The sequence below is a fragment of the Leisingera sp. McT4-56 genome, from assembly GCF_020514995.1.
GTDB lineage: Bacteria > Pseudomonadota > Alphaproteobacteria > Rhodobacterales > Rhodobacteraceae > Leisingera > Leisingera aquaemixtae_A.
Window position 1 is genome coordinate 1 of the sequence record NZ_JAJALF010000017.1, and the last position, 57,671, is coordinate 57,671.

Consider the following 57,671-nt stretch of genomic DNA (forward strand, 5'->3'; position numbering starts at 1 on the left):
ACGTATCTGGAATGCGGGCACACTAAAACTGAAAAAATGCTGAGTGACGCCTGTCTGTGGCTCTGCGGATGCAAGTCGCGCCAGGCAATATTGAGCCCAGTCATTGGCAGGTCAAAATGCTGCACTGAGCGTAAACGCCCGATCTGGGAACGCTGCGCTGCGGCCTCGGACCTGTCCGCCAAAGGCCGGTTTGGGCCGGGAGCGATGACACGCATGGCCGAGCTTGGGCCCTACTACTGCGTCGCCGCAAGTCAGCTCCGAGCCCAAGGTACCTATTGCTGCGACCTTCAGGAACGGCCGCCGATTGGCGGGCCAAACAGATCAGGCCCGCCATTTTGTCGTGCAGCTCAGAATTTTCCGTTGTTATGCGCCATTTCTTCCGGCGTTGCTGAAACGACATCCCAATGCTCCACGATCTTCCCGTCTTCAACACGCCAGAGATCGAAGAAGGCCCAGGGTTTGCCGCTCACGGTTGCGTCTGATGCGACAAAAACGAAATTGCCCTCTGCAACAACGATCTGGGGCTCGAACTTGGTGATAACAAAACCCTGCTCGGCCCAGGCTTTTGTGCCTGCCATCAGGCCATCGATACCATCGGCAAGGTGCGGGTTGTGCTGCATGTAGACCTCTGAGTACATCGGTGCCTTCTCAGGTGCCGCACCGCCCAGGACGTCGCGCACGAAGCCAAGGACCAGCGCCTTGTTTTCCTCGGTCTTGTCGAGGTCGGTGATTTCAGTTGGCCCGTCGGTCATACCCCGGCCGGATGCAGTTGTTTCCGGCACGGGCTGAAGATTGTCCCAATGTTCAGCAACCTTGCCGTCCTCAACCCGGAAGACATCAAACGCTGCCAAGGTCGGGGCTCCAAATGCATCAGCGTTTTCAAACGTGCTGTGCAGAACAACGAGGTCGCCTTCGGAGATGACCCTGTGTGTAGTAACTGTCATGCCCGATTGTTCGACCAGTGGGATCAGCCCAACCAAACCTTCTGCGCCGGTTGGGATTTGCGGGTTGTGCTGAATGTATCCGGGTGTCACGAGCTGGCGGGCGGCTTCGGGGTCATGATCGGCAAACGCAGCCGTGAAAAGCGCGATGACAAGTTCTTTGAGAGACATGGTTGGATCCTTTGATTCGTATTGCCTGAATACGTAGTAGCTAAACCATACCATATCGCAATTACGTACCTTGAACTGACCAGGTACGTTTGACCATACCCGCAGAGGAGAAACATTGAACTGCATCTGCAAGCGGGGTAAGATATTCAGAAGTTTAGTTTTGATACCAGAGCCAAAAATGCTACCAATAGGCGTTGCCAACAAAGCAGAAGCATCGAACTGTTCCATCCGCTCTGTCCTGTCTAACGTGACGGGCAAATGGCGGATGATTATCATTCTGGCTCTTGAGGACGAGCCAAAACGCTTCGGCGACCTCAAACGCTGCATTGGCGACGTCACACAAAGCGTGCTGACTGAGAACCTTCGCGGATTGCAGCGCGACGGCTATTTGACGCGCACAGTAGACCCCGGTCCTCCGGTTGCTGTCTCCTATAAGTTAACACCACTGGGCCGCAGCTTGCTTGAAATGCTGAAGCCGCTTGTTTTTTGGTCTCACGAGCAAATGGACGAAGTTAGAAAACTCCGGATGCAATACGACCGGGAGCAAGCCAGCTGACCAAAGAGCAGACGTTCGGCCAAGGCCTTCGATAGACAGCTTCGTCTGCGCTATGTCGACCTCGCCGTGACCTCTATTTACACACTTGGAGCGAACGTCTCCTTTGAAGGGCTGCGTCGCAGCGTCCATTTTGATGGCTATAGTCCGGTTAGGGCCGTCCATGCAGAACGGCCCAATTGGGTCAGATCTCGACCGCCTCAGCTATGGCCAACGCGTCCTCCAGTTCAATGCCGAGATAACGTACGGTGCTATCCATCTTGGTGTGGCCCAGCAGGAGCTGAACCGCTCGCAGGTTGCCCGTCTTGCGATAGATATGGGCGACTTTGGTCCGGCGCATCGAATGCGTGCCGTACGATGTTGGGTCCAGCCCGATGGATTTCACCCATTCCCGCACGAGGCGAGCGTATTGGCGTGTCGAGATGTGCAGCCGTTCGTGGAACCTGCCCGGCCAAAGGAATTCGGAACCGGTCATGATCGGCTCCTCCATCCACCGCAAGATCGATTTGCGCGTCCCATCGGTGATCTCGAAACGAACTGGCCGCTTGGTCTTGCTCTGAATGATAGACGCCCGTTCCTTGACCTGACCAGAGGAATAGATGTCGGCAGCCTTCAGAGTGACGAGGTCGCAGCCACGCAGCTTGCTGTCGATGGCCAGGTTGAAAAGTGCCAGGTCGCGATGGTTCATTGCGATTTCCAGGCGCACCCGGATGGCCCAGACATGTTTGGGCATGAGGGGACGCTTCTGGCCGACGACGCGGCCCTTGTTCCAGGCCGGTCGGCAGGCGCGAATAGCAGGCAAGTTGGCGATGGTCATGATGTTTCTCCCATCCGCCTCACTCCGCCTCAGCGCCAACCCGACGTTGGCGGTCCAGTTTATCACACCGCCTTGTGGCTGCAGAGAAGGTCTGGTGTGAGCCCGAAACTACTAAATGCTGCACTAGACAGCTAACGGTAAGGAATGCCTTCAAAGCCGCCATTGGCCGAAGCATGTTCAGAGCCAAGCTGCCGTTCTCCCCTATGGCCTCCGCAGTGCAGCTTCGTCAAACCAGCCAGTCAGGCGCAACGCAGCATCCTCAAAGGGCCGGGGCCTGTGCTAAAGGACATAGTGAACACTCGGCACAATTCTATGAACTGTCTGAAACCAAAGATTTGGACACAGGAGCCGGAACCACCTGAAAAAATCATCTTGGAACATCGTTGGCCCGGACACTCGCCCCTGCCTAGAACGATGAAGGCGTACACGCGCTGATGACTTTGCACACCTTGTCGCCGGCGTTGCGAAACCGGTGTGGCAGGATGCTGGAAAAGTAATAAGCGTCTCCTGGGCCTAGAATTCGGGATTGTCCATCTACTGTTACTTCCAGACGACCCTCAATGACGACCGCGCACTCTTCGCCCTCATGCGACAGGGCTCCACGGCCCGAGTCTGCACCAACACCGTACTCTTCAATCAGCATCTGCAGCTTTCGATTCCGCCGCTCACCTGCGACCAGCAGGTAGGATACGCCCGGCGACCCCAGGTCCCGCATGCCGCTGTGAGGAAAGAAAAAGTTGTCCTCGTTCTTCAGTTCGAAGCTGAAGAAAAAACCCAGGTTAACATCAACACCTGCGAGAATTTTCTTGAGCAGAGCCACTGAAGGCTGGGTTGATCCGCTCTCGATCTGGGAAATCGTACCGCTTCCCACCCCCGCGCGCTTGGCCATCTCGCGTTGGCTGAGACCTTTTGAGGTTCGAATCAATCGCAGGCGTCTTGCGGTTTCCAGATCGGGTGCCGAAGAGTCGCCCATTGTGATTTCCTGCTTCTGATCGAAAGCACCTTAGGCTGGCCCGATCAGTTTTTCAATGACTTACACATTCCTACAAAGCCGGGTGTGCGAAAGGCTGAAACTTTGCAAGTATCTCTCATCAAATAATAATCTGCCTTGCGAGGAATGGACATGCCCGTTCAGTCAAATACCATGTCGTCTTTCTGGATGCCGTTTTCGGCCAATCGTGATTTCCTTCGCGAGCCCCGCATGATCCAGTCTGCCGAAGGGATGTATTACACCAGCTCGGACGGCCGCCGGGTTATGGACGGCACCGCGGGGTTGTGGTGCGTTAACGCAGGCCATCGTGATCCGCTGATTGTAGAGGCGGTGCAGAAGCAGGTTCACGAGCTGGACTACGCTCCGAATTTCCAGTTTGCCCACCCGCAGGCGTTCGAGTTGGCGGGCAAGCTGACGGCGATGATGCCAGAGGGGATGAGCCATGTGTTCTTTACCAACTCGGGGTCTGAGTCGGTCGACACCGCGCTCAAGATTGCGCTGCATTACCACCGGATGCGCGGCGACAGCGCCCGCACACGTCTGATCGGGCGCGAACGCGGTTATCATGGCACCGGCTTTGGCGGCATCTCGGTCGGGGGCATTGTGAAGAACCGCATGCATTTCGGCACTCTCCTGACCGGTACCGATCACCTGCGTCATACTCATGATCTGGAAAAGAACGCATTCACCCGCGGCTGCCCCGCGCATGGCGTCGAACTGGCCGATGATCTGGAGCGCATCGTTGCGCTGCATGATGCCTCGACCATCGCGGCCGTCATCGTCGAGCCGATGGCAGGGTCCACCGGAGTGCTGCTGCCGCCCAAGGGGTATCTGCAACGGCTGCGCGAGATCTGTGACCGGTATGGCATCCTGCTGATCTTTGACGAGGTCATCACCGCCTTCGGCCGGCTGGGTGCATCGACCGCGTCGGAATACTTCGGCGTTACTCCTGACATCATCACCACCGCCAAAGGGCTAACAAACGGCGTCATCCCGATGGGCGCGGTCATCGTGTCCGACGCGATCTACAATTCCGCCATGGAAAATGCCGACGCGCCGATCGAATTGTTCCACGGCTACACCTACTCGGCCAACCCGGTGTCCTGCGCAGCCGCACTGGCGGCGCTGGAAAGCTACGAACAGAACGACCTGTTCCGCCGCGCCGCTCTGCTGTCGCAACCGTGGGAGGATCAGCTCCACAGCCTGAGGGATCTGCCCAATGTCATCGACATCCGGAACCTGGGGCTGGTCGGCGCCATCGAACTGGCCCCGCGCGAAGGCGCGCCGGGCGCGCGGGCCTATGAGGCGATGAAACGCGCCTGGGACGCTGGGATCATGATCCGGGTAACCGGCGACATCATCGCACTTTCTCCGCCGCTGATCATCTCGGAACCTGAAATCAGCACGCTTGTTCAGACGCTTGGCGAAGTTCTGGCCGAGCTTCCGTGACCCTTCCCCTCTAAATCCAAAGGACTGCAATCATGAAAGATGCTGCCCCGATCGCTTCGATCGGCCACTATATCTGTGGCCAAAACACAGCTCCCGACGGCGAAAACACCCAGGCTGTCTACAACCCTGCAACCGGCGAACATACCGGCGATGTGTCCCTGGCAACCGTCGAAACCGTGAACGCTGCGGTCGCCGCGGCCAAGGCGGCCTTTCCTGCGTGGTCGAACACGCCGCCGATCCGCCGGGCCCGGCTGATGAACAATTTCCTGGCGCTGGTGCGTCAGCACAAGGACGACCTGGCCCGCGCCATCACTGTCGAGCACGGCAAGGTCTTCACCGATGCCCAGGGCGAGGTCGAGCGCGGCATTGATATCATCGAGTTTGCCTGCGGCATCCCGCAGCTCCTTAAGGGTGATTACACGGAGCAGGTGTCCACCGGCATGGACAACTGGACCACACGCCAGGCGCTGGGTGTTGTGGCCGGCATCACGCCCTTCAACTTCCCGGTCATGGTGCCGATGTGGATGTTCCCGATCGCCATTGCCGCCGGAAATACTTTTATTCTGAAACCGTCGCCGACCGACCCTTCTGCTTCTCTGCTTTATGCGGATCTGATGAAGCAGGCAGGTTTCCCCGATGGCGTGTTCAACGTCGTTCAGGGCGACAAGGTTGCCGTGGATGCACTTTTGGAAAACGAAGACGTCAAGGCTGTGTCCTTTGTCGGCTCGACCCCGATTGCCAACTACATCTACGAAGTCGGCGCCCGCCACGGCAAGCGCGTCCAGGCCTTGGGCGGCGCAAAGAACCATATGCTGGTGATGCCTGATGCCGACATGAACAAGGCTGCTGACGCACTGATCGGTGCAACCTACGGTTCAGCCGGAGAGCGCTGCATGGCCATCTCGGTTGCGCTGCTAGTTGGCGATGCTGCGGATAAGCTGATGCCGGTTCTGAAAGAACGCGCCGAGACCCTGAAAATCAAAAACGGTTTCGAATTGGACGCGGAAATGGGCCCGATCGTCACCGCCGCCGCGCGCGACCGGATCAAGGGCTATATCGATAGCGGCGTCGAAGAAGGTGCTGACCTGCTGGTCGATGGCCGCAACTACACCGTCGAAGGGCACGAAGGCGGCTACTTCCTGGGCGGTACCCTGTTCGACAACGTTACCCCGGAAATGAAGATCTACCGCGAAGAGATCTTTGGCCCGGTTCTGGCCTGTGTCCGCGTGCAGAACTTTGCCGAAGGTTTGCAGCTGATCAACGACCACGAGTTCGGCAACGGCGTGTCGCTGTTCACCCGGGACGGAAATGTCGCGCGTGAGTTCGGCAAACAAGTTCAGGTCGGCATGGTCGGAGTCAACGTTCCGATCCCGGTGCCGATGGCGTGGCATGGCTTCGGCGGCTGGAAGAAGAGCCTGTTTGGCGACATGCACGCCTATGGTGAAGAGGGTGTTCGTTTCTACACCAAGCAGAAATCCATCATGCAGCGCTGGCCTGAAAGCATCTCGGAAGGTGCTGAATTCGTCATGCCGACTGCCAAGTGAGCCTCTCTTTCCAGGAGTGATAACGATGTACATTGGTGTACCCAAGGAAATCAAAAACCACGAATACCGCGTCGGACTTACACCCGAGAGCGTGGCTGAACTGATTACCAACGGCCATGCAGTGCTGGTCGAAACCGGAGCGGGTCTGGGCATCGGAGCAGATGACGATGCTTATCGTGCTTCTGGTGCGGAGATCGCAACAAGCGCATCCGAGGTGTTTGCCCACGCCGAAATGATCGTGAAGGTGAAGGAGCCGCAAGCGGTGGAGCGCGCGATGCTGCGCGAGGGGCAGATCCTCTACACCTATCTTCACCTGGCGCCAGATCCGGACCAGACCAAAGATCTGGTGAACTCTGGCGCGGTCTGCATCGCCTATGAAACGGTAACGGACGATAGCGGCGGTCTGCCGCTCCTGAAGCCGATGAGCCAGGTTGCAGGCCGGATGTCGATCCAGGCCGGTGCCGGTGCCCTGGAAAAGGCCCAGGGCGGGCGCGGGGTTCTCCTGGGCGGTGTGCCTGGGGTGAAGCCCGGCAAGGTTGTTGTCATCGGCGGCGGCGTTGTCGGTTTCAACGCGGCGCAGATGGCCGTTGGCCTGCACGCTGACGTCACCATTCTGGACCGTAACCCGGCCGTTCTGGAAAAGCTCGAAAACCATTTTGAGGCATCCGCCAAGGTGGTTTACTCAACCCAGGCCGCGCTGGAGGAAGAGGTTTCCAATGCCGACCTCGTGGTCGGGGCAGTTCTGATTCCCGGCGCCGCCGCACCCAAGCTTGTTTCGCGTGATTTGATTGCGAAAATGAAACCCGGTGCAGTGGTCGTGGATGTTGCCATTGACCAGGGCGGATGCTTTGCGACCTCCAAGGCAACGACACACGCAGACCCGACCTATGTCGTTGATGATGTTGTGCATTACTGTGTCGCCAATATGCCCGGCGCGGTGGCCCGGACTTCGACCTATGCGCTGAACAACGTGACCCTGCCGCATGCCATCGCCATTGCGAACAAGGGCTGGCAGCAAGCGCTGGCCGACAACCATCACCTGCTGAATGGCCTGAACGTGGCCTACGGCGAGGTGACCTGCAAGGCTGTGGCCGATGACCTCGGATACGGCTTCGAGGATCCCAGAAATTTGCTGACTTAAGCAAATCCGCGCCCGCAACAGCATACCGCTGTGCGGGCGTTATTCGTCAAACAGGAGGAGAACTACCCGATGAGTTTCAACAAGATTACCAAAGGTCTGGCCGCTGGCGCGCTGAGCACTCTGATGTCGACCGCGGCTTTCGCCGAAGACATGACCCTGCGTTTTGCAGGCGTGTTCCCGATCGACCACCAGGGCACAAAAATGATGGAACAGGTTGCCGCAGATGTTGCAGCAGCCAATGTTGGCCTGAAGATCGACGTGTTCCCTGCAAACCAGCTCGGTTCCGGTGAAGCCTTGTTCGAAGATGTCGCCCGCGGCAACATCGATCTGGCTTCCGCATTTATCTACGCCGACACCGATCCGCGCCTTGAGTTTCTTTCCATGCCGTTCCTGCTTGGGGGATGGGATGACATGGAAAATACGCTGCTCAACATGGATTCCGAGTTCAACACCATCCTGCAGGAGATCACCGACGAATACGGCGTCCGGGTGATGGCTCAGAACCCTGAAGGGTTCATCGGCATCGTTGCTTCGCAAGAGCCCCAGAACTGGAGCAGCTTTGAAGACAAAGGCATGAACATTCGTGTCTGGTCGTCCAGCGTTGTGAAGTCGATGGTTGAAGAACTGGGCTACCAGGCAACAACCATGGCATGGGGGGACATCTTCCCCGCGCTTCAAGCCGGTATCGTCGATGGTGCGATCTGCTGCACCAAAACCGCGACCTACTCCATCTTCGCCAAGTCGGATGTCGGCACCCACTTCGTCGAGTACAACTCGATCTCCGAACTGACAACGTTCTATGCATCGCAGCGGACGCTGGACAAGCTGAATGACGCACAGCGTGACGCGCTGCAGGCAGCCCTGACCAAAGCGTCGAATGATTTCTTCAGCTACAACCGCGAAAACGACGAGGTTTTCGGTCAGAAGCTGCTTGATAAGGGCTACACCATCCTTCGCCTGAGCGATGAAGAACAGGCTGCGATGGCCGCGCATGTTCAGGAAACGGTCTGGCCGCAGATGGCAAAAAGCGTTGGTCAGGACATCATCGACCGCCTGCTGGCAGCCAAGAACAACTGATCAGGAAAAGGGCCGGCAGACCAGCTGGCCCTTTTTTGTTCTTGAGCGAAACAATGGGAGGGAGAAAGATGTCCGTTTCGGTAAGCGAACAACCACCAGCCGCCGGGAACGAAGTTCACGGCATTCGGAACAAAATAACCGACGAATTGCCGGTCATCATTGGCTACCCGATGAAGGCGGTCGCATTTGTCATGAGACAGATTGTAATGGTGTCAGGGTTCCTGATGGCATTCACCTTTGGCGCGGTTGTTGTCATCAGATACGGCTTTGGCGGCGATCTTTTCGCCTACGAAGAATGGCTGTTGGGCATTAGCATCGTGGGCTTCTTTGCAGGCGCTGTTCTGGCCTCTGCGCGCAATCTGCATATCAACGCGGATATTCTGGGCATCGTCATCCAAAACCCGCGGATGATCTGGTGGCGCGGGTTCATCGTGCTGACGGTCGAGCTGCTGGTGATCCTGTTTCTCATGTACGCGTGCTATGTCTCGCTGCTTGACGACTTCTCGTTCCCGCGGCTGCGCGCAACCCCTGTGCTGCGCATCCCCTTTGTCACCTGGCGGATCGGAATCATGATCGCCTTTGGCTTCATGGCGATGTTCACCACCGCGTATCTGTACGTGCATATCCGTCAGGGTCTCGGTCTCCCGCTCAAATCAGCTGCTGCCAAGGAGGCTGCAAAATGATCATCACCGGTAGTCTTCTTATCGTCTGCGCCATGCTGCTTCTTGGGGTCAGCGTTTTTGTGGCCTTCGGGGCGGTCCTGATTTTCATTGCCATGGTCGGTGATCAGTCGATCACAGGGTATTTGCCGACGGGGTCCACAGGAATCCGGTCACTGGTCTTGCTGGCCATCCCGCTCTTCATGATTGCGGGCGGCATCATGGAAAAAGGGCGGATCGCGGCGCCTCTGGTCTCGCTGGCGGAAATGTTCATCGGCCATATCAAGGGCGGGTTGAGCGCTGCGGGCGTCTTGGCCTGCGGGGTCTTTGGTTCGATTTCCGGCAGCGCCAACGCTACCCTGACCTGCATTGGCGGCATCATGATGCCGCACCTGAAAAAGGCCAGCTATCCCGGCGGGCAGTCCGCCGCTCTCATCGTAGCGGCCAGCCCCTTGGGCCTCCTGATCCCGCCGAGTTCGTCGCACATCCTGTATGGCTGGGTTGCACAGCAGCACGTGCTGAAATGCTTCCTATCCACTGTTATCCCCGCGTTCATCCTGATCACGCTTCTGATCGTAGTTAACCAGTTTATGCTGCGGAAATACGATGACATTATCCTGACAGAACGCCCTAGGCCTTTTCTGCCTACCTTTGGCCGCCAGGCGCGCCTGGCCGGCCCGGCGCTGATGATGCCGCTCATCATTCTGGGAGGGATCTACGGTGGCATCATGACCCCGACCGAAGCCGCCGGTATCGCCGTAGTTTATTCGATCCCGATCGCGATTTACTTCTATCGTGGCCTGACCTGGAAAACGCTGGCCCAGACCATCCAGAATTCCGGCGTCACAATCGGCGTCGTGATGGTCATGATCTTCATGGTTCTGATCGTGTCGGACAACCTGATCTCTCAAGGCGCACCGCAATTGGCCAAAGATCTGGTTTACTCGGTGTCAGACAACCCGATTGTGATCCTGCTTATGATCAACATTGTGATGATCCTGATCGGGATGCTGATGGATGATATCTCGGGCCTGCTTCTGGCGACCCCGATCCTTTTGCCCATCGCGCAGAGTACCGGAATGGACCCGATCCATTTTGCTGCTGTGATCGGCGTTAACCTGGGCATGGCAAACATCACTCCGCCCACGGCGCCGCTTCTCTATCTTGGTGCTCAGGTCTGTGACGAACCGGTATCGCGTATGCTGTGGCCTACGCTGATCTTTATCATCTTCGCCTGGCTGCCGACGCTGATGCTGACGACCTTTATCCCTGAGCTGGCGCTCTTCCTGCCTGACCTCCTGCTCAGCAAGTAAGAGACCAGCCCATTTCCGGCTTCAGCAAATGCGCCCCCGGACCGGGGGCGCCCCTGCCAACGGCGGATGCCGGACAGGCAGCCGCACACTTGCAGCCCCCCGAAACCGAACACGAGAGGAACAATATGTATAGCAACGTACTCGTAGCGCTGTCCCTGGAACATGGCATCAGCGAGCAGGCACTGTCCACGGCACGTGCCCTCCTGTCCGAGGGTGGTCAAATCACCGCAGCCCATATTCACGAGCCGCCGAACAAACAGATCATGTATTACATGGAGCAAAATGTTGTCGAAAAATCCTACCAGAAAGCCCAGGCAAGCCTGGCTGACCGGTTGCAGGGTGAAGCGGATGTGAACTCCGTCATTCTGGAAAGCCAGTCAGCGGGCCGCGCGATAACGGAATATGCCAACAAACACAAAATCGACTGTATCGTCCTTGCCTCCCACAAACCCGGGATGAAGGAGTTTTTCCTGGGTTCGACCGCCGCGCTCGTAGTTCGCCACGCACATTGTTCGGTTCATGTCCTCCGCTTGTAACGGCTGAAATGAGCCACAGATTGATCAATCAGCCCTGCGGAATTGGTTTGCAGTCAAAGCAGGGTTGGAGCTTTCTAAGAAACGTCGATTGGACCATTTGGCTGCCACCTGAAGGTGGACACCTAGAAGAGAGTTTGCCTGCGATGCTCACCGGCGCAGTCTGGAACCGTTGCATTGCCGGTACGCAATGTTCTGCCCGGTCATTAGGGATTGGCCTAAATGAGGGCGCCTATGGAGGCAGTGGTTGGAAAAGATTGCAGCGAACAGCTGCTCTGCCGCCAGAGGTACTTTTCGCGGCAAGCACGAAGCACCTAAACCGGCCACAGGCGCATGAGCGACGAACTCAAACTTCGTCCGGCAGGCTGTGAGTTCACATGTCACACGATATCGCAGGCGCAGCGAATGTCTCCTCTGACGGGTCGCGCCGCAGCACCCGGTTACTGTGGCGAGTGACCGCAATGGGCCGACCTCGCCCGCCGGGGCCTGCAGGACGCGCCCAGGGCCGCCGCGGCGCGGAGATCGGCCGGTTTGAGCCCATACCGGACCTGTCAAAATTGTGCTGCACGAGCAAAGTGGTAGAACAATTCTGCACTGGCATGGAAAACCGGTCTGCGCTGCAGCGGAGATCTCGGCCATTCATGTAAGGTGCAGCGAATATTGAAGCCGTGAAACTGCACGGTGCGGGACAGAACCGCCGCTCGCTTCACCTTACAACAGATATCTGTTGTAAGGGCTGTCGATCTGAGTTTGCCACTGTTCTAATCACGAATTCCCGCTTAAATGGCGGTCATCTGTCGCAGTCGCTCCAAATTGCCGCCGGTACGCCCGTGCAAAACTCTCAGGGTTTTCGAAGCCGCATAGGCTGGAGATGTCGCTGATGCGCAGACTGGAATTGAGCAGGAGGTTGCGAGCCTCGGCCAGCCGCAGATTCCGGTAGTAGGCAGCAGGCGTTTCCCCCAGATGGCGTTTGAACAGCCGCCCCAAGGTCCAGAGTGGTACGCCCACCCGGGCGGAGATTTCCGCAATTTGCAGGGGTTGATCAAGCGTGGCGATCATCAGCTCCACTGCTTTGGCCAAGTTGCGGTCCAGCCGCGCCAGCGACGTATCTGTCAGCAGCCGCTGCTGCGGACCAGTGTGCCCCGTGGGCCGGTACGTGAGGATTTCGGCTACACGATCGGCAAGTTTCCGTCCGTTAAAATGTTCGATCAATCCCAGGGTCATGTCGAAAGTGGCCACACCGCCTGCGCTGGAGCAGCGGTTGCCGGAGACATCAAAAAGCCGGTCGGCAAACATTTCCGCTCCGAATTTCTCGCGGTAGCCACGCAGCGCCTCGAAATGCACCGCGGCGGGGCGGCTTCGCAGCAGCCCCGCCTCCGCAAAGATCAGCGCACCGGTGTCGACGCAGCCCATCAACGCCCCCTCGCGCGCCCGGCGTTTGAGCCAGTTTAGCAGGGACCCGGCCACCGCTGTCTCGGGATGATTGGACGACAACAGCAGCACAACGTCCTCCCTGCTGCGGTCCAGCGCCTCGGTTGGGATGTCTATGCCGCTGGAACTGCTGAGCACACCGCCTTCCACCGACAGGAACCGCCAGCGCCACAATGTGCCGCCGCTTTCACGGTTGGCTACGCGCAACGGTTCGGTCACCAGGGTGAGTGACAGGATCGGGAAGTTGCTGGTCAGGATGATGTCGGCTTGGGGCATAGGGAACTTGAGACTGGCCTCTCAGTGGTTTGCTAAGTTACGTTAGGAAGTTGCCAAAATGGGTCAAGCAGCTTTGCGTCCTTGTATCTAACATCCTCTGTCAGTGGAGGAGAGAACATGACTGAGCTGCCTTGGACACCGGACTTTGATGTCTGGCCGGTTTATCACCATGCAGAGCGTTTGGAGTACACTGGCGAGGCGCTGGAGGTAACCTGGTCTGATGGTCAGACCAGCCAGCACCACGTACTGCTGCTGCGGGAAAACAGCCCCGATCCGGCAATGATCCATCCCAAGGCGCGGGAGATGTGCATCTCTCCGAACGGGATCGAGGCAAAGGTGGCCGTCACCGGGGCCGGGATCCTTGAAAGCGGAGCGGTGGAAGTGAGCTTCTCCGATGACACTACCAGCGCCTACCACCCCGGCTGGCTGCGCGGAACCGCCTGGTTCGGCGAGGAAGAGCCTGCGCCGCCGATCCTGTGGCGCGGCGAGGATCTGCCGGAGCCGCTGACGTTTGACGGCCCGGAGGCGCTGGAAAACCCGCGCGTCTTTTTGGAATGGCTGGAGGCCTTGCGTGACTATGGCGTTGCACGGCTGCGCGGGCTGCCGCAACAGGACGGGCTTCTAGAAGAGATCGTCACCCGCATCGGTCCGGTCCGTGAAAGCAACTTCGGCCGCCAATATGTGCTGGAGATCAAGGACGACCCGGACAGCCAGGCTTTCACGCCGGACAAACTGCTGCAGCACATCGACATGCCAACCCGGGAAACCCCGCACGGGCTGCAATTCCTTTACACCCGCGGCAATACGACTACGGGCGGCGAGGGCATCTATGTGGACGCCTACAGGATCGCCGAGGACCTGCGCGAGGAGGAGCCAGAGCATTTCCACTCGCTGGTGACGGATGTTTGGGAATACTCCAACCGCGCCCGCCGCTCGGACTACCGCGCCAGCGGCCCCGTAGTGGAAACTGATGCCAAGGGCAACATCACCGGCGTGCGCTACAACACCTTCCTGCGTGCGCCGCTGAAGGCGCCCTTGGAAGTGCAGGGCCGCGCCTACAAGGCTTACCGCGCCTTCTGCGCCCGGGCGCAGGATCCGCGCTACGAGATGGTGTTCCGCTACGAGCCTGGCGACCTCCTGGCATTCGACAATCGCCGCGCATTGCACGGGCGGGCCGGGTATGACGCCAAGGGCGGCACGCGCTTCATCGAGGGCATCTACTCCGACCGCGACGACCTGCAGTCCAGCATCCGCACGCTCCACCGGCGGTTCCGGGCCGAGGCAGAGCAGGAGGCGCGATCATGATCCCCAAACAAATGGCGGCCGTGCATCTGACCGGCTACGGCGGGCTGGAGTGCCTGAACTACCGCACCGACGTGCCGGTGCCGCAGCCTGGTTCGGGTGAAGTGCTGGTCCGCGTCACCGCCGCAGGCATGAACAACACCGACATCAACACCCGCACCGGCTGGTACAATACCGGCGTGAGCGACGGCACCACCGAAATCGGCGGACAGTCCGGCTTTGGCGTTGATGAGGACGGCATGGGCGACTGGGCCGGCGACATCCGATTTCCGCGTATCCAGGGGGCCGACTGCGTCGGCCGCATTGCCGCCGCAGGCGAGGGCGTAGATTCGGCCCGTATCGGCGAACGGGTGGTTTGCGCCCCTTACATCTACGATCCGGAAGACCCGGAGTGGTTAGAGAATGCGGGCTTTCTGGGCTCGGAACATGACGGCGCCTTTGCCCAGTTCACCAAGGTCCCGGCGCGCAACGCGGTGACCGTTGCGGATGATCTGCCCTTCACGGATGCGCAGCTGGCAACGCTGCCCTGTTCCGGCGGCACTGCGATGAACATGATGCTGATGGCAGGTCTCAAAGCCGGCGACGTGGTGCTGGTGACCGGCGCCTCAGGCGGGGTTGGCACTTTCCTGATCCAGATCGCCAAACACTATGGCGCGGAGGTCGTGGCCGTCTGCAGCGCGGCCAAGGCGGAGGACGTGCGGGCCATCGGCGCAGACCATGTGATTGACCGTGCCGCCGGAAACCATGCAAGCGCCGCATTGGCTGCTACCGAGGGCCGCCAGTTCACCCTGATTGCCGATGTGGTGGGCGGAGGGCGCTTCGCCGAATACCTCTCGTTGTTGAAACGCGGCGGGCGCTATGTCACCGCAGGCGCCATTGCCGGGCCGAATGTGACCCTCGACCTGCGCACGCTCTACCTCAAGAACCTCAGCTTTTTTGGCTCCACAGCCTACCTGCAGGAGACCTTCCCGCGGCTCATAGAAATCCTGCACGCGGGCGGGCTGAAACCGGCTGTCGCCGCCACCCGGTCATTGTGTGAAATCGCCGCCGCGCAGGAGGCGTTCCTGCAGAAACATCATGTGGGCAGCATGGTGCTGATCCCGCCACAGGAGGCAATGGCATGAAGATCACCAAACTGACCGTCTACTGCGTGGTGCTGGATAAATGGGGGGTCGAGACCCGCTATACCAAGACCCTCAACATGGAGATCCCGCTGGAAACCACCGTGCTGCGGATCGACACCGACGAAGGGCTGACCGGCTGGGGCGAGACCATGACCGCGCCCTCCTACTACCTGCCGACCTCTCCGCAGTCGGCCCGCGCGGGGATTGAACTGATCGCGCCCGCACTGTTGGGGCAGGATCCGCTGAACCACCGCGCCCGGATGGAGGACATCCGCTTTGCCATGCGCGGCCACAAGCCGACCAAATCGGTGATCGATATGGCGCTGTGGGACCTGCAGGGCAAGGCGCGCGGCCTGCCGCTGGTCCACCTCTGGGGCGGCCGGGTGGTTGAGGACATGCCGGTTCTGTGCCTGGTGAACACCGCCTCGCCTGAGGAACAGGTGGCACAGATCGAGGAATTCCGCGCGCAAGGGTACAAGCTGTTCCAGATCAAGATCGGCCATGGCAGCCCGCAGCTCGAAGTCGCCCGCATCCGCGCCTGCCAGCAGGCGATGCGCGAGGATGAGCGTTGCTGGTTCGACGTGAACCGCGCCTGGACCGTCGATCAGGCAATGCAGGTGATGCCGCTGGTGCGCGATCTGGCGCCGCTGATCGAACAACCCTGCGAGACTTACGAGCAATGCCGCACCGTTGCCCGCCACACCGGAATGGGGCTGATGCTGGACGAGGCCATTGAGGACCAGGACAGCTTCATCCGCGCCGCTGAGGACGGGGTGATCAATGTGGCCGTGCTCAAGATGGGCTGCACCGGCGGCATTTCTGAGCACCGCCATTTGGTGGAAACCGGCCTGCGCTTGGATATCCCGATGCGGATCGAGGATTTCTATGGCACCGGCCTGACCCTGGCGGCTGTGTCCCACCTGGCGCAGGGCCTGCCCGCGGCGGCGACATTTGGCCTTTACGACTACCACCTGCCCGCCGTGCCGGTGGTGAAGAACCCATTCCCGGTGGTGAATGGCCGGGTGAAGGTGCCGGAAGATTGCGCCCCGGGACTGGGTGTGGAGGTCGATCCGGAGGTGCTGGGCGATCCGGTGGCGGAGTACAGACTGTGACCAAGGCGGACCGTTTGAAACGTATGCTGAATCCGGCCCGTGTGGCCTGGTTCGGCGGCGGCGGCATTGCCCCGGCAATCGAATACATGAAGGCGAATGGTTTCATCGGCGAGGCCATCGCGGTGAACCCCAAGCGGGCAGAGATCGCGGGGCTGGCTTGTGTGCCCTCTGCCGCCGATCTGCCCTGGACGCCGGATATCGCCGTCCTGGTGATCCCCAAGGAAGCGGTGATCGAAACCGTCCGCGCCCTGTCCGGGAAGGACTGCGGTGGGGTGGTCTGCATCACCTCCGGCTTCTCCGAAAGCGCCGATGGCGCTGCGCGGCAGGCCGAACTGGTCGAGGCCGCCGGAGAGATGCCGGTGATCGGCCCCAACTGCCCGGGCATAGCCAACTTCCTGGATGGCAATGCCTTCATGATGGATCACTTCGGCAACCATGCGCCGGCCAAGGGCGTGGCGGTGATCTCCAACGGCGGCGCTTATCTGAGCGATCTTGGCTGCGCCGACCGCTCGCAGCCGATTGCCTATATGATCGGGCTTGGCAACCAGGCGATGGTCAGTGTCGCGTCCATGCTGGACGCGGTGCTGGACGATGCCCGGGTGACGGCGGTGAATGTCTATTTCGAGGGCATCGCCGATGTTGCAAAGCTGTCGCAGGCCGCTGCGAAGGCCGCCCGTAAAGGCATCCCGGTGGTCGCCATCAAGGGCGGCCGCAGCGAGGCGGGCACCCGCGCTGCGCAATCCCATACAGCGTCCCTGTCGGGCGATGCGGCGGTGGCCTCGGCCCTGTTCCGCCGCTTTGGCTGGATCGAGGTCACAACGCCCTCGGAGGCCATCGAAACTGTGAAAATGCTGAGTTTCACCCCCATTCCCATGGGTATGAAAACCGGCTTCATCACCTCATCGGGCTCATACGCGGTGCTGGGCGGCGATATTGCCGAGAAGGCAGGCCTGCAGATGGTGCCGCCCTCGGCTGAGGCCGCGCCTGCGATTGAAGCGGCGCTACCTGCCTATGTCGGGCCTGCGAACCCCTTGGATATCTCCGACGCCCATAGTTGGCCGCAAGGCGACCAGCTGCCGATTTACCAGGCTTTTGCGCAGGATGACTATGATCTCTTTGCCCAAGTGATGTGCTACCCGCCCGAAGGAGGCTGGGACATGTCTACCTGGGATGCCACCACCGGCGCGTTGGCCGAGGCCAAGGGGAACTGCCCGGCTGCTTTCGTCAACACCCTGGCCGAGGCACTGCCGCGCGCGGCCCGCGATCGGATGATTGCCAGCGGCATGGCGCCCTTGCAGGGGATCGAGGACGGGCTGCGGGCAGTGGCCCATGCGGTGCGCTACGGCGCAATGCGGGACCTATTGGAACCCGAAACCATGCTACTGGGTGCTGAGGACTGCCCGGCCTATCAGCCTGGCAGGACACTGAGTGAAGCGGAGGCGAAAACCCGTCTCGCCGAAGCGGGATTGGACGTGCCGCGCCAGTGGGTTGTACTTGGTCCGGACAACCTGATGGAAATCCCCTGCACCTGCGCGGTGAAAGCCATTGTGCCGGGGCTGCTGCACAAGACAGAGGCAGGCGCTGTGGCTTTGAACATCGCGCCGGAAGACCTGCCTGCTGCAATCAGCGTCATGGCTGGCCGCCTCGCTGAACAGGAGCTTGAGGCCGAATGTTTTCTGATCGAGGAGATGATTGAGGCCCCTGTCGGCGAATTGCTCGTCGGCATCCGCCACGTGCCGGGCATCGGCCTCACCCTGACGCTGGCCATTGGCGGCATCGCGGTGGAACTGATGCAGGACACCACCACTCTTATCATGCCCGCGCCGCGCCCTGATATTGAGGCAGCTTTGAGAGGTTTGAAACTGGCGCCGCTGATCCTTGGCTACCGCGGCCGGCCTGCGGCGGACCTGACCGCAACGCTGGATGTCATCGAGGCGCTTTGCGCCTTTACCGCTGAACACCCTGAAGTTGCAGAGCTGGAAGTGAACCCGCTCCTGCTCACCCGAAACCGCTCTGTCATTGCTGACGCGGTCCTGACTCTGAAAGGCTGACCCATGACCGACTACACCCATCTGATTTACGAAGTGGACGCAGACCACATCTGCTGGCTGACCCTGAACCGGCCGGAAAAGCTGAACGCGATGAACCTGAAGCTGATAGCGGAGCTGCAAGCCGGATTGGAGCGTGCCGATGCTGATGACGCCGTCAATGTGATCGTGATCCAGGGTGCAGGCCGTGGTTTCTGCGCGGGTCACGACCTGGATGAGGATGCCGAGGAAGACCGCACTTCGATCTACGAATACAGGGCGCACTACTTCAAACAGTTTGACGAATTCACTACGCCCTGGCGGGTGACCAAGCCGGTAATTGCTTCCGTGAATTCCATTGCCATCGGAAAGGGCTTCGAGCTGAGCCTGTTCTGCGACATCACCATTGCCTCAGATGATACCCGCATCGGCTACAACGAGGTGCGCTATGGCATCTCGGGCCACTGTATGTTCCTGCCTTGGCTGGTAAACATGAAGACCGCCAAGGACCTGCTGCTGACGGGACGCGAGTTGACGGCGGCGGAGGCAAAGGAGATGGGGCTGGTCACTGAGGTGGTGCCGCTGGAAGAGCTGAAGGAAGCCACTCACAAGAAGGCTCTTTTGATGGCCCGCATGCCGCGCGAGATGCAGCGGATGCACAAGATGTATCTGAACCGGGTTTATGAGATGCAAGGCCTGCGCACAGCGACCGATTACTATCTGGAGCAAGTTGCCATCCTGGGAGCCCAGCCGGTCCCCGAATATGAGGCCTTTTCCAAGGCAACCATGGAACAGGGACTGAAAGCCGCTTTAGACAAAGCAAACGCACGCTACCTGGGATTGGATTGACGGCTTTGTCGGCTCGAAGCCGGAAGCTATGTGCCTAAAGGTGCCGACCAATGCAGACACCCCCGGCGGGCAGATCGTTTGTCCGCTGGCGTTTAGTTGCCGCCTTGCGGTTGCGCAGTGAAAAATTTGCGGCACGTATGACAGGATCATCGATTCCACTGCCCGCCAATTTTTTTGGCAAAGCGCCCGCAGTTGCAGACGTTTGCCGATCGTCCCGGAAAAAGAGTGCGGATCCCCAGATGGCAACAGGGATTCGGGTGGCGCGCAGCAAGCCATCGCCTTGAATTCAAGCCAATGAATGCGGCGGGAAAACAGAGCGGAAACCGCTCAAAGCCTGCACTGACAGAAGCAATGTTAGCCTTCAAACTTTCTTCACCTGCGGCGCGGCCATCAAGCAGGCCGCTGGTGAACAGTGCGGCCTTTCAGGAACTAAATGACTACACGCAGGAAACCTGCCAACCCTCCCAGCGAGGGCAAATTGGGAAGTAACTTCGGTTGAATTTTGCGAAGGTATTCCGGCAGTTTAAGGGCTGCGGTTCCGCAATCGGGCATGGTGAGTTAGCGGCCATTCCATATCCCGAATTCTTCCTTCTGGGTTTACTCGTCCTCTTTCACGCTTGCCAACGCCACTTGCATTTTCACAATCTTCAGGTCTCGGAGTGCTGCCAGTCTTTCCATTGACGTATCGCCATTTGCGCTGGCTAACCCCTTTGCGAGCATTTCTGATATTTCAGGGGTCAGCTTAGGCTTGCCGAGGTCATCCCACCAGCCGTTGAACGTATCGGCGAAATGATCGCAGAATGCCGGCAGCCCGCCGGATCCTGCGCCAAGGCTGAACAGGGTTGTCGGCCCCATCGCCGCCCACCGCAGACCAGGTCCTGCCGACATCGCCTTGTCGACATCGCCCACGCTGGCCACCCCAGTCTGCACCAGATGGATCGCCTCGCGCCAGACTGCTGCCTGCAACCGGTTGGCGACGTGGCCGGGTACTTCCTTTTTCACCCGGATGGTGACCTTGCCGGTATCCTTGTAAAACTGCTCAGCTGCCGGCACCGCGTCCGGATCGGTCAGGCCGTTTCCCATCACCTCAACCAGGGGGATCAGATGCGGAGGATTGAAGGGGTGTCCCAGAATGAACCGGCCGGGGTTTTGCCAGCCGGCCTGCATCTGGCCAAGCGTCAAACCGGAGGCAGAACTTGCGACAATAGCATCCGGAGCAATTACCGGCTCGATTTCGGCAAAGAGCGCATGTTTGACCGGCAGCCGTTCGGGCACGTTTTCCTGAATGAAACCAGCGCCTTCAACCGCCTCCCGCGCTGAACGCGCAAAGGTGATCCGGTCCCGGTTTCCCCGCGCGGTCAGCCCCAGTTCGCTCATGGTCTCCCAAGCCTGATCGACATAGGCTTGCACGGTGCTCTGAGCGCCTTCGGCAGGGTCGTAGACCGCAACCGGCCGGCCAGAGGCCAGGAACAGCGCCGCCCAGCTGGCGCCGATGGTGCCGGCGCCCAGCACCGCTGTGTGTGTGATATCCGCCATCTGAACAGCTCCGCTTCGACTAAAACAACCCGGTGTTGATTGGTGATGCAGCGGTCATGCCGCCGTCTATGGTGAACAGCTGCCCGGTGGCAAACCCCGCTTCGTCCGAGGACAGCCAGACTGCCATTGCGGCAATATCAGCAGGCTGGCCGAAACGGCGAGTAGCGTGCCGGGCCAGAGCGTCCTGACGCGCCGCTTGAGGATCACCCGACAGGGCGAAGCCGGCCTCCAGCATGCCGGTTTCGATCCAGCCCGGGCAGATCGCATTGCAGCGCACATCGGGCCCATGGTCCACGGCGATGGAGCGTGTCAGCCCATGCACAAAGGCCTTGGATGCGTTGTAAAGCGCCATCGAGGGATCCGCTGTGTTGCCTGAGATGGAGCCGATATTGATTATCGACGCACCCTTGGACATAACCGGAATGAATGCCCGGCACATGTTGAACACGCCCCGGCAGTTCACGCCCATAACCAGCTCCCAATCGGTGTCGGTGCTGTCCACAACGGTTTTCTCCACCTGGACACCGGCGTTGTTGACCAGGATGTCAATGGTGCCAGCAGCCTGTACCAGCTCTGTCACTTGTTTAGCATCGGCAACATCAACGCTGTGCCAAGCAACCGGGTCCGGCAGCCCCTCGGGGCGGGCGCCACGGCCGCAGGTGATGACAGTTGCGCCCTCAGCCAGAAATGCGTCGACAATGCCGCGGCCAATCCCCTGCCGGCCGCCGGTAACCAATGCTGTTTTCCCCTTGAGCCGCATCAATGTGCCACCATCACATGCCGGACCGAAGTATACGCATCGAGCGCATAGACGCTCATGTCGCAGCCGGTGCCGGACCCTTTCATCGCCGCCCAGGGCATCTCCGGTGTACCGACGCCGTGGGTGTTGACCCAAGTGAAACCATAGCGCAGGCGGCTGGTCATCTCCATCGCGCGTCCGACATTGGCAGTCCAGACCGACGACGCCAGTCCGTAGCGCCCGCTGTTGGCGATGCGAAGGGCATCTTCGGCCCCGCTGAAGCGGGAGATGGAAACGACGGGACCGAAGACCTCTCTGGTTGCAACCTCGGCATCGTTGCTGACATTGGCCAGCACAGTGGGGCGGTAGAAATAGCCTGCGCCTTCCTCTGCCGTGCCGCCGGCCACAACTTCACAAGCCGCGCGGGCGCGGTCGACAAATCCGGCCACACGGTCGCGCTGACCGGCTGAGATTACCGGTCCCATTTCTGTGCCCTCCGCCTTTTGCGCACCGGTGCGGATCCGGCTGACCTGCGCCTCTATCGCCGCGACCAGCTTGCCGTAGACACCCTCCTGCGCCAGCACCCGGCAGGGCTGGGCGCAGTCCTGGCCCGCATTGAAGAAACTGCCGTAGCGGATGGTTTCGGCAACCGCCTCGATATCGGCATCGTCAAACACAATCACCGGCGCCTTGCCGCCCAGCTCCAGATGCACATGGCGGATCTGATTGCCCGCCGCGCGCATCGCCGCCATGCCGGTGGCCGGGCTGCCGGTCACGGTGATGGCCTCCATCTGGGGGCTGTTGATCAGCTGATCGCCGACACCCGGCCCGGTGCCGTGGATCACGTTCAGCACGCCCTTCGGCAGGATCCCGTTCAGCAGCTCCGCCATACGCAGCGTCGACAGCGGTGTCAGTTCCGAGGGTTTCAGGACCACGGTGCAGCCCGCCGCGATCGGCGCCGCCAGTTTCCAGGCCGCCATCATCAGCGGGTAGTTCCAGGGCGCAATGGCGGCCACCGGCCCCACCGGATCGCGGCGGATCATGCTGGTGTGGCCGACCACATATTCCCCCGCCGCGGAACCGGTCATAGTGCGCGCCGCGCCGGCGAAAAACCGGAACGTGTCGATGGTCAGCGGCATCTCGTCGTCGCGGGCAGAGGGCCAGGGCTTGCCGGCATTCAGGCTTTCAAGCCCTGCCAGCTCATCCTGATGTGCCTCCACGCAGTCCGCAATTGCCAGCAGCAGGGCCGACCGTTCCGCCGGGGTGCTGCGCGAAAAGCCCTCAAAAGCCTCCTCAGCGGACCGCACCGCGGCCTCCAACTGTTCCGGGCTGGCTTCACGCACTTGGGTGATCTCAGTCCCGGTGGCCGGATCGGTGACCGGCAGCGCCGCCCCGTCACCGGCAACTAGTTCGCCGTTGATCAGCATCTTGGTCTGCATGGTCTCTCCCCCTTAGAATGCGACCTGATCGCCGCCCTTCAGGCCCAGGCGTGCGCGCGCCTCTGCCGGGGTGGCAACCTTCTGGCCCAGGTTTTCGATGATGCTGCGGATCTTCCTTACCTGCTGAGCGCTGGACACGGCCTTTTCCCCGGGTCCGATATACAGGCTGTCCTCCATCCCGACGCGGACATTGCCGCCCAGCAGGGCGCTTTGGGTGGTGAAGGGTATCTGGTGGCGCCCGGCCGCCAGAACCGACCATTCGTAATCGTCGCCAAACAACTTGTTGGCGATGGTGTGCATATGCATCAGGTTGTCCAGATCGGCCCCGGCACCGCCCAGGATGCCAAACACCATCTGCACAAAGATCGGGCCGTCGATCCAGCCCTGGTCGCGGATCCACGCGAGGTTATAGAGGTGGCCCAGGTCATAGCATTCAAACTCGAACCTGGTGCCGTGGCCCTGGCCCAGTTCCTTCAGGCAATACTCGATATCCGCAAATGTGTTGCGGAAGATGAAGTCGCGGGTCATCTCCAGGAATTCCGGCTCCCACGCGTGTTTCCAGTTTGAATACTTGTCCTTCATCGGGAAGATGCCGAAGTTCATCGACCCGATGTTCATGCTGGCCATCTCGGGCGAGGCGCGGGTGGCGGCGCGCAGGCGCTCCTCGCGGGTCATGCCCAACCCGCCACCGGTGGAGACATTCATCACCGCATCTGTCGCCTGTTTGATCCGCGGCAGGAATTCCATGAACAGTTCCGGGTCCGGATCGGGCTTGCCGGTTTCCGGGTCGCGCGCGTGCAGGTGGATGATCGAGGCTCCTGCCTCTGCGGCCTCGATCGAGGCCGCGGCGATCTCGCTGGGCGTAATGGGCAGATGCTCGGACATGGTCGGGGTATGTATCCCGCCGGTCGGGGCGCAGGTGATGATGACGGATTTCTGCTTGGCCATGGTTGCGTCCTCAGAGCTTCATCTGCTGCACCTGGGCAGACAATCCGCCGTCCAGCACCCACAGCTGGCCCGAGGCATAACGCGCCTCGTCCGAGGCCAGCCAGTTGACCAGGTTGGCGATATCCTCCGGGGTGCCATAGGTGCGCATCGGATGGACATCGCGCACCGCCTGCTGCAGCTGGTCAATGGTCTTTCCTCCCCCGCCGGAGCCATCGCCGGTGAAGAAGCTTTGCAGCATCGGCGTGTCTATATAGCCGGGGCAGATGGCGTTTACACGGATGCCCTCGGGGCCGTGGTCGCAGGCCATCGCCCGGGTCAACGCATGCACCGCGCCCTTTGTAGCGCAATATGCCGCCAGGCCGGGATCGGCGATGAACCCGTCATAGGAGCCGAAGTTGATGATGCTGGCGCTGCTGCCCGATTTGGCTGCGGCGCGCAGCAATGGCAGCGCGTATTTCGACGCCAGGAAGGTGCCGGTGCAGTTCACCGCAAAGCTGCGGTTCCACTCCTCCAGCGTTGTGTCCTCGATGGTCTTTTCAATCTCGATCCCGGCGGCGTTGACCAGAATGTCCAGCCTCCCGGCATCGGACGTCACCTGTTCCATCGCGGCGATGGCATCGGCCTCTTGGGTGACATCCAGTTTGACAAAGATGCTGCCGTCCTTGTCATGCGCCGCCAATGATCCCTGCGGGGTCAGATCGGCAGCATAGACCCGCGCACCCTCGCGCAGGAACCGCGCGACAATGGCGCGGCCGATACCGCCGCGGCCGCCTGTGACCAACGCGGTCTTGCCGTCAAGTTTTCCTGTCATTTGTGTTCCCCGGGTTCAAACGGTAATGCTCAGCGGCCACGGTCCAGTCCATGTGGTTACGCACATACTGCTGGCTGGCGTCGGAGGGCGGATTGTAATCCCAATGCTCTCCGGCGCCTGCTTCCATTGCGGCATGAAGCGCACGGCGGGACTTCTGGGTGGCGATGATGTTGCGGCGCAGCTCCTCGCTGTTCCAGCGTTCAGCGACTTCGGCGGCAAAGGCGTGCGCGGCTTGTGCATAAGCCGGATCCTGGGCCAGATTGCGGGTCTCCAGCGGGTCCTGCGCAAGGTCATAGAGTTGCGGCGGGTCCGGATCGCAGTGAATGTATTTGAGCGGTCCGCGACGGATCATGAAGACCGGGTAGGGGGTCATCTCGGCGCAATACTCTCCGATGGCCTCGTCCACGGGGTCCGCTTCTCCCTGCGCCAGCGGCAGCAGCGACCGGCCATCCACAGGCTCGCCAAGGATCGTCTCATCACCACCCGCAATTTCCACGAAAGTCGGCAACAGGTCGAGCAAGGAACAGGCATTGGCTGCCGTGCCATGCGCAATGCCCGGCCCCGCCATCACCAGCGGTACCCGGGCAGAATGCTCAAAGAAGTTCATCTTGTACCACAGCCCGCGTTCGCCCAGCATGTCGCCATGGTCGGCGGTGACGATGATGATTGTGTCTTCGGCTGCACCAATGTCTTCAATGGCTTTGACGATTTCACCGACCTTGCTGTCGAAATAACTGACATTGGCCAGATAGGCGCGCCGCGCACGGCGCACTTCCTCTTCACTTAAGGGGATGATGCTGGCCTCGATCCCGTCCATCACCCGGCGCGAGAATGGATCCTGATCTTCGAGCGCTGGGGTAAACTCAGGCATCGGGATCTCCACGCCGGCGTAGAGGTCCCACCATTCGGGTTTCGCGACATAAGGATCATGCGGATGAATGAAACTCGCCACCAGGCAGAATGGAGCGGCCTCTCCCGCTGCCCGTTCCCGCCCCCGGTCGATCAGCCAGCGGCGCGCGGCAAATCCGACCTCGTCATCGTAGTCGGTCTGATAGGTGGCGACAGCTACACCGCTTTCCTTGACCGTCTGCATATTGTGATACCACTTGCCGATCCGCTCATCCGGGGCCTCCCAATCCGGGGTCCAGGCAAAATCGGCTGGATAGATGTCTGTGGTCACCCGGTCCTGAAACCCGTGTTTTTGATCCGGGCCTACAAAATGCATTTTGCCGGACAGGCAGGTCCGGTATCCCAGCGCCTTCAGGTAATGGGCAAATGTCGGGACAGAGGCGCGGAACTCACTAGCATTGTCATAGGCGGCAATCCGGCTGATCAGCTGCCCGGACATGAAGGCAAACCGCGACGGCGCGCACAGCGGCGAATTGCAGTAGGCCGCATCAAACCGCATGCCGCGAGACGCCAGCGCGTCGATATGAGGCGTCTTCGCCACCGGGTGGCCATAGGCGCCGGTCCACTGCGGTGCCAGCTGGTCGGCCATGATGACAACGATGTTGGGCTGGGTCATCCCGCAGCCCCGGCATAGGCCTCCAGCACGAGCCCGTGAAAATGATGGACCGCGTGCTCCGACTTCCCTGACCCCGTGGGGTCGTTGACGATGCGCCCCTGGCTGAACGCAGGCGTGTTCATGCCGCGCTGGACGCTTTCCACCAAATTGATGTCTTCGACCTGCAGCACCTCATCCAGATAGCGGATAGCATCCAGCTCGCCCGCGTCGGGTTCTGGTGTTTCCAGAAAGAAGTCATAGGTCTCCAGCGTCCGGTCCGGTCCCACCGGAATGATGTTCAGAACAATCATGCTGGAGCGCCCTGGATAGCGCATCAGGCAGGTGGTTGGCCACAGCCACCAGACCGCATGGGTGCGCACGGTGGCATTGGAAACATCATAGGCCGTGTTCGCGGATTTCCCCGCATCCGCCATGTGGCTGGAGTAAATCCCGTGCGTAGTCACCTTGTAGGTGTCCATGTCAACCAGATCGCAGAAATCCTTGTGCGCGGTCGGGCAGTGGTAGCATTCCAGAAAATTGTCGACCACGTTCTTCCAGTTTGACTTGATATCGTAGGTCAGGCGGTGGCCGAAAGTCAGTTGGTCGATATCCGGTGCCCAATGGCGGATTTCGGTTTCCAGATTGCCGGATTGCTCCCTGAGCGGCGTGGCAGTTGGATCCAAATTGACGTAAACAAAGCCCGCGAACTCCTCCGCCTGCACCTGGTCCAGGCAGATATCGCCAGTGCTGAAATTCTCCAGATGTTCGGTTTCCGGCGCCCGCATTAGCTGGCCGTCCAGTTTGTAGACCCAGGCGTGATAAGGGCACATGATGCGGGTGGTGCTGCCTTCACCCTTCAGCAGTTCATGCGCGCGGTGCTTGCAGACGTTGTAGAAGGCGCGCAGCACTCCATTCCTGTCCCGAACCACCGCCACTGGCTGGCCCGCAATATCAACGGTCACAAAGGATCCGGGTTCGCGCAGCTTTTCCACATGACAGACCCATTGCCATGACTTGGCAATGATTTCGCGCTGATCGGCGGCAAACCATTCCCGCTGAACGTATGCATCCGCCTTCAGCGATTGCGAATTGCCCGCATCCGCGGAATAACCTTCAGCGATTGATGCGAACTGTGCCTTGGTCGGTAGGTCTGTCACGGTGAACACTCCTTTGCCTGCCTCGTGAAGGCGTCAAAGATATGATCCGCGAAAAAGACACCTATAACAGCACTCTAGTCGCCGTTGATTGAACCTCATTCGCCATTTTGTGATGTCATTGACGGGCGGTACATGGGCCAGGCCCGGAACTCAAAGGGCACCCTGCCTTCGATCCGGTCCTGCCGCGGCGGCAACCCGAAACGTTGCTTGTAGGCGCGCGCGAAATGCACATGGCTGGGAAAGCCGCAGGCCTGAGCAATCTCTGAAATCGGCAGTTCGGTCTGGGTGACCAGCCCGCGCGACCGGTCCAGCCGGATATCCCGGTAGTACAGCTGCGGACTGGTCCGCACATATTCCTGGAACAGCCGGTTCAGCTGGCGCTGCGACACCCCGGCCAGCCTGCACAGCTCGGGAATACTGATCAGCGTTTCCAGGTGGCGCTCCATGATCGCGATGGCCTTGCGGACCTTAGGCGGCGCCGCCAACCCCATCGGCTCCAGCTGACCATCGGTCTGATGTGCGCCCAGCCCTCGCAAGTTCCGGTAAAACAGGTACTTCGCGCAGTCGTTTGTCAGCGCATCGCCAACGATCCCGTGCAGCAGGAACAACGCAAACTCGCCGGTTGCCGCGCCGCCGCAGCAGGTTCCGGTGCTGCCCTCGTGAACGAACAGGTCCTCGCACACATCAACTTCGGAGTATTTCTCGCCAAGGGCGTCGATATGCTCGTAGTGCACCGTCGCGCGCTTCCCCCGCAGCAGGCCCGCCTCGGCCAGGATAAAGGCCGCGGTGTCGAGCCCGGCGGTATAGCTGCCCGCCCGCGCGTGTTTCCGGATCAGGGATAGCAGTGGCTCGCCAGCGAAAGCTTCAGGCGTCCAGCTGCTGGATACAACAACGATATCAGGCTGCATCTGTTTCAGCCTATCCAGCGGGCTGACGGCAATTTCCAGGCCATTGCTGGCCCGGCAGAGCGTCCCGGCCTCGCTGGCGATTTGCCATTGAAAAAGCTGCTTTCCGGCCAGATAGTTTGCTGCCCGGAACGGGTCCAGAAACGCCATTGTCGCCGCAAGATTGAAATGCGGCGTGACCAGGATCAGAATCTCGGTGGTATCATTTCTCTTTAACATGGCCTGACCGCAGCGGTTTACGGGATGCTCGAGCACGACCTAAGGAAACCATTCCCGTTACAGAAAAACCAGTCTTCGAAGGACGGGGAAGTGGTTGCAAACCTTCCGTGTCTTTCGAAGAACAGCCCTGCCGTTTCGAGGGAAATTCTCAACAACGTCTCTTTGCCCGAACGAACAGATCAATCGAATGTGAGCCTTGGATTTCCCGCCGAAACAACTTCCCGGCCAGCCTCTTCGCAGACCCACTTTGAAAACTTGCCTACCATTGGCCTGTCGTCGGCATTGCTAATCATTGAATAACCACGGTTAGAGCGGACTGTTTGCGGGCTTGCCGGGACGAGCCGGCCCTGTTCAAAGAACTTTCTGATGAAGGGGAGAAAGCCTATCGCAATCCCCCGGCCATAGGCCGCTGCCTCGAGAACAATATGCGGCTCCTCCAGAACCTCTCCGCGGTCTGCAAAATCGGCCGGTGCCCCAGCCGCCGCGAGCCAGTGGCGCCATGTGCTGCGATCCCTATAGTGAATGGGCGGCAAGTGCCCGTTCCAAAATGCATCGGGCAACTGCACCCCAGGGGCAGCAACCGGGACAGCTTTGGTATCAAACAGCAGTTCTGCGCCGGATGCAGGGCTATCCAGTTCGGCCCAAATGATTGAGACGTCCGCCAGACCCGTATCCGGCGGTCCGATCGTGTGGATCAGATCCACTCTCAGACCAGGATGCTGCGCTTCGAATGCGCCGATACGGGGCAGCAGCCATTGTGATGAGAGATAGGGCCCGACCGAGACCCGCAGCACTTCCTGGGCCGTCAGCTTCCCGGTGATCTCTTTGAGCTCGTTCCAGATCACTTCTGTTGCGCGTGCCAGTTCGGCGCCATCCTGCGTGAGCCGGACTTCGCGCACGCGGCGTTCGAACAACCGTATTCCAAGAGCGTTTTCAAGCGCCGCAATGCGGTGGCTGACTGCCGAAGGTGTCACGTCCAGGACCTGGGCCGCGCGGGAAAAGCTCAGGCTTTCAGCGGCATGATGAAAATAGACCAGGGCACCCAGGTAGGAAGGATCTTTGGCGTCGGGCAGCATGAGCGTTCCATGTGTGAGCTTGGCTCAACCATCATGTGTTGAATTGGAATTTGTCAATTGTATTCGCTGAGGACCTTATGGCGGTCAGGTAACCCGCGAGGATAGCCACGAAAGCCGGTTTCATCCAATCTGGCTGAGGCACCAATGCTGGTGTCCGGACTGCGGCACCCCTGAGACCGGTGTTCGCGGCATCCGATTGCACCATATCGACGAAGGGATCTCCATCGAGAGTACGGTGGTGGAGGGAAACGGCGTTCAGGTGACTTGGCCGGATGGGCATCGGTCCGAATATGCTGCTCGCTGGCTGCGCAATCACTGCTCTTCGGATGCAGAGCGTGCCCGCAGGCAAGTGCAGCCTGTTCTGTGGAACAGAACTCTCAGTTCGGATATTCCGGTCGGATCGCTGATTGAAGCCGAGGCGGACCCGGCAGCCCGTTTGAAAATTCTTGAAATGGTGCGTGACTACGGGTTCTGCAAAATCGTGGATGCACCGACCGATCCTGAGGAAAGCCAGCGCATGATCCAGCTGGTCGGCGCCCAGCGGCAGACACATTTCGGCACCTATACGCTGAAGAAGAAGACGACCGTGACCAATGTGGGCGATACCACCGGCCCGCTGGATCCGCATGTGGACAAACCCTACCGTTTTGCGGCCATCGGGATCACCGTGTTTCAGGTTCTGCGGCCCAGCTCGAACGGAGGCGCCTCGACCCTGGTGGACGGGTTCGAAGCCGCGCGGCACCTGAAAGAGCAATGGCCGGAGGATTTCGAACTTCTGTGCAAAACGCCGATCACCTGTCAGCGCTTCGACCCTGGCGACAACAGCCATGGCAACATGCGCTGGTACAAGTGCCGCCTGCCGGTCATCCGGCTGGATGACCAGGGCAGTGTCTGCGGAGTGCGGATGAACGAGCGGCAGATCTCACCACTGGATGTGCCTGCCGATCAAGTGGTGCCGGTCTACCGCGCCCTGAAGCGGCTGTTTGAGCTTCTCTAAAGTGAGGATCTGTGCCTGACCTTGGATCTGAAGGCGGGTGAGGGCCTGCTGTTCGACAATCAGCGGCTGCTGCACGGCCGGACCGGTTTTGCGCCCGAAACCCCGCCGCGCACAGTGCTGACGTCTTCGGTCGATCTGGATGACTTCCATTCCAGCATGCGCTTGTTGCAACGGGATCTGGACCCGGATGCCATGCATCTGGTGCTGCAGCAGGGGATGGCGGGATGAGCGGCCCGTTCAAAGTGCTGGCCCTCGGCGGCGACCATATCGGCCCTGAGGTCGTGGCCAGCGGGCTGGCGGTGCTTCGTCAAGCCGCGGATCAATTCGGAGTGGCGGTCGAGATCGAGGAAGATCTGCTTGGCGGCGCGTCCTGGGACGTGCATGGCACCTTCTGCACGGATGCGGTGGCGGCCAAAGCCCGGTCTGCAGACGCCATACTGGTCGGTGCGGTCGGCGGGCCGGAATGGGACGGCATCAGGATCGACGGGCCGGTCACGGAAACGGACGGCCTGACCCGCCTTCGGATCGAGCTGGATGTCTACAACGCGTTGCGCCCCGCGCGTGCCTGGTCCGCACTTCTTCCGCACACCCCCTACCGGCAGGAGGTCGTGGAAGGCGCTGACCTGATGGTCGTGCGGGAAAATTCGGGTGGCATCTACTATGGCGAACCCCGGGGACGCGAGGTCCTGAGTGACGGCCAGATCCGGGCCTTCGAAACCAGCGAATACCGTACCCGTGAAGTCGAGCGCATCGCCCGCTGCGCGTTTGAGGCGGCACGCGGACGGCGGTGGCATGTTACCTCGCTGGACAAGTCCAATGTGATGGAGAGCGGCAAGCTTTGGCGTGAAACGGTGAAGCGGATCGGGCGCGACGAATATCCCGATATCAAGCTGAGCCACCTGCTGATGGACTATGCGCTCTTCGCCGTGGCCCGCGCACCACGGGAGTTTGACGTGCTGCTGGCGGACAACCTGTTCGGTGATCTCATCTCGGATCTGATCGCGGTGGTCTCCGGGTCGCTAGGCATGCTGCCTTTCGCAACCCTGCCCACCGCTGCGAAAGCAGGGCATCCGGTGAAAGGCGGCCTTTACGAGCCAACACATGGTAGTGCTCCGGATATCTCCGGCCAAGGTATAGCCAACCCGATCGGCGCGATCCTGTCGGTTGCGATGATGTTCGAGCATGGTTTTGGTTTGCCTCAGGCCGCGCGTGCCATCGAACGGGCTGTGGAGAAAGCTCTGATTTCCGGTGATCTCACACCCGATTTGGGCGGGCATGCCGGCACAGCCCAAGTCACGCAGACCGTTTTGATCAACTTGCTCTCGAAAAGCGCCTAGGTGCCGCGCCAACCTGAGTTCAGAACATTTTTTGAGTTCTCGGCAAACACGGTGTGGGCTAAGGCTCCCTGTGAACACACAAAACTGGAAAAGACCGGTTTACGCTGCAAATGTGATTCTGCATTTACAGCTTCTAAATCAGGCGGCGATGCCAGCTTGGCCCGCGAAACCATATCCTTGCACGTGTTCGGACCTGTGCAACTTTGTCACCAGATTTGCTTGTGTTTGCGGGTTGATCCAATACTGACCCCGAACTGGCGTGAGAATGCCTTGGACAGCGACTGTGCGGAAGAATAACCGCTCCGCAGCGCGACTTCGTTCAGCGTCAGATCCGTGTGTGCCGCAAGATCGCGGGCGCGCGTCAAACGCATCAGCTGATAGTAGCGCTGTGGAGGCATGCCTAATTCCTTGACGAAAACCCGCGACATGGACCGGACCGAAAGGTTGGCCTGTTTGGAGATGGTTTCAGTGGACAAGGGGGCCTCGATGTTCTCGGCCATGATGGCTGTGCAGCGTCGCAGGTTTTGCGAGCCCTTGGGTTGCAAGGATCCCTCACCTTGGCCTTCAAAGCGAGAGCCGTCATGCAGGAACATGCTGGCGGCATCATGGGCCTGTGCGTCGCCATAGAGTTCTGAAATGAGGGCGATCATTAGATCCATCGCCGTCGAAGCACCGCCGCAGGTCCAGATTTGATCATCCCGCACGAAACGGTCAGGCAGAACTTCGACGTTCGGGAAAACCTCGGAAAATTCCGCGAGTGTCTGCCAGTGCAAAGTGGCCTTGCGGCCTTCAAGCAGCCCCCAGGAGGCAAGGATCCAGGCTCCGGTGTCAGCCCCAATGACCGTCTTGGCTCGTTTGGTGAGTGTGACGCACTTCCTGCTGACGGGATCAACAGCGTCCTGCCGGAAGTCATCGCCGCCAACGACCATAAGCAGATCGCACATTTCCGCGTCAGCGCGCGGTATGTCTGGAGAAAGACGCAGGCCGCTTGAACTGCGGACCGAAGTATCTTTGGGAGTCAGGATGGACCAGGAAATATTGGCTCCAGTCTGGTCACGCACTACCCGCAGAGGCTCCAGCAAACAAGCCAAGAGCATGTTTGAGAACTTCTCGAAGAGAAGGATGTTGACCTTAAGAGACATCAATTCGTCCGAAATGGATAAAATTTTGGCATTTTTGGACAAAATTGATGCGAGTATCAAGGCTAACCTTCCCGGAAGTTCTACCGATTCACCATCCAAACAAGCGGGAGACTTTGACCATATGAACGACCGTCCCTTGTCGAATGTCCGGGTTCTCGACTTTGGCCAGTACCTGGCTGGGCCGCTTGTCGGCATGATGCTTGCCGACATGGGAGCTGAAGTGATCCGCATTGATCCGCCCGGCGGGCCGCGGCTCAAATCCCCCGCAGCAGACATGCTGTCGCGGGGCAAATCCTTTCTTGAGCTGGACCTGAAGACGGCAGAGGGGCTGGAGAGCGCTCTTCGCCTCGTTGAACGCTCTGATGTTGTGATCGACAATTTCCGCCCAGGTGTAATGAGCCGCCTGGGGCTTGGACCGGAGGCGCTGCGCTCCATCAATCCGGCGGTCATCTCTCTGTCGATGCCGGGCTTTGCGTCTGCAGACCCGGAACTTGCGGATGTCGCCGCTTGGGAGGCGGTAATTGCTGCGCGGACCGGCCAATTCACAGATATGGGGCTGAACCGGCGGCTGATGGGGATCAATCCCTCCTTCACGCCGCTGGCGCTCGCCTCGGCCTACGGGTCGACCTTTGGTGCGATGTCGGTTCTGTTTGCGCTTCATTCCCGCGGCCGCAACGGCGGGGAGCACATCGAAGTGCCGCTGGCATCAGCCCTGCTGGAAGGCCTTGTCTACAATTGCGAGCAGATTGAGGACTACCCGGAGCGTTATAAATCCCCGCGCGAAGTAGAGCTGGAGCGGCGCGCGGCGGAAGGGCTGCCGATGAATCTGGAGTTCGAGGAACTGTCTGAGTTCCTTGACCCGTTCTACCGCACCTATCCCTGCGCCGACGGTCGCGGTTTTTATGTTGTGGCCTGCAGTATCAAGGGCCACCCCGAACGGGCGCTGGAGACGCTCGGGCTGGGTGAACTGGTGCGTGAGCTGCCGGACTTCGATGCTTACTTGGATCAGTCCGATTGGCCGGCGGACTGGTCGATGCGCAGCTACCCGGTCGGCGTGTCCGATCGCGCGCGCGTGTCCAGCGCCATGAAAGAAGCTTTTCTGACCCGTCCGGCACATGAATGGGAAGCGCTGTTTGGGGCGGCCAAAGCACCCGCCACGGCACAGCGGACCACCAAGGAGTGGCTGGACGATCCGCATGCGCTGGCTTCCGGCCTGGTGCTGAAGGTTGACGACCCCAAGCATGGCGAAATGCGCCAGATGGGCAACATCGCCTGGCTGGCGGATGATCGTGGTGCGGCCGTCAAGCAGGCAGCCCGCCCCGCGGATCCGGATACGCTTCTGGCGGAAGAGCCGCGCAGCATAGCCGTTGGCGAAACTGGCAATCAAGGGTGGCTTGAAGGGCTCAAGGTGCTTGACCTCACCAATGTCATCGCCGGTCCAACCATCGGCTCGACCCTGGCCCGGTTCGGGGCCGAGGTTACGCTGGTTCAACCTGTTTCTCCGTCGGTGGATCCGTGGAACGCTGTGGTCTTTGGCCTGCATGCGCACCGCGGCAAGGAGAGCATCCTGCTCAACCTGCGCAGCGGCGAGGGACAGAACGTTCTGGCCCGGCTGATTGCCGAAGCTGATGTGGTCACCATGAACGGCACAGATGCGCAGCGCGATGCGCTCGGCCTGTCGCCGGAGCGGATGAAGGAGATCAATCCGCAGCTGATTCTGGTCCAGCTTGACGCCTTCGACGGGCCGCTGCAGGGGCCGAAGTCGAACCACCTTGGCTATGACGATCTGGCGCAAGCCGCCACTGGTGTGATGCTGCGGTTCGGGGGCGGTATGGACACGCCGGAGGAGCACGCGCATTTCGGCACTATTGATGTGCTGACCGGGTTTTGCGCCTGCGTTGCGCTTGGCGGCGCCTTGATCAAACTGCGGCGCACCGGCGAAGGCAGCATCGCACGGGCTGCACTGGCGGGGGGTGGCAATTTGATCCAGGCCGAGTTCATGTATGATTTCAACGGGCGTGCGCCCTTCGACGAGCCCGCGGGGCGCGAAGCGCTTGGCTGGGATGCGTTTTATTATTGCTATAAGGCAGCCGACGGCTGGATGTTCTTTGCCGCCCCGAAGGAGCGCCAAGCCGCCCTTGCCGATGTTGCGGAACTGAGCGATCTGGCAGATCTGCGAGAGACAGAGCTGCAACGGGCACTGGCCGAACGTTTTGCAACCCAGCCTGCAGCCTTCTGGAGTGCAGCCTTGTCCGGCACTTCCAGCGCAGCGGTTCCGCTAGGATCCCTGCATGCGACCCGCGATGCCTCTTTGCAGCTGGAGAGCGAGGGTGCGATTGATCTGTCGAAGGACACCTTTCGGGTGATCCGCCATGACCAGCACCCGATGGGACGCTGGTGCGATCTGGTGGCTCCGAATGCAGTCCGGCCCGAGCGAAGCCGCATCGCCATCCCGTCGTATATGCCAAAATACGGGCAGCACACGCGGGACATCCTGGCCCGCCTTGGATTGGATGAAGAGGCCATCGGCAAGTTAATCGCCTCGGGGGCCGCCGCCACGCAATGGGCGGACAAATATCTTCCCGAGTGAGTGAAGAAGGCGACCGGATCAGCCCGGTGTTCAACGAATTCGTGGAAGGTTTTTGCGACGAAGTGCAGGGCTGGCAGTCCGACAGGCAGCGGGAGGCCGTAAACGGCCTCCCACTCTATAAACACTGCCTTGCCTGATAACCGCCCCGCAGAACGAGCATCTTAGGTTCCGGCTGATCTTGCCGCAGCCATTTCCCAAACCGCATAGTGTGCCTGAACGCAGTGTGCAAAATACGGTGCGCCAGGCACATATGGCCTCCGGGTTTTGTCCGCGCTGGTGCGCCGGGCCACGGCACAGAACAACAAGGATTGGAATTGTGATTCAGCCGGAACAGGAAAGCGCAAGCCCTGCTATCACCCCGCGCACCCGAGCGCGGGCACGCCATATTCTGGATCACTATTACATCGGTCCTGCCCGCGATGAACAGGTGCTTGAAATCTGGGGCTACACCGACCGCTACAGCTTCCGGCCCGGCGAAACTGTGGGTTTGCGGGTGTCGACAACTGCCGAAACCTGGTCTCTGGAGGTGGGACGGGACGGAGCAGATTATGTCCCTGTGCTGCGGGTGGAAAACTTGCCGGGCCGGCATCAGGACACGCCCCTGAACTGCTCGGTCAATGGCTGCGGCTGGGATATCAGCCATTCCTTTGTTATTCCGGATGACTGGACGGCAGGCGCCTATCTGATCACCCTGCGGGCAGACCGCGCAGATGACGCTGTCGAAGAACACCATGTGATCTTTGTCCGGCGGGCTGCACATGCCGAGCCAGCCCCTATGGTGCTGATCTGCGCAACGGGAACCTGGCTTGCCTATAACTGCTGGGGTGGATCCAGCGCCTATGAAGGCATTACGGGGCCGGGACGAAATGCCTTTTCCCCTGTGCTGTCGAATCAACGGCCCTGGACCCGGGGGTTCTGCAAATTGCCCCAAGGTGCTCCTCGTGCCTTGACCGAGAAGCCGGCCGATCCCGGCGGCATGGTGCGTTACCCTTACATGGAGTGGGCTTACGCCTACGGGTATTCAAAGAAATACGCCTCGGCTGGCTGGGCCAGCTATGAACGCCACTTTGCCTGCTGGGCGGAGGCCGAAGGCTACAATTTCGAAATCGTCACGCAGCACGACCTGGAACTGGAGCCGGACCTTCTGGCGGGCCACCGGTGTGCGGTCTTCGTCGGCCATGATGAATACTGGACAGCGGCAATGCGCGAACGGGTCGAGCGTTTTACCGAAAACGGGGGCCGGGCCGCGCGCTTCGCCGGCAACTTCTTGTGGCAGACGCGGCTCGAAAACAACGCGCAAACACAGGTCTGCTACAAATACACGGCCAAGGAGGCCGACCCCCTTATGGGAAGCGATCAGGAACATCTGCTGACTGGCGCCTGGGATGCCCCGCCGGTCAACCAGCCCGGCGCGCAGACCTTCGGCGTAAATGGCCTGAAAGGTGTTTATGCAGGTCTCGGCAATTGCGTCGGCCAAGGCAGCGGCGGGTTCACGGTCTACCGCCCGGACCATTGGTCGCTGGACGGCGCGCGGCTTGGCTACGGCGACCAGTTAGGCGCGGCATCGCGGATTTTCGGCTACGAAGTGGATGGGGTGGATTTTACCTTTGACGACGGGCTGCCTTATCCGACTGGCCGGGACGGCACCGCCGGATCGGTCGAGATCATTGCTTTGGGTATGGCAACGAATGTCGAGGCGGATTTCGCCCACTGGGGCGAGACTCTCTACATCGGAACCGCCGATGCAGAATTTAAAGCACTGACGATGCTCGGCGAGCTGACGGCAGAGATGCTGGACAAGTCCAGCCGCGGCAACGGGGCAGTCATCTCTTGGAAAAAAGGCAAAGGCGAAGTGTTTTGCGCTGGCACTTGCGAATGGGTCGCCGGGCTGACACGCCGTGACAGTCAGGTAGAGACAATCACCCGCAATGTCCTGGACCGGTTCTGCCGAAAAAGGGACAGCGAACCGAATTAATCTTTTGAAGCCTTGAACTGTGGTCGGCGCCGTTGCCACTCTTCGCGGGTTCCCCTCCAGCGGCAGCACGGCACGCGCGTATTCCCATTTTGTATATTCTAGGGGTAGCTTTCGCAGGCGCAGCGAATTCAAACTCGCCGCCCTTCCCGGGAGGTGCAGAGGGTAGAAAGGAAGCAACGGTCGTATCCGCTTCGTGCTTCATGCTGCCATGCGGTGCCGCAGTTTCAGATCGCTCAACGAAAGTAAAAGCCGGCATAGTCCCCTCCCTGTCTTGGTTCCGTCACCGCGAGGTGAAAGTACACTTTCAACTTGCGATCTCCCCCCCCCGGCTGAACGACTGCTTCGGTGACACCTGCTGATTTACAGCGAAACCACGCTGCAGTTGCGAGCAAATGCTGCGTCAGCAAACACTCGGGAAGGGCAACGGCAGCAAAGTCCCGCAGTGTGTGAATTCACGCAGCATCAGATTTCGGCGTCGCGGCTAAAGTCCGCAATGACGGGCCGCAGTGCAGCGGAGGAACGCAGTGGCCAACGGCAGCAAAGGGCCGAAACGCGACATGCCGCAGGCAGGATAGGAAACCGAAATCATGTTGTAGAGGGCCTGCGCCGGAAGGGTGCCTCGCTCTCAGTGGTGCTGATTGAAAAAGGCTTCTGCAAAGGCGCTGAAAGCCTGGAGAATTGGACGCTTCAGAGCTGCACCACGATGGGCAAGAGCGATCTGATGAAGGGGCGGATTGCCGGAAAGAGAGACCCGGATCAATGGGCTCCCATCATAACAGGGGGCATCCGGCAGATCGGTGGCCAGCAGCCCGACGCCGAACCCGTTGGCCACCATTGAACGCAGCATTTCGATTGACCTGGTTTCGTGGGCGACCTGCACTGAGCCCTTGGCGTTTTGCAGCAGGGACAGAAAATAACTGCGGCTGTGGGGCAGGTTCATCAGGATGACCGGCTCCTGCGCCAGGTCTTCGGCGTTCACGCTGGGCTGATGTGCCAAATGGTGCTCCTGCGGCAGCAGGGCATAGGGCACCGCCGCCATCAGCGGAGTGATGACAAAGTCGGATGGAATGCCGAAGTCGTATAGCAGCGCCATGTCAATCCGGCCTTCGCTGAGCCAGTCGAACAGCGTTTGCAGGTCACCTTCGAGGATGCGGACTTCGGCGTCCGGGCGGTCGTCCAGGAAGCGGCGCACCAGCCGCGGGGCATAGCGCGGGCCGAGGGTGGAAAACACTCCCAGGTTCAGGAACTCTGGTGTTCCGTCACCGCCGCTCAGTACCCAACGCGCTTGCTTCTCCAGTTCGCGCAGCTGGGCGACCTTGTGCCGCCCGAACGGGGTCAGCTCCATCCCGCGCCCGGGGATACGGAGAAAGAGCTTCTGTCCGAACACCTCCTCGCAGCGGGTAATGGCTAGCGAAACCGAGGGCTGCGAGGTGTTCAGCGCGCGGCTCGCCGCGGCAGTGCTGCCGGTGTCTGCGACCGCCAGCAGGACTTCAACCTGGCGGAAGTTCAATGGTATATTCAAACAGGAATACCCTTCATACCTATCTCGTATTTCCTACAATACCTAACCGAACGCTATCCTCCAGCAAGCAATTGAAGGTGGATGCATGTTCGAAGATGACAAAACGGCAGGCCGCAGGCCGCTCGAAGGAGTCCGGGTGCTGGATTTCTCCCGCGTTCTGGCCGGGCCTTACTGCACGGCGCTGATGGCTGATCTGGGCGCGGAAGTAATCAAGGTTGAGCCCGCTGCAGGCGATGACTACCGCCATATCGGCCCGTTCAAGGAAGGCGAAAGCCTGCTGTTCCAGTCGGTGAACCGGGGGAAAAAATCCATCGTTCTGGATCTGAAATCCGCGAAAGGCGCGGCGGCGGCACGGGCGTTGGCGGCAGATTGCGACGTGCTGATCGAGAACTTCCGCCCCGGCGTGATGGAGCGGTTCGGGCTGGGTGCTGAGGAGCTTTGCACGGCCTATCCACAACTGGTCTATGTCTCGGTTTCAGGCTTTGGCCAGACCGGTCCGAACCGGATGCTGCCAGCCTATGACATCATCATCCAGGCGATGAGCGGCCTTATGGACATGACTGGCGATCGGAATGGCCCGCCGATGATGGCCGGTGATGCCTTTGCCGACGTTGCAGGCGGCATGTTCGCGGCCTTCGGAGCGATGGTGGCACTGTTTGACCGGGAACGCAGCGGCAGGGGGCGGCATGTTGATCTGGCGCTCTACGACTCGTTGGTGTCGATGATGCCGGTGGCGGCCTGCCGGGCGCTGATGGCGGGTGAGACGCCAAAGCGGACGGGCAGCAAACATGCGCTATCGGCACCATTTGGCACTTATCCGGCCAAAGATGGCAGTTTTTCCGTAGCGGTACTGAACGACCGGCTGTTTGCCCGTTTCACGGAGGCCATTGGCGCGCCGGATCTGGCGGAGGACGAGCGTTTCTCCAGTGATGTGTTGCGGCGACAGAATGAACCGGCCCTGGCTCGGCACATCGAAGACTGGGCCGCCGCGCGCTGCGCGCAGGATGCGGTGGCGGTCCTGACAGAGGCGGGCATTCCAGCCGCGGCCCTGAGTACAGTGTCTGAGGCCTGGGCCTCGCCTCAGATGCAGGCGCGCGGACTGGCATCCCCGGTGAAACATCCCATTCTCGGTGAATTTTCTGTGCCGGAACAGCCTGTCCACTTCAGCGGTGCGGCAAGAGGATCCCGGCAGGCGGCCCCGGAACTGGGCGCGCACACACAGGAAATTCTACAACAGTTACAGGAAGGAGAGGCCAAATGATCGGCGACCTGAACAGCGAAGAACAGGCCGTCATCGGCCAGATCGAACGGTTTTCCAGCGAGGTGCTGGCACCGGCCGCCGCCGCTCTCGACGCCAAGGGGCAGTTTGCAACCCTGCACCGCCCGGCACTGGCAGAAATGGGCATCATGGGCATGAACTTGCCCGAAACCAATGGCGGCATCGGTCTGTCCGGGCCAGCTCTGTACGGCGCAGTGGAGTCTATCGCAGGCGCCTGTGGCTCCACCGCTTCGATGCTGACGGCGCACTTCCTAGCAACGGATTCGCTGCTCCTGGGCGGGGATGAGGCGCTCAAACAGCGCTTCCTGCCGGCCGCCGCAGCGGGTGAGGCACTTGGCGCCTTCGCGCTGACTGAGCCGATGGCGGGTTCCAACCCTGCTGATATGCGCAGTACCGCCGCCCGCGAAGGCGACGGCTACCGGCTGAAGGGCTCCAAATGCTTCATCTCCAATGCGGGTGATGCAGATTTTATCGTGGTCTATGCCAAGACCGACAGCGCAGCCGGCGCCCGCGGGGTCAGCGCCTTTGTGGTGGAACCAGCCAAAACCGCTGGGGTGGAGATCGGCAAACATGAGGAGACCATGGGGCTGCGCGGCGGCCACGTGTTTCCGATCTCGTTTGATTGCCATGTGCCCGCGGAAAACCGGCTGGGCGAGGAGGGTACCGGTTTCCGAACCGCGATGAAGGTGCTGGATAACGGCCGTATCGAAGTGGCCGCGCAGGCCACTGGCATTGCGCGCGCCGCACTGGATGCGGCTGTGTCCTATGCCAAGGAACGTGAGGTCGGCGGACGGCCGATCGGCCATTACCAGGGGCTGCAGTGGATGCTGGCCGACAGTGCCACCGAACTGGCCGCGGCGCGGGCATTGGGGCTGCAAGCCGCCCGCAAGCGGGGCACTGGTGAGCGTTATTCGTCGGAGTCTGCATTCGCCAAGCTTTTTGCCAGTGAGGCTGCGTGGCGTATTGCGGACCGGGCGCTGCAGATCCACGGCGGCTATGGCTATACCCGTGATTTTCCGGTGGAACGCTACTTGCGCGACTTACGGATATTCCGGATCTATGAAGGATCATCGGAAATCCAGCGAACCATCATCGCGCGCGAAATGCTGAGTTAGCGGCTTAGGCGGGCGTCATGTCAGTTAGCGCCGTTTTTGAACATTGCTTCGGCGGAGTGAACTGAACAGGCCTTGTGAAGGCTGTTGCGGTAGTTCGGGCGTTGGACCGAATTCTAGACAGCCTTCCAAGATCTTTTTTGCTCTGGCGAAACTGTTTTGCTTCGCCCAGTCGGTGCGGCATTCAACAGGCGTGCCCGGCTTCGCCATCGCTCATTCTAACTAAACTACGCCACCGGAACTGCCCAGATTTGCCTGGGCCCAACGGTCTAGCTCCTGCATTACGGGCTCAAGAGACTGCCCGGTCGGCGTAAGGGAATACTCCGTGCGGGGCGGAACCTCTGCATAAACTTTACGGACGACGATTCCATGCGCTTCCAGTTCCCGTAATTTGCGGGTCAGAACTCGCTGAGACACGTCGGGGATTTGACGGCGGATTTCACCGAACCGCCGGGTGCCGCCAAGCAGGAAGTGAATGATCTGGCACTTCCACTTCCCGCCGATGATCTCGATGACGGTTTCGACCGGGCATACATGCGCGGCCGCATCTTCCTCTGTTGCATCCTTCATCTGGTCTTCAAGCATCCCATTCAGCTCCTCGCTCCAGAAATGTACCCTTGGATACGCCGCCCTGCCAAGGCTTGCTCCTTTCGGAGGGCGTCGAGTTCCGCGTCATGAACAGCCTCTGTGCAAAGGCGAACTGACATCTTCAATAGTATCCAAAGTGTTCCTACTCACCGCATTGGGCCATAGGTGCTAAATTGGGGCACGGCGGCAAGGCAGAAACTGTCTTGGAGCCGCCGAACCACGACCTGCCTGGAGGCACCATGAAACTGAATTCCACGTCACCCGCCCTGGCGGCAGGTATTCTGTCCCTGTCGTTTGCAACAGGCGCTGCCGCGCTTGAAACGCCTCAGTCCACCACCGTGCTTGAATTTGCCGACAGCAAAACACTGTTTGTGGCAGACTCCGACGGCGGAAGGATCTTTGCCTACACGCTGCCCGAAGCTGCCCCGGCAGCGGAATCGCGCAGTTACAACCTGATTAGCCTGGGCGCCCGGCTGGCGGCCTCGACCGGCGCAGATCCGTACAGCATCAGCTATCACGATATCGCCGTGCATCCCGTGTCCAAGGAAACCTATATCTCGATGTCCCTGAGCTCGGGCGACAGCAAGTCGCCGATGATTGTGCGGGTGGATCAGGATGGCACCATCACGCCGCTGGATCTGACCACCTTGGAGGGCACATCGGTGGAACTGAACGGTACGCCCGATGACAGCGTCACTTTCTGGCATGACATTCCGGCCGCCGCCTTCACCGTCACGGATCTTGATTTCGTGGATGGCACGCTGTTCGCTGCCGGGTTGTCGACCGGAGAATTCGCCTCAACCCTGCGGCAGATCCCGTACCCGTTTACGGAATCTGCTTCGACGTCCAGCATTGAAATCTACCATACCGTTCACAATCAGACCGAAACCCGGGCGCCGATCCGGGCAATGAGCGTGGTCGATCTGGATGGTGTGAAGACGGTTGTTGCCGCCTACACTTGCACACCACTGGTCACGATCCCGTCTGGCGATCTAGCTGATGGCGCCCATGTGTCCGGCAAGACTGTGGCCGAGCTCGGCTATGGCAACACGCCCCTTGAAGTGCTGCACTTCACTGCTCCGAATGAGGAGTTCCAGCCGGAAGAATATGTGCTGGTCATCAACAAGGAACGAGATGCCGATCTGATCCGGGTGTCTGACCTGGCCGAGGCCAGCAAAGGCGAAGGGCTGTCGTCCCCAGAGCTTTGGGGTGACGCGGGGGTGAAAACCGCTGCACGCCCGCTGGGAGCAGTTTTGCAGGCCGATGACCAGGATGAACAGTTTCTGGTGACGCTCAAGCGCAACCTGGATACCGGTGACGTCGATCTGGTCTCGTTCCGCAAAGGCGCGTACTTCCGGCTCAGCGACTTCGTCAGCGAATATAACTTCCCCGACTATCAGTATGTGGAGGAGCAGGAGTTTTTCCGCAACTTCCAGAACATGCTGAAGGCAGACGCGGGCTACGCTGATCTGGCGAGGTAACGTGCAGATGCTCCGAAATCTGAAAACCGCATCCCTCTGGCTGGCCGCGCTCTTTGCGGCCAGTTCAGTGGCACAAGCCTGCGAGGAAAGCGTGTCAGATACTGCCCAGGTAACCCAAGTCTACCCCAGTGCTGATGTGCTGCCCGAAAACCTGCTGCGCTTCTATGTCTACTTCTCCGAACCGATGGCACGGGAGGGCATATGGGACTCCGTCGTGCTGCTCGATGAAGACGGCAAGGTGGTTCCGGGGGCCTTCATCGAGAACAAATTCGATCTCTGGTCGCCGAATGATCGAAGGCTGACGGTGCTGTTTGACCCGGGCCGGGTAAAGACCGGCCTGGTAGCGCACAATACGCTGGGCCGGGCGCTGGAGCCGGGGAAGGCGTATTCCCTGCAAATCAGGAGCGGCGCGGAAACCAGACGCGGCTGCACGTTAACGCGCAGCTATGAGAAGACCTTCGTTGCCGCCCAAGCGGATTTCGAGGCGCCTGATTTGGCGAAGTGGCACGTGCAGGCGCCCATGGCGAATTCTACTGAACCGCTTCTGGTGACACTGAATGGCCCGATGGATCACGTCTCCCTGGCCTACAGGGTGCGGGTGACCGACACAGCCGGTGCAAAGCTCGGCGGCTCGCTGCGCCTTGGGCGGGATGAGCGGGAGTGGATCTTCACACCCCGCGCCCCTTGGGCAAGCGCCGACTACCGGATTGAGGTGGACACCACCCTGGAAGACATCGCTGGAAACAGGCTGACCGGCTTGTTCGACCGGCCGCTGGACAGCGATGGCTACAGCCAGCCGGGACAAAAGACAGAAAGCCTCACCTTCAAGCCGCGCAGCAACTGAAGAGCTGCATGGAAAGGACTCCGGTCATGAAACTCTACTACGCACCCGGCACCTGTGCCCTGGCACCGCATATCGCCCTGGAATGGACGGGCAAGCCTTACGAGGCAGAGCTGGTTGAACTCGGGTCCGAGGAATACCTCAAGATCAATCCTCTGGGCATGGTCCCAGCGCTTAAGGATGATGGCTTCCGTATCATGACGCAGGCAGATGCGATCCTGAAGTATATCGAGGCCAAATACCCGGAAGCCGGCTTGGGCGTGACCAAGGACCCGCTCAGCCAATTCGGGCTGGATGAGGCGCTGGCTTTTCTGACAGGCGATTTCCATCCCGCATTCTGGCCCTTCTTTGTGCCGGACCGGTACACGGTTAACGGTTCCACGGGTGTGCAGGATGAAGTGCGGCAAGCGGCATTCGCCAGGATTGATCGGGTAATGAGCCATCTCGGCACACTTCTGGACGGCGGCCCGCATGTTGCAGGCAGCAAGCGCACGATTGCCGACCCCTACGCCTTTGCGATGGTGCGCTGGACGGCACACACGCCGAAACCCTGGCAGGACTACCCGCCGGTGAAACGCTTCATGGAAACCATGCTGGAAGACCGCGGCGTGCAAGCTGCGATGAAGGCGCAGGGATTGAGCTGACAATGCACAACTACGACTACAACGCCCCCGACTACCACATTGCCTCGCGCGGCCGGATTGGCCCGGACCTGCTGCACGGCCTGTTTCCAGCGGACCGTTCGGCATGGGACGATGACCCCCGGTTTCTTGGCTGGCCCGCGCATCTTCAGCGCCTTCACGCCTCGATCTCTGAGGCCAGTGCCCGACTGATCGGTGGATTGAAAACAGTGCTGGACGAACCCGACGGCAGCGTCCAGGAGCTGATGGGGCTGACCGGCATGAACCGCCTGGGGCTTGATCTGGTCTCGCATGTTCACGGCCATCACAGCTTCGAGGACAGCAATGTGCTGCCCGGGTTCCTGGGGCGCTTCCCGCAGCTGGCTTCGGCCATTGACCTCCTGGAAAACGACCACCAGGTCCTTGATCAGGCACTGGACCAGTCGGAACAGGTTTTTGCCCTGCTGCGCGGCGGGAAAACCTCAAAATCACAAATCGGCAAGGCGCTGGAGCAGGCGAAAGTTCTGAACAAGATCCTGAACCGGCACACCTATGACGAGGAAGACATCCTGATCCCGGCGGTGCTGCATGCTTATGCCTGAAACACCGGATGACATCCCCCGGCTTTTTGCCGAGGCCTGGAATGCCAGGGACGCTCGCGCCCTGGCTGCCCTCTTTGCTGAGGACGCTGATTTCGTCAATGTCGTCGGCCTGTGGTGGCACAACCGCGCCGACATCGAAAAAGCGCACGCCTACGGGCTCAGTACGTTTTTCCGGCACTCAGAGATTACTGCCCGGGGTATCAAGGTCCGGCGGGTTGGCGGCGACACCGCGATCATTCACACCCGCTGGAAACTGGCAGGGCAAATTGGCAGGACAGGTGAAACTCTTGAGGACCGTTTCACAATAATGGTGTTTTTTGCACAGCGCCTGGCCAATGGCTGGGCCGTTCTGGCTGCGCATAACATCGACGTCATGCCGGGGATGGAGACCATTGCTACCAAGGACGGATCGGCATTTGCCGTAACCTACCGGGATGGCGAATAGCGGCTACCCCACTTGTTTGTTCTAGCCCTGGAACCAAGGTTTATTTGCCGCAACTGAGGCTCAGGCGGGAAGAAAATGTAGAACGAGCCCGGATTTGGAAGGCCTCTCCTGTTGCGGTCAGGAGAGGCACTCAGGACCAGCGGGCCGGTCTACGAACTTGTCCCAACTGGCGCGCGGTTGATCTGGCTGAGCTCTTCCATCACGTCGAACACGTGGTCGCTGACGACCTCGATGCCGATCGCGTTCAGGCGCGGGATATGCATGGCCTTGTAGGCCTCCACAGGCGTTCGATAAAGATGTTGTCCAGATGACGGCATTCCTGTTGTCCAGCCCCATTTCTATGGGCCATTTTGGTTTAGAGTTTCGGGCACTGGTGGGCGCATGTTGAGGGCCTGATGGGGTCGGGTGTGGTTGTATTGCCTGAGCCAGCAATTGATCACGATCTGTGCCTGCCTGGTGGTTGTGAACCATTCGGAATTGAGAACTTCGCGGCGGAGCGTTCCATTGAACCTTTCGTTGTACCCGTTCTCCCAGGGTGAACCCGGGTAGACCCGGATCGGGTTCACGCCAACTTTCTCGAGCCAGCGCTGAGTAACCTTTGATGCAAATTCCGGGCCGTTGTCGCTTCGGACGAACTCTGGCTTTCCGTGGCGCAGGAACAGCCCGTAGAGAACCTCGCGCTGCAAGAGCGAGGGGTTTCTGCGGTAGCAATAGCTGCAAGGGCAAAAGGCGGGTTTGTCCCGCGTCTCGATTGTCCGACCTGAATGCAGCGAAAGGGCGTTTTGAGTTCCGCCGATTTGTGCGGCCTTGCGGCAACGCTGCGTGCTGATCAACGCCCTGGACGGTTGCCATCGCTGTTGCTGTTGCCCGCAGGCAGCCCATTGCTGCCCTCGGCCACCTAGTGATCTCTCGCTGGTGAAGTTGCGGGTATGTTAACTAAGAGGATAGCTGCGTAACAATTTGAAATCAGCCTCTGGCAAACTCGGAGCGGTTCTGCCTGGCTGCAACAATGCCGGGATTCACTCCGAGCGTTTTGCGCTTTGAACGACTTAATATACTCTGAGATTGCGGGAAGATCCGTCGGTTTCGGAGAACGCATATGGCCAGCAGGAAAGTCGAGGGCGACGCGCTAAAAAAATTTATAAAACTTGGGGCGAAAGGCCCGCTGCCGTTTGGGTTTTGTCCGGGAGCCAAGGATCCGGATCACACCATTGCCATTCATCGCACGATGAAAGCCTCCGCTCTGGGCAAGGCCGCCAAGGCTGAAGGAACAGGCAGCAAGATAGCTTTTGGAACATTCACGACACAGGGCAAGGTCATCACATTGACCTGTGAACGGTCCGTTCCCGCGCTGTCAAAGATGTTGAAGAAGTACTTGAAGAGTCAAAAAATCCAGATGGATGTCATCGTTCTGGATGCAGACGGCCATGCTTTGGAGCGTGATGTCGAAGAGGCCGATACGCCGCAGGAGACACCGCAGGACGACCCGCCGGGACCGGGCGTGCAGGAAGCAGCCGCACCCGTGGCCGCAGCACCCGAACCGTCTGGAACACTGCCGGAAGACGAGGAGGAGGACGAAAACCCCGGGGTTTTGGCCGACCCGGAGGCACATTCAGCCTACCTTCAAAAAATGGCTATGCGGCTTAGAAAGAAGCCGATGAATTTTGCACTGGCGATGCCGTCCGGCGACCCGATGTCTCTCAGGTTCCTGTTTGACCGGAAAAAGCCCGGCAAGATGCTTGCCGGACGCCTCAAAAAGGAGAGCGAAACAGTCAAAGTGACCTTTGGCCGGGCAGGAACGCAGGTCCTTGCTCTGGAGCATGGGCTTGAGGGTACTGGCGCGAAGACGCTGGTGCTTGATCTCATGGGCCGGGAGCTTCCAAGGCTTGCCAAGCAAGTGCGAAAGATGCTGCGCGGGATGGGTGTCACCCAGTTCCGGAGGATTGTTATCCTGAAAGACGGTGCCGCAATCGACGAAGACACCCAAGGCACTGAAGACGTGCCCGAGGCCGACGGTGCAGACGCCGCAACCGCTCTTGCCCGCTCCGTCGATGAACTGCGCGTGGTCCTGGCCAATGTAATCATCCCGACAACCGCGCCGCCTGCAAAGGTCAAGGCGTTGCAGGCGGCGATTGCAAAGCTGCGACTGGCGCTGGATGATTGCAAAACACCGGCAAAGCTGCAGAAAATTATGAGCGGGCTAAACCTGGTGATGGGAAAATCGGCGGCACTGATGGGTCAGTACCGTGGCAGCTACGCCAGTGTCGACACCACAGCCGAATTGCAGCGGCAGGCCGCGGTGCGCCAGGACCTGAATGCCATGCTGGACGGCATCCCTATTTCGGCCTCGGCACCGCCTGATCAGGTACGCAAGCTGGCTGCCGCCATCGAACTGCTGCGCAGCAAGATTGCCAAAGCCGCCACCCAGGGCGAATTTGACAAACTGGCCAGCGCCGCCGGGGTGGTGGTCTCCAAGTCCGTGCCGCTTCTCGCGCACGGGCCGCAGTCCATTGTCACGATGAAGGACGCCGCCCGGCATCAGAAAAGCTGGGACAGCTTGCCGGAACGGTTCCAAACCTTTTTTGCCAATCCCAAATGCAAGATACCCGTGACCTATCAGACTATGCCAGAGCTGATGACAGCAGCGGGCCGGCTGCGCGGGCTCAGCGACGATGATCTGCAGGGGTTCTGGCGGTGGATGCATATTGACGCAAAAAACCTGCGCACATTGAACGCCGGCATCAGCGCCTATCTTGGCGTGCTGAACACCCGTGCCCGGATGGGCGACCGGGTATTTCAGAGCGGCGAGGAAACAGGCCAGACACTGGCGCAGCACGGCGACGGCGATCCGATTGTCGCCAATGAGCGAATTCAGCGTGATTTTCCGAACAAGGAAGACGCCATTTACTATGCGCGCAGCCTGAAAGGCGCTGCGGCGGTGGTGCAGGAAGGCAGCCGGTTTGTTGTCTATAAGGTCACCTTGCAGAACAGCGAATATGCCCTGGGCAAGGACAGCCTCAGGCTGGATGATGACGTAACCACGGATACCGATACGGCTGCAGACACCGCGTTGCAGGCGAAAGAGCGGGAATTGCTGCTGGCTCAGCTCAAGTATTACGGGGAATACGCCAATTTCGCCGCCAAATTCGGCAACCCGGTTTATCTGCCCTTTGCAGCGCTGGAAGCCGGGGTGAAATTTCTGCTCGGCGAGTCCCCGACCGGCATTCACCAGGAATCCGAGGATGAAATGAACCGGCTGGCGGCTGAGGTCGCCGATCTCAGGGCGAAACGCTCCGGTGCAACGGCGATCAAGGGCGGCAAATCCAACCTGGTGGCGCTGCTGACCGAGGATGACTATGTCCTTAACGCTACAGGTGACGGCGGTGCCACGGTGTCACGCGCCGGCGGCGGGCCGGACCCGTATTCGGGGCCGCTGCGCCTGTACGGCCCCGGGCTGAAGGCGTGTTCAACCCCGGAAGAGCTGGAGACCCAGCTTGAACTTGTGATGCGTGACACTGCCTATGCCGCCGTCGACAGGGCAGAGGCAGCAGCGCGCGAGCTGAGAGCAAACCTTGGCGAAGGGGCGCTGAAACCCGAGGATCAGGCTGCGCTGGAGCAAACGCTGAAAGCGATAAAGCCGTTTGACGAAAAGCTCGCCGAAAAAGAGCTCGAGCTGCTGGTTGCCCAGCTCAAACTGTACGGGATGTATGCCAATTTCGCGGCCAAGGCAGGTAATCCGATGCTGTGGCCAATTGCCACTATCGAGGCTGGCTGGAACCTGCTGAATGACAAGCCCGCCCATGGGATTGACCCGGCGGCGGAAGCCGAAGTCGATAAGCTGAAGGCCGAGGTCGCCAAGATCAGATCGCAGCGCTCGGTCGCCGCGGCCGGTTTCCCGCTGGCGCTGCGGGTTTCGGACCAGGAGGACTTCCTGTCCAAATCCCCGGCCGAACAGGCTGATCTCCTGCGCCAGCAGGTGGACGCCATGTTTGTCGACATTCAGGCAACTCGCGAGAACATCGACGAGGGCGATTTCGACCTTTGGACCATGCCCGGTGTGCGCGATACTGCCATTGCTGCGCTGGATCTGAAGGGCGACCAGCTGAAGTGGGCCAAGGAAAAGGCCGGCTGGGAGCAGACCAAGGACACCGCCTTTGCGGTCGGCGAAGCGGTGGTTGCCATAGGTCTTGCGGTGGGCGCGATCGCGGTATCCGGCGGTTCGGCCACTGGCGTGGTGCTGGCAGGTGCCTCGGTCGCGGTCGGCGGCTACAGCGCCTATAACGCCACCGAGGAATATTTCCGCAAGGGCTCGGCAGCGAATATTGCCATTGATCCGAGCCAGGGGCTGGTGGACCCCGAGGATGTGCCGCATTGGGGCTGGGTTGCTGCAGCCTGGGTGGGCGTAGGATTTGATGCCGCGGCTGTTGGCTCGGCCATCAAGGCGTTCCGGGCCACCAAAGACCTGGCCAAGGCGGCAAAGATCCTCGGTGTCCCGCCTGATAAGATAGACGAAGTTCTGGCCCCAGCACTGGCGGGGCGCAATGTTTCCAACTTCAGCGCAAAGATGCTGGGGGCAGAAGCCTATGCCGCGCGTTTCGGGGATGAGGCGGTTGAGGCAACAACGGTGATCACCCGCAACAGCAAGGGCGGTTACGATGCCGAAGTGATCCTTCGGCCCGGTGCCGACCCGCGTCTGCGCGAGGCGGCAGTGCTGGAGGAAATGCGCCATATCTCGCAGATCAGCGACCCGGCCTTTGCCGATGACGTGGCGCGGCTGACAGAAGATGCCCTGGCCGGCTGGGCAACCAAGTCGCCGGTCGACAAGATGTTGGCGAAGCGCTCGCAGCTGGTTCTGGAAGCGGATGCACAGAAGTCACTGCTGGCAAAGCTGCAGTCTGATCTATTGAAAGAGCGCAACCTGCAGAAACTGCAGGACTTGGAATGGGACATCGCTTCGGCGCAGTCCAGCCTGGCACGATACCAGGACGAGCTGGCCGAGATCGAAAAAGCCCTGCCTACCGGCCAGCCGCCCCTGTCGGTGGATTTGCGCTACCCGCCGCGCCTGCACAACACCGCCGAGGAAACCCTGGCCTTTTCCGAGGCGATGAAACTGCCCGGCATAAAGGAGGCCTACGAGGCCCTGCCGGACAAGGAGCTGTACCTGTTTGCCAAGACCAAGGACGGAATCGAGATCCGCCGGGTCAAAGGCGCAGCGGAGGAGGCGCGCAAAGCGGGCAAGCAGCTGAATGGCAAGCGTCTGCAAAGAGGCGAAGACGGGATCTGGAGCATCGTAGAAGGCTCGAAACGCGATACCGCAACGCGTCGGGCTAACATTCTGCGTGACCACGGAACACCGAAACTGGACAGCGAAACCGGCGCAGTGATGCGGCCGCAGATGGAGGCCAAGCTTGCTGAATTGAGCGATCCCTATTTTCAGGCTTATGCCCGGAAATACAGCGAAATGGTTGATGCTTTTGAAGCGGCCGGCGGTGATCTGACCGCTGTGTTCCGCAGAATGGAAAAAGGCGCCGGTAAAAAGGGGGCGGACAAGGCGATCAATGAGTTTTCCATTCCGGCTTTTGAGGAAGCCTTTCGCCGCACCTTGCGGGATGAAACCGTGAGCCGACTTATGCGCCTGAAAGAGCCAGAGCGGACAACGGAGTTGACGGATCTCATTAATAAAATTCCCGACAGCGCCGATCAGGGGGCCTTGTTTGCCGCCTACCGCAAGGCCAGCATGGGGCCAGCACTGGAGGTCGTCGAAGCCGCACCAAATGCCACCAAGCTGGAAGGCGTCAAGAAATTCGGCGACGGGCTGGTTGAATACACGCCGCCGAAATCCACCAAAAAAGCCCGCCCCGGAAGCCGGAAGGCTGCATCCCCAGGCCCCAAGAAAGGCGGCACCTATCTGGCAGAGGACAAAAGCAGTCTTGGCGCTTTCGATGAGGATCAGCTCAAAGCATATCTGAAGAAGATGGGGCCCAAAGGAGACGACCTGATAAACGCCAATGGTGATCCGTTGAGCGGCGTTATCTATTTTCTGCCCGACATTGACACAGCCCGGAAAGTGCTGCGGAAAATTGAAAAAGTATGTTCAGGAAAACTTCCTCCAAACATGCACCTGGGGTATTTGCAGGATGGGAAAATGGTATGGTTGCAATAGGTGTTGCCGTGATTGTTGAAACCAGAAAGGTAAGGACTTTTCAATGACCTCTACTTATCCTTCAGCAGTACTTTGCAATGTGATTGCCGACCCTTCGGTGCCGGTTGAGACACTGCTTCATGCTGTGCTGGACATTCTGGCCGAACGCGATGGCTTTGCGCCGCTCAGCTGGACCTGCCTGGCAGAGGCGGTGGCAACTTCAACTGATCAGGCCGAACGCCCTGGCTTGCCGCCGCGTGATGCAGTTGCTCAATTTGGCGAGGCTGCCTTCGCCCAAGGATTTGCTATCGATGGCAAGGCTGATGATGGGCTTATCGTAAAGCCCCTGTCTGGAGATCCGGACGCCGAAGCAGTCACCATGCGCGAAATCCACGAAGGCTGGTGGTTGTTTGATCGGCTCTGGGTGGACTCAACAGCCACCGACGCCGGGTTCGTGCAAGGTGTAGGCCAGCTGTGCCAAATGGTGCGCAAGCTGGCGCAGCAGATGCCGCTGCTGGGGGCCGAGGTGCGGCGGCAAACCGAGAGCTACCTGGGGCCGATCCCGCCCCATGCAGACCCGGATCTGGTGATGGCCTGCGTCCAGACCGATGACATCAGCCGCGATTACGCGGATCCCGACGCCTATTGGGAATCCTGGGACGAAGTCCAGTACATTGGCAACGGGCTGGCGCTGGTCACTCGCGGCGAAGGGATCGCCGATGAGACGGAATTCAAGGAGCGGGTGATGAATGCCGCCTTCACAATGGGTCGCGCTGCCTTGCCCGGGCTGACGCAGTACTACCAGGCAGAGCCTTCCAAGGAAGAAGCGGCAATGCTGCAGGCCTTTCCGCGCTATCTGCAGCAGGTCGGCTATGATGCGGCTGCCAAGACGCTCGAATTTACGGCCCTGGTTCCTGAAGATGACCGTCTGACCCCGGCAGATATCTTTACGGTATTGGACTTTCAATGCAATGGCACCGCGTCAGGCGGTGAAGTGGATGAAGTCATCGTGACCTTTCCGAGCCGCTCAATGGCTGAACAAGAAGCTGCTCCATTGCGCGACATTGGAGATGTGCGCATCCAGTATCTGCAACCTGACGGCAGCTGGGCCGCGCTGGAAAACTGAAGGCTTCGAAGTTTGAGAAAGTGTCGCCGCCGGGCCCCCACCTACGTCCTTCATGTGACCGACTAGAAGGGAGTAAAAAATTTGAGTCTCACCTTGCAGCCATCGCCGCGCCGCACAGATTCAGCAAGCGAAAAAGGCCGACTACCGCGCAAAGCCGCCGTATTGGGAAAGATAGATTGCGACTGCAGCGAATGTCCGCTCGGTCCGGCGAAGTGTGAGTTTGGGTTGCTCTTGAATTTGCGCTCGCAGCGAATGGCCGGATCGCGGTCTGCAACCGCAGCATCAGGGTGCTTTTACCAAGGCCGGATATGTGCTGGAGAGTTGTGCATTCAGAAGATGGCGGGGCAGTGAAACGCTGCCCCTCCTGTCATTTCACCTCTTTGAATTGCCTCCCTTCAAAGAGAATTGCCTCCCTTCAAAGATCCAGCGCGGCTCACCGCTCCTGCTCATAACGAACTTCACCGAATCAGTGGCTGCGGACTGCCGTTTTCAGCCTCTGAATTTCGCGAAGACCAATGAGCCGGAACACGTAAGACAGATCATTCCCTAAGTGGCTGTTTCGACTCAAGATTTTCCCGGAGTCGAGCCAATATACACTCAAACGGCAAAAAGGAGTGCCCCAGACCAGCTATTAATACTTGAAAAGAAGAAGGCCCCAATCTGGAGGATGGGGCCTGAGTGAGCCGGGAATCGGCACGAGGTCTCAGCAGGATCTGCATATAGGGCGCCCAGCGGGCGCCTTTTCTATTTCTGGATTTGGACGGGAACTGCCCCCAGAGTGTGCCCTTATGGGCCTTGGTCGAGTTTGCAGAAAATCTGTTGGATTGAACTGCTCGACCCGATCGAAAATGGTGCCAGGACCGACCGCTCAGTGCGGGTCGATCGTCGGTAGCCTTTAAATGGCATTTGTCTTTGGCCAGCGTACGATAGGCCTTCGTGCCGAAGGGTTGAAAGCGGTAATTTGCAGCAGCAAAACTGATAGCTACGTCCCGCAATACCTGGCCTTCAAGGCGGCAAGAACTCGACGCATGTTTGCGTTAGAAGTGAACTGGCCATTTAGGCAATGCAAGCCGGTGTTTCGGAGTAAATAGGCGTTTCCCGGAGGGGCTGGCTGCCTGTCTTTAACCGAGCGAACACGTTAGATCTGATCAATGGTTTCCTTGAACAGGTACTTCTTGATGCGGGCATACCCATAACCAATGTGGATCCGCTGCACGAAGCCGACAGCCTGAATGTCCTGCTCAGCCAAAGCCGTTTCGAGGTCCACAAGTTCAGCAACCAGGGCATCGGCAACTTCCGGTCCGGCACCGTCCACGACCCTGTGCCACGTGCTGGCGGCCTGGTAATAGGCCTGCGTCCAGAACGAGCGCAGGACTGAGTTTCCGATCAAATCGCTGATGAGAGTGTTGAGCTGATCATTCACGACGACATACTGCCGTGAATCGACTTGCCCGCCGAGCTGATGCGCCTGGGCCAGCAGACCGCGGGCGCGTTCGAGATGGCTCCCCTCGATTTGTGCAGGTGCTGTCGCCCCGATCAATCCCGCCAGATGCAGGCGCATGTCATAGACATGAGTGATCTTCTCCGGCGGCAGTTCCATGACCACATTGCCGACGCCGTTGATGGTTTCCACCAGCCCCAGGTGGTTAATCCGGCTGATGGCGTCGCGGACAGGCGTTCGGCTGACGCCGAATTCGTCAGCCAGTTCCGCCTCTTTCAGCCGGTCGCCGGGCGTGTAGTCCAGAAAGCAGATCCGTTTCAGGATCAGGTGCTGAATATCCTCAACACCCGGTTTGCGGCCGCCCCATCCGGGAGGGGTCATAGATGTCTCACCAGATGCCAAGAAAACTCTCCTTACGGCGCGGCTGCGGTTGCCGGAGTCATACCAAGGCAGCCTGCGGCGCAGAAGGACATAATTTCAGTGATCCCGTAATAGCTGCCCGTATCCGGAAATGCGGTCCTGGATGCCGGCCAGACGCAGAACGTGCCACATCATCGCCTGGTTGGAGCAGATCACCGGCTTGCCCAGTTCTTGCTCCAGTTGGCCGGCGATCTCTAATGACCGCAACGCACCGCAGCTGATGAACAGAGCATCGCTGTCTGGCGTGTCTGCCTCTTTGGCAAACTCGGCCAGATACTTGGGGCTGACGCGGATCATGTCACTGTCCTTCTCCAACTGCAGCCCTTGGATCTGCGTCACCTGAAATCCTGCCCTTTTCAGGTACTGGACTTCCTGATCGTTGATCTCGTCCAGGTAGGGCGTGGCAACCGCAACCCGTTTGGCGCCGACAGCGCGCAGCGCCTCAAGGACGGCGGTGATCAGGCTGGTGGCCTTGGCTCGCGGCGCGCCCTTGTTCAGTTCCGCAGCAACCCGGTCTTCTCCGATAACCAGACTGCCGGAAGTGCAGCCATAGCAGATCACATCGAGGCTGCCATCCGGCAGCAGTGTTGAGGCAGCGCGGGCCAGATCCCCGGCATGGCGGCTGAGGCTGTCGACCGTGATGCTGTCCCCGATCCAGGCGCGGGCGAAATGCACTCCAACCCCGTCGGGGCGCAGGAGGAACATGTCGTCCTCAATCGTTTGTTCCGTGGCCAGCAGGACAAAGCCGATCTTGGCCCGGTGGTGGCGGCCTTTATCAAACATTTTCTCTCCGTGACTTGAGGGTGGTGCATGCAGCATGTCAATTTGAAGGCGCAATTTTGGAAAAAATCAAGTATTGACGCAATAGCTGTACACAGCTTAGCAAATTGCAGGGCTGGAGTTTCGATTCGAGCCGCGACTGAAACACGAACAGGGAGGAAACCTTCGTGGGGATCGCAACATTGATAAAGGCGGGTGCCGCGGCGGCTGGCGTTCTGGCTGCCACGCTGCCTGCGGCACGGGCTGAAGACATCATTCTGGGTCATGTGATGGACACCCAGCACATCTTCCATCAGGTATCCGAGCGCTTCTCGGCGCGGCTGGAGGAACTGTCCGGCGGCACGCTGAACGTTGACTACCATCCAGGCGGCGACCTGGGGGATTGGACCTCGATCGTCGAGCAGGTGTCGCAGGGCGCGGTGCAGATGACCATGTCCTGGAACCATTCCGAGCTGGATCCGCGCTGGGATGTGTCGGTGCTGGGCTATGTCGCCAGCGACTGGGAAACCGGGCGCGAGGTCTATGGCCCGGGTTCGGTGATGAACGGGGTCTATGACGGCATCATGAACGATTTGGGCATGGTGCTGCTGGGCACGATCCCGACCGATTTCACCGGCTTTGTGGTGCGCAAGGGCGTTGAGGTGCCCACCAGCTTCCCGGAAGAGGCAGAAGGCTTCAAGATGCGGGTACCGGGCATGCCGATGGCGATCGAGCGTTACAAGGCAACCGGCTTTGCCCCGGTCCCTATGGCCTTCAGCGAGGTGCATACAGCCCTGCAGACCGGTGCCATCGATGGCCGCGCCTACTCGCCGCCGTCCGAGGTGCTGCTGTTCAAGGATGTGGTCAGCGCCTATGTCTTCACCCGCGAGAACTTCGAGCACACTTTCTGGACCGCCAACAAGCGCTGGTTCGACAGCTTGAGCGAAGAGCAGCAGGGCTGGATCCGCACCGCCGCGGATGAAGCGGTGACTTGGGCCTGGGAAAACGCCGAGGCCGAAAGCCCCAAGTGGTTTGCCCAGATGAAGGAGGCCGGCATTGAGATTGTCGAGCTGACACCTGAGCAGCTGGAGGCCTACCGCCAGCAAGTGACCGCAGTGGAATACCCCTACATGGAGCAGATCATCGGCGCCGAAGTGATGGGCCAGATCAAGGCTGCCGCGGGAGCCAACTGATCCCCGCTTTCCCGTGCCCGGGGGCTGCCCCGGGCACTGCACCGGCTGAGGAGGACGGCGCATGACCAAAGAACTTTTGCACACGGACAGCCTGGACAACGTCCTGACACCTGAGCCGATCATGCCGGCAGGCAGCGATGCTGCGGCACCGGTTTACCGCGGGCTCGGCGTTTTCTATGCGGCTGAAGACAGGGTTGCCCTGTTGATGCGGGTGATGCTGTTCGGCGCGATGATCTCGCTGGGGCTGCTGATGGCGGCGCAGGTGTTCATGAGGTACGTGATCTCCTCGCCGTTTCTGGGGATCGAGGAACTGGCGCCGATGCTGGCCTTGTGGATCTACTTTATCGGCATGGCCTATTGCACCCGCGAGCGCGACCACATCGAAGGCGGCGTGCTGACCCTGCTGACGCAGAAC

General features: G+C 60.0%; 50 protein-coding genes and 1 pseudogene (1 of these 51 running past the window's edge). 30 read left to right on the plus strand and 21 right to left on the minus strand.

Annotated elements, in window-relative coordinates; genetic code table 11:
* Positions 1–215: hypothetical protein (locus LHL23_RS16710; protein WP_226430758.1), on the minus strand; the 215-nt coding region annotated here is incomplete at its 3' end.
* A 132-nt stretch (positions 216–347) separates the two neighbouring features.
* Positions 348–1,340 (minus strand): nuclear transport factor 2 family protein, encoded by a 993-nt coding sequence (locus tag LHL23_RS16715; RefSeq protein WP_226430759.1) that lies wholly within the window; start codon positions 1,338–1,340, stop codon positions 348–350.
* Here LHL23_RS16715 and LHL23_RS16720 point away from each other — a divergent pair.
* On the plus strand, positions 1,291–1,668 hold the full coding sequence (locus LHL23_RS16720) for a winged helix-turn-helix transcriptional regulator (protein ID WP_222477660.1): 378 nt from the start codon (positions 1,291–1,293) through the stop codon (positions 1,666–1,668). The two genes, LHL23_RS16715 and LHL23_RS16720, sit on opposite strands and share 50 nt — an antisense overlap.
* A 181-nt stretch (positions 1,669–1,849) precedes the next feature.
* Here the strand turns inward: LHL23_RS16720 and LHL23_RS16725 are convergent, their stop codons facing one another.
* Both LHL23_RS16725 and LHL23_RS16730 read right to left on the minus strand, forming a co-directional pair.
* Positions 1,850–2,482, minus strand: a complete 633-nt coding sequence (locus LHL23_RS16725; protein WP_226430760.1) for a tyrosine-type recombinase/integrase — start codon at positions 2,480–2,482, stop codon at positions 1,850–1,852.
* A gap of 406 nt (positions 2,483–2,888) precedes the next feature.
* Entirely contained in the window at positions 2,889–3,455 is a 567-nt protein-coding gene (locus tag LHL23_RS16730) for a cupin domain-containing protein (protein WP_052254122.1), read from the minus strand.
* Positions 3,456–3,599: 144 nt separating this feature from the next.
* On the opposite strand from LHL23_RS16730, the gene LHL23_RS16735 reads away from it, so the two are divergent.
* The 7 genes from LHL23_RS16735 to LHL23_RS16765 all read left to right on the plus strand — a co-directional run bounded on the left by LHL23_RS16735 (position 3,600) and on the right by LHL23_RS16765 (position 11,192).
* A complete protein-coding gene (locus LHL23_RS16735; protein ID WP_226430761.1) occupies positions 3,600–4,922 on the plus strand; it encodes an aspartate aminotransferase family protein in 1,323 nt (440 codons plus the stop codon).
* A gap of 32 nt (positions 4,923–4,954) precedes the next feature.
* Entirely contained in the window at positions 4,955–6,466 is a 1,512-nt protein-coding gene (locus LHL23_RS16740; protein ID WP_264181268.1) for a CoA-acylating methylmalonate-semialdehyde dehydrogenase, read from the plus strand.
* 25 nt (positions 6,467–6,491) lie between these two features.
* Positions 6,492–7,607 (plus strand): alanine dehydrogenase, encoded by a 1,116-nt coding sequence (gene ald, locus LHL23_RS16745; protein WP_226430762.1) that lies wholly within the window; start codon positions 6,492–6,494, stop codon positions 7,605–7,607.
* 69 nt (positions 7,608–7,676) lie between these two features.
* Complete coding sequence (gene dctP / locus LHL23_RS16750) at positions 7,677–8,684, plus strand: TRAP transporter substrate-binding protein DctP (RefSeq protein WP_226430763.1); 1,008 nt, start codon at positions 7,677–7,679, stop codon at positions 8,682–8,684.
* A 68-nt stretch (positions 8,685–8,752) separates the two neighbouring features.
* Positions 8,753–9,367, plus strand: a complete 615-nt coding sequence (locus LHL23_RS16755; RefSeq protein ID WP_226430764.1) for a TRAP transporter small permease — start codon at positions 8,753–8,755, stop codon at positions 9,365–9,367.
* The gene (locus LHL23_RS16760) at positions 9,364–10,656 is read left to right on the plus strand and encodes a TRAP transporter large permease (protein WP_226430765.1); all 1,293 of its coding nucleotides are present in this window, start codon (positions 9,364–9,366) and stop codon (positions 10,654–10,656) included. Before LHL23_RS16755 ends, LHL23_RS16760 begins: the two co-directional genes overlap by 4 nt.
* 125 nt (positions 10,657–10,781) lie before the next feature.
* Complete coding sequence (locus tag LHL23_RS16765) at positions 10,782–11,192, plus strand: universal stress protein (protein WP_226430766.1); 411 nt, start codon at positions 10,782–10,784, stop codon at positions 11,190–11,192.
* 762 nt (positions 11,193–11,954) lie between these two features.
* On the opposite strand, the gene LHL23_RS16770 is transcribed toward LHL23_RS16765, so the two are convergent.
* Positions 11,955–12,896, minus strand: a complete 942-nt coding sequence (locus tag LHL23_RS16770; RefSeq protein WP_226430767.1) for a GlxA family transcriptional regulator — start codon at positions 12,894–12,896, stop codon at positions 11,955–11,957.
* A 117-nt stretch (positions 12,897–13,013) separates the two neighbouring features.
* Between LHL23_RS16770 and LHL23_RS16775 the strand changes: the two genes are divergently transcribed.
* The 5 genes from LHL23_RS16775 to LHL23_RS16795 are packed head-to-tail and all read left to right on the plus strand — an operon-like array spanning position 13,014 to position 19,310.
* Complete coding sequence (locus tag LHL23_RS16775; RefSeq protein ID WP_226430768.1) at positions 13,014–14,201, plus strand: TauD/TfdA family dioxygenase; 1,188 nt, start codon at positions 13,014–13,016, stop codon at positions 14,199–14,201.
* Positions 14,198–15,322 carry a zinc-binding dehydrogenase gene (locus tag LHL23_RS16780; RefSeq protein ID WP_226430769.1) on the plus strand — a complete coding sequence of 375 codons (1,125 nt, stop codon included), beginning with the start codon at positions 14,198–14,200 and terminating at the stop codon, positions 15,320–15,322. Before LHL23_RS16775 ends, LHL23_RS16780 begins: the two co-directional genes overlap by 4 nt.
* Positions 15,319–16,434: a mandelate racemase/muconate lactonizing enzyme family protein gene (locus LHL23_RS16785; protein WP_226430770.1), complete on the plus strand. Its 1,116-nt coding sequence runs from the start codon at positions 15,319–15,321 to the stop codon at positions 16,432–16,434. The genes LHL23_RS16780 and LHL23_RS16785 overlap by 4 nt, the downstream gene beginning before the upstream one ends.
* Positions 16,435–16,457: 23 nt before the next feature.
* Positions 16,458–18,485 carry an acetate--CoA ligase family protein gene (locus LHL23_RS16790; protein WP_226430836.1) on the plus strand — a complete coding sequence of 676 codons (2,028 nt, stop codon included), beginning with the start codon at positions 16,458–16,460 and terminating at the stop codon, positions 18,483–18,485.
* Between the two features lie 3 nt (positions 18,486–18,488).
* A complete protein-coding gene (locus LHL23_RS16795; RefSeq protein WP_226430771.1) occupies positions 18,489–19,310 on the plus strand; it encodes an enoyl-CoA hydratase/isomerase family protein in 822 nt (273 codons plus the stop codon).
* 597 nt (positions 19,311–19,907) lie between these two features.
* Here LHL23_RS16795 and LHL23_RS16800 read toward each other — a convergent pair.
* From LHL23_RS16800 to LHL23_RS16840, 9 genes are all read right to left on the minus strand, one after another.
* Positions 19,908–20,846, minus strand: a complete 939-nt coding sequence (locus LHL23_RS16800; protein ID WP_226430772.1) for a 3-hydroxyacyl-CoA dehydrogenase NAD-binding domain-containing protein — start codon at positions 20,844–20,846, stop codon at positions 19,908–19,910.
* A 19-nt stretch (positions 20,847–20,865) separates the two neighbouring features.
* Positions 20,866–21,606: an SDR family NAD(P)-dependent oxidoreductase gene (locus LHL23_RS16805; protein WP_226430773.1), complete on the minus strand. Its 741-nt coding sequence runs from the start codon at positions 21,604–21,606 to the stop codon at positions 20,866–20,868.
* Positions 21,606–23,024 (minus strand): aminobutyraldehyde dehydrogenase, encoded by a 1,419-nt coding sequence (locus LHL23_RS16810; protein ID WP_226430774.1) that lies wholly within the window; start codon positions 23,022–23,024, stop codon positions 21,606–21,608. Before LHL23_RS16810 ends, LHL23_RS16805 begins: the two co-directional genes overlap by 1 nt.
* Before the next feature lie 12 nt (positions 23,025–23,036).
* Positions 23,037–23,972 (minus strand): 3-keto-5-aminohexanoate cleavage protein, encoded by a 936-nt coding sequence (locus LHL23_RS16815; protein ID WP_226430775.1) that lies wholly within the window; start codon positions 23,970–23,972, stop codon positions 23,037–23,039.
* 10 nt (positions 23,973–23,982) lie between these two features.
* Positions 23,983–24,783, minus strand: coding sequence for an SDR family NAD(P)-dependent oxidoreductase (locus LHL23_RS16820; protein WP_226430776.1), 801 nt, complete (start codon positions 24,781–24,783; stop codon positions 23,983–23,985).
* Positions 24,767–26,308, minus strand: a complete 1,542-nt coding sequence (gene betC, locus LHL23_RS16825; RefSeq protein WP_226430777.1) for a choline-sulfatase — start codon at positions 26,306–26,308, stop codon at positions 24,767–24,769. Before betC ends, LHL23_RS16820 begins: the two co-directional genes overlap by 17 nt.
* The gene (locus LHL23_RS16830) at positions 26,305–27,444 is read right to left on the minus strand and encodes an aromatic ring-hydroxylating oxygenase subunit alpha (protein ID WP_226430778.1); all 1,140 of its coding nucleotides are present in this window, start codon (positions 27,442–27,444) and stop codon (positions 26,305–26,307) included. Before LHL23_RS16830 ends, betC begins: the two co-directional genes overlap by 4 nt.
* A 95-nt stretch (positions 27,445–27,539) precedes the next feature.
* Positions 27,540–28,568 (minus strand): GlxA family transcriptional regulator, encoded by a 1,029-nt coding sequence (locus LHL23_RS16835; RefSeq protein ID WP_226430779.1) that lies wholly within the window; start codon positions 28,566–28,568, stop codon positions 27,540–27,542.
* Positions 28,569–28,747: 179 nt separating this feature from the next.
* Positions 28,748–29,644 (minus strand): LysR family transcriptional regulator, encoded by an 897-nt coding sequence (locus tag LHL23_RS16840; RefSeq protein WP_226430780.1) that lies wholly within the window; start codon positions 29,642–29,644, stop codon positions 28,748–28,750.
* A 100-nt stretch (positions 29,645–29,744) separates the two neighbouring features.
* Between LHL23_RS16840 and LHL23_RS23560 the strand changes: the two are divergent.
* The 4 genes and pseudogenes from LHL23_RS23560 to leuB form a co-directional block, all read left to right on the plus strand.
* A pseudogene (locus LHL23_RS23560) lies at positions 29,745–30,008 on the plus strand (gamma-butyrobetaine hydroxylase-like domain-containing protein); the annotation flags it as partial.
* Positions 29,994–30,641 carry a TauD/TfdA family dioxygenase gene (locus tag LHL23_RS23565; protein ID WP_319005216.1) on the plus strand — a complete coding sequence of 216 codons (648 nt, stop codon included), beginning with the start codon at positions 29,994–29,996 and terminating at the stop codon, positions 30,639–30,641. The pseudogene LHL23_RS23560 and the gene LHL23_RS23565, both read left to right, overlap by 15 nt.
* 21 nt (positions 30,642–30,662) lie before the next feature.
* Entirely contained in the window at positions 30,663–30,869 is a 207-nt protein-coding gene (locus LHL23_RS23570) for a hypothetical protein (RefSeq protein WP_319005213.1), read from the plus strand.
* Entirely contained in the window at positions 30,866–31,978 is a 1,113-nt protein-coding gene (leuB, locus tag LHL23_RS16850; RefSeq protein ID WP_226430781.1) for a 3-isopropylmalate dehydrogenase, read from the plus strand. The genes LHL23_RS23570 and leuB overlap by 4 nt, the downstream gene beginning before the upstream one ends.
* 206 nt (positions 31,979–32,184) lie before the next feature.
* Here leuB and LHL23_RS16855 read toward each other — a convergent pair whose 3' ends face one another.
* A complete protein-coding gene (locus tag LHL23_RS16855) occupies positions 32,185–33,180 on the minus strand; it encodes a GlxA family transcriptional regulator (protein WP_226430782.1) in 996 nt (331 codons plus the stop codon).
* 61 nt (positions 33,181–33,241) lie between these two features.
* On the opposite strand from LHL23_RS16855, the gene LHL23_RS16860 reads away from it, so the two are divergent.
* Positions 33,242–35,710, plus strand: coding sequence for a CoA transferase (locus LHL23_RS16860; protein WP_226430783.1), 2,469 nt, complete (start codon positions 33,242–33,244; stop codon positions 35,708–35,710).
* A gap of 178 nt (positions 35,711–35,888) precedes the next feature.
* Positions 35,889–37,685: a N,N-dimethylformamidase beta subunit family domain-containing protein gene (locus tag LHL23_RS16865; RefSeq protein WP_226430784.1), complete on the plus strand. Its 1,797-nt coding sequence runs from the start codon at positions 35,889–35,891 to the stop codon at positions 37,683–37,685.
* Between the two features lie 625 nt (positions 37,686–38,310).
* Here LHL23_RS16865 and LHL23_RS16870 read toward each other — a convergent pair.
* Positions 38,311–39,195: a LysR family transcriptional regulator gene (locus LHL23_RS16870; RefSeq protein ID WP_226430785.1), complete on the minus strand. Its 885-nt coding sequence runs from the start codon at positions 39,193–39,195 to the stop codon at positions 38,311–38,313.
* A gap of 97 nt (positions 39,196–39,292) precedes the next feature.
* Here LHL23_RS16870 and LHL23_RS16875 point away from each other — a divergent pair, with 97 nt between their 5' ends.
* A complete protein-coding gene (locus LHL23_RS16875) occupies positions 39,293–40,468 on the plus strand; it encodes a CaiB/BaiF CoA transferase family protein (protein ID WP_226430786.1) in 1,176 nt (391 codons plus the stop codon).
* Complete coding sequence (locus LHL23_RS16880; RefSeq protein ID WP_222482387.1) at positions 40,465–41,601, plus strand: acyl-CoA dehydrogenase family protein; 1,137 nt, start codon at positions 40,465–40,467, stop codon at positions 41,599–41,601. The genes LHL23_RS16875 and LHL23_RS16880 overlap by 4 nt, the downstream gene beginning before the upstream one ends.
* A 219-nt stretch (positions 41,602–41,820) precedes the next feature.
* Here LHL23_RS16880 and LHL23_RS16885 read toward each other — a convergent pair whose 3' ends face one another.
* Entirely contained in the window at positions 41,821–42,183 is a 363-nt protein-coding gene (locus LHL23_RS16885; protein ID WP_226430787.1) for a winged helix-turn-helix transcriptional regulator, read from the minus strand.
* Positions 42,184–42,425: 242 nt separating this feature from the next.
* Between LHL23_RS16885 and LHL23_RS16890 the strand changes: the two genes are divergently transcribed.
* The 5 genes from LHL23_RS16890 to LHL23_RS16910 are packed head-to-tail and all read left to right on the plus strand — an operon-like array spanning position 42,426 to position 46,175.
* Positions 42,426–43,667: a hypothetical protein gene (locus tag LHL23_RS16890; protein ID WP_226430788.1), complete on the plus strand. Its 1,242-nt coding sequence runs from the start codon at positions 42,426–42,428 to the stop codon at positions 43,665–43,667.
* A gap of 7 nt (positions 43,668–43,674) precedes the next feature.
* Positions 43,675–44,511: an Ig-like domain-containing protein gene (locus LHL23_RS16895; protein ID WP_226430789.1), complete on the plus strand. Its 837-nt coding sequence runs from the start codon at positions 43,675–43,677 to the stop codon at positions 44,509–44,511.
* A 26-nt stretch (positions 44,512–44,537) separates the two neighbouring features.
* Entirely contained in the window at positions 44,538–45,152 is a 615-nt protein-coding gene (locus LHL23_RS16900) for a glutathione S-transferase family protein (protein WP_226430790.1), read from the plus strand.
* 2 nt (positions 45,153–45,154) lie between these two features.
* Entirely contained in the window at positions 45,155–45,730 is a 576-nt protein-coding gene (locus LHL23_RS16905) for a hemerythrin domain-containing protein (RefSeq protein WP_222482383.1), read from the plus strand.
* Entirely contained in the window at positions 45,717–46,175 is a 459-nt protein-coding gene (locus LHL23_RS16910) for an SgcJ/EcaC family oxidoreductase (RefSeq protein WP_226430791.1), read from the plus strand. Before LHL23_RS16905 ends, LHL23_RS16910 begins: the two co-directional genes overlap by 14 nt.
* 149 nt (positions 46,176–46,324) lie before the next feature.
* Here the strand turns inward: LHL23_RS16910 and LHL23_RS16915 are convergent, their stop codons facing one another.
* Positions 46,325–46,456 carry a YdhR family protein gene (locus tag LHL23_RS16915; protein ID WP_319005215.1) on the minus strand — a complete coding sequence of 44 codons (132 nt, stop codon included), beginning with the start codon at positions 46,454–46,456 and terminating at the stop codon, positions 46,325–46,327.
* Between the two features lie 57 nt (positions 46,457–46,513).
* On the minus strand, positions 46,514–47,008 hold the full coding sequence (locus tag LHL23_RS16920; protein WP_226430792.1) for an integrase core domain-containing protein: 495 nt from the start codon (positions 47,006–47,008) through the stop codon (positions 46,514–46,516).
* A 563-nt stretch (positions 47,009–47,571) separates the two neighbouring features.
* On the opposite strand from LHL23_RS16920, the gene LHL23_RS16925 reads away from it, so the two are divergent.
* Both LHL23_RS16925 and LHL23_RS16930 read left to right on the plus strand, forming a co-directional pair.
* Positions 47,572–52,338 (plus strand): hypothetical protein, encoded by a 4,767-nt coding sequence (locus LHL23_RS16925; RefSeq protein WP_226430793.1) that lies wholly within the window; start codon positions 47,572–47,574, stop codon positions 52,336–52,338.
* Between the two features lie 43 nt (positions 52,339–52,381).
* Complete coding sequence (locus LHL23_RS16930) at positions 52,382–53,443, plus strand: hypothetical protein (RefSeq protein WP_222482378.1); 1,062 nt, start codon at positions 52,382–52,384, stop codon at positions 53,441–53,443.
* Between the two features lie 1,138 nt (positions 53,444–54,581).
* Here the strand turns inward: LHL23_RS16930 and LHL23_RS16935 are convergent.
* Positions 54,582–55,265, minus strand: coding sequence for a GntR family transcriptional regulator (locus LHL23_RS16935; RefSeq protein WP_226430794.1), 684 nt, complete (start codon positions 55,263–55,265; stop codon positions 54,582–54,584).
* A 96-nt stretch (positions 55,266–55,361) separates the two neighbouring features.
* Entirely contained in the window at positions 55,362–56,087 is a 726-nt protein-coding gene (locus LHL23_RS16940) for a maleate cis-trans isomerase family protein (protein ID WP_226430795.1), read from the minus strand.
* A 164-nt stretch (positions 56,088–56,251) separates the two neighbouring features.
* Here LHL23_RS16940 and dctP (LHL23_RS16945) point away from each other — a divergent pair, with 164 nt between their 5' ends.
* A complete protein-coding gene (gene dctP, locus LHL23_RS16945) occupies positions 56,252–57,256 on the plus strand; it encodes a TRAP transporter substrate-binding protein DctP (RefSeq protein WP_226430796.1) in 1,005 nt (334 codons plus the stop codon).
* A 61-nt stretch (positions 57,257–57,317) separates the two neighbouring features.
* A protein-coding gene (locus tag LHL23_RS16950) for a TRAP transporter small permease (protein ID WP_226430797.1) crosses the window boundary here: on the plus strand, positions 57,318–57,671 show its 5' portion. It continues 252 nt past the right edge of the window; only the first 354 of its 606 coding nucleotides appear in the window; the start codon lies at positions 57,318–57,320; its stop codon lies beyond the right edge, outside the window.

Excerpts from the sequence above, each read along its gene's own strand:
- LHL23_RS16790 (WP_226430836.1), top strand. The coding sequence starts at position 16,458 with ATGCTGAATCCGGCCCGTGTGGCCTGGTTCGGCGGCGGCGGCATTGCC.
- ald (WP_226430762.1), top strand. The coding sequence starts at position 6,492 with ATGTACATTGGTGTACCCAAGGAAATCAAAAACCACGAATACCGCGTC.
- LHL23_RS16780 (WP_226430769.1), top strand. The coding sequence starts at position 14,198 with ATGATCCCCAAACAAATGGCGGCCGTGCATCTGACCGGCTACGGCGGG.
- LHL23_RS16785 (WP_226430770.1), top strand. The coding sequence starts at position 15,319 with ATGAAGATCACCAAACTGACCGTCTACTGCGTGGTGCTGGATAAATGG.
- LHL23_RS16770 (WP_226430767.1), bottom strand. The coding sequence starts at position 12,896 with ATGCCCCAAGCCGACATCATCCTGACCAGCAACTTCCCGATCCTGTCA.
- LHL23_RS16730 (WP_052254122.1), bottom strand. The coding sequence starts at position 3,455 with ATGGGCGACTCTTCGGCACCCGATCTGGAAACCGCAAGACGCCTGCGA.
- LHL23_RS16795 (WP_226430771.1), top strand. The coding sequence starts at position 18,489 with ATGACCGACTACACCCATCTGATTTACGAAGTGGACGCAGACCACATC.
- LHL23_RS16860 (WP_226430783.1), top strand. The coding sequence starts at position 33,242 with ATGAACGACCGTCCCTTGTCGAATGTCCGGGTTCTCGACTTTGGCCAG.
- LHL23_RS16875 (WP_226430786.1), top strand. The coding sequence starts at position 39,293 with ATGTTCGAAGATGACAAAACGGCAGGCCGCAGGCCGCTCGAAGGAGTC.
- LHL23_RS16935 (WP_226430794.1), bottom strand. The coding sequence starts at position 55,265 with ATGACCCCTCCCGGATGGGGCGGCCGCAAACCGGGTGTTGAGGATATT.
- LHL23_RS16760 (WP_226430765.1), top strand. The coding sequence starts at position 9,364 with ATGATCATCACCGGTAGTCTTCTTATCGTCTGCGCCATGCTGCTTCTT.
- leuB (WP_226430781.1), top strand. The coding sequence starts at position 30,866 with ATGAGCGGCCCGTTCAAAGTGCTGGCCCTCGGCGGCGACCATATCGGC.
- LHL23_RS16835 (WP_226430779.1), bottom strand. The coding sequence starts at position 28,568 with ATGTTAAAGAGAAATGATACCACCGAGATTCTGATCCTGGTCACGCCG.
- LHL23_RS16810 (WP_226430774.1), bottom strand. The coding sequence starts at position 23,024 with ATGCAGACCAAGATGCTGATCAACGGCGAACTAGTTGCCGGTGACGGG.
- LHL23_RS16895 (WP_226430789.1), top strand. The coding sequence starts at position 43,675 with ATGCTCCGAAATCTGAAAACCGCATCCCTCTGGCTGGCCGCGCTCTTT.
- LHL23_RS16815 (WP_226430775.1), bottom strand. The coding sequence starts at position 23,972 with ATGGCCAAGCAGAAATCCGTCATCATCACCTGCGCCCCGACCGGCGGG.
- LHL23_RS16755 (WP_226430764.1), top strand. The coding sequence starts at position 8,753 with ATGTCCGTTTCGGTAAGCGAACAACCACCAGCCGCCGGGAACGAAGTT.
- LHL23_RS16800 (WP_226430772.1), bottom strand. The coding sequence starts at position 20,846 with ATGGCGGATATCACACACACAGCGGTGCTGGGCGCCGGCACCATCGGC.
- LHL23_RS16905 (WP_222482383.1), top strand. The coding sequence starts at position 45,155 with ATGCACAACTACGACTACAACGCCCCCGACTACCACATTGCCTCGCGC.
- LHL23_RS16805 (WP_226430773.1), bottom strand. The coding sequence starts at position 21,606 with ATGCGGCTCAAGGGGAAAACAGCATTGGTTACCGGCGGCCGGCAGGGG.
- LHL23_RS16720 (WP_222477660.1), top strand. The coding sequence starts at position 1,291 with ATGCTACCAATAGGCGTTGCCAACAAAGCAGAAGCATCGAACTGTTCC.
- LHL23_RS16880 (WP_222482387.1), top strand. The coding sequence starts at position 40,465 with ATGATCGGCGACCTGAACAGCGAAGAACAGGCCGTCATCGGCCAGATC.
- dctP (WP_226430763.1), top strand. The coding sequence starts at position 7,677 with ATGAGTTTCAACAAGATTACCAAAGGTCTGGCCGCTGGCGCGCTGAGC.
- betC (WP_226430777.1), bottom strand. The coding sequence starts at position 26,308 with ATGACCCAGCCCAACATCGTTGTCATCATGGCCGACCAGCTGGCACCG.
- LHL23_RS16940 (WP_226430795.1), bottom strand. The coding sequence starts at position 56,087 with ATGTTTGATAAAGGCCGCCACCACCGGGCCAAGATCGGCTTTGTCCTG.
- LHL23_RS16925 (WP_226430793.1), top strand. The coding sequence starts at position 47,572 with ATGGATGTCATCGTTCTGGATGCAGACGGCCATGCTTTGGAGCGTGAT.
- LHL23_RS16930 (WP_222482378.1), top strand. The coding sequence starts at position 52,382 with ATGACCTCTACTTATCCTTCAGCAGTACTTTGCAATGTGATTGCCGAC.
- LHL23_RS16900 (WP_226430790.1), top strand. The coding sequence starts at position 44,538 with ATGAAACTCTACTACGCACCCGGCACCTGTGCCCTGGCACCGCATATC.
- LHL23_RS16735 (WP_226430761.1), top strand. The coding sequence starts at position 3,600 with ATGGACATGCCCGTTCAGTCAAATACCATGTCGTCTTTCTGGATGCCG.
- LHL23_RS16715 (WP_226430759.1), bottom strand. The coding sequence starts at position 1,340 with ATGGAACAGTTCGATGCTTCTGCTTTGTTGGCAACGCCTATTGGTAGC.
- LHL23_RS16740 (WP_264181268.1), top strand. The coding sequence starts at position 4,955 with ATGAAAGATGCTGCCCCGATCGCTTCGATCGGCCACTATATCTGTGGC.
- LHL23_RS16840 (WP_226430780.1), bottom strand. The coding sequence starts at position 29,644 with ATGCTGCCCGACGCCAAAGATCCTTCCTACCTGGGTGCCCTGGTCTAT.
- LHL23_RS16765 (WP_226430766.1), top strand. The coding sequence starts at position 10,782 with ATGTATAGCAACGTACTCGTAGCGCTGTCCCTGGAACATGGCATCAGC.
- LHL23_RS16725 (WP_226430760.1), bottom strand. The coding sequence starts at position 2,482 with ATGACCATCGCCAACTTGCCTGCTATTCGCGCCTGCCGACCGGCCTGG.
- LHL23_RS16910 (WP_226430791.1), top strand. The coding sequence starts at position 45,717 with ATGCTTATGCCTGAAACACCGGATGACATCCCCCGGCTTTTTGCCGAG.
- LHL23_RS16885 (WP_226430787.1), bottom strand. The coding sequence starts at position 42,183 with ATGCTTGAAGACCAGATGAAGGATGCAACAGAGGAAGATGCGGCCGCG.
- LHL23_RS16890 (WP_226430788.1), top strand. The coding sequence starts at position 42,426 with ATGAAACTGAATTCCACGTCACCCGCCCTGGCGGCAGGTATTCTGTCC.
- LHL23_RS16775 (WP_226430768.1), top strand. The coding sequence starts at position 13,014 with ATGACTGAGCTGCCTTGGACACCGGACTTTGATGTCTGGCCGGTTTAT.
- LHL23_RS16820 (WP_226430776.1), bottom strand. The coding sequence starts at position 24,783 with ATGACAGGAAAACTTGACGGCAAGACCGCGTTGGTCACAGGCGGCCGC.